The sequence below is a fragment of the Halostagnicola sp. A-GB9-2 genome, assembly GCF_030068615.1.
GTDB lineage: Archaea > Halobacteriota > Halobacteria > Halobacteriales > Natrialbaceae > Halostagnicola.
The window spans coordinates 445596-502257 of record NZ_JASJOC010000003.1 but is presented as its reverse complement, the minus strand read 5'-3'; the positions used below and the strand labels follow the sequence as shown (position 1 = coordinate 502257).

Genomic DNA, 56662 nt, shown 5'->3' with positions numbered 1-56662 from the left:
GAGACAGGACGAGGAACAGAACGTCACCGCTGCATCGTCCGACCGGTGTGGATCCTGTGGAATCGGATAGCCGCAGTGATCGCACTGCCGTCCGATACCGTCGTGCTCGCGTCGAGGATGGGATGGCATAGGAGTCTGCTCTACGAGCGGCGAAAAAGAACCCCCGTACGGTTCGGTGGAGCGCCGAGAAAGTGGGCCTGGACGGGAAGTCTCGCAACCTTACGGGTCGTCGGTGCCGGGATCATCGACCGGGGAAAGACCGGTCGCCATCAGGCGTCGCGCGATCGCAACGAGGCCGTTATCGAAACCGCGGCCGAAGACGGCTTGCTCGTGTTCGCGAGCGTTCTCGGACGTTCCGTGGAACGTACTCACCAGAATCGAACTCTGGTCCACCAGGAGTAACCGACTGATTTCCGTGTCATCGCTGACCCAATAAGAGTCGCTGAGCCACCCGAGACCAGAGACGAAGACCTCGGACTCGGGGAGGTCGTCCTGTACTCGTTCGCGGACCGTCTCGTCGGTCGTCCCGATAATGACAGCCACACCGCGTTGTTGTGCCGCCTGGAGCTGAGAAACGAGCTGGTCGGTGAAAATGGCTTCGTCGCCGAGGACGAATATCAGTTCTTCGTCGGCCTCGTCGATCAACTGTTGGGTCCGGCTCGAGATCCCGGTCGATCCCGAGAGTGCCCACACCTCGTGGGTGACGTCCGCTTCCGTGTCGGGAGACACCGAGTCGATCGCCTCCAGAGAGTCCCGAAGCGAGTCCGTCCGTGACTCGTATTTCTGTTGGAGCGTGTCGGCCGCCTCGCCGACTGAAACGGCGCGAAATCGTTGCGGGTTCGAGTGTTGGATCTCGACTAATCCGGCCGATTCCAGCACTCGAACCGCATCGTAGACGCGCGTTCGAGGAACGTCCGAGACCTCGCTGATTTCCTTTGCGGTCCCCTGTCGGAGACGGGTCAGTGCGACGAACGCTTTCGCCTCGTACTCCTGAAGCCCGAGCTGTTGAAGCAGTTCGACTGCCTCTTCCTGATTCGATAACTTATCCATGGGTCCCAACCCTGCTACCAGTAGCCCAGTAGCTGACTACCGCTTGACCCTCCACGTGAAAACACCTTCCGTTTGGTACCCCCTCACAGGGAATTCCCGCTTTCGGTACTGGTTTCTCGCGAACTCGCTCGAGGAGCACCCGTTCGAACGATTCACGGAGGAGATAGGTATTAACTCAGATAATCACAACAAGAATATACGGGATGACTGTGAAAGGGTAACCGGTACACAGCCCCAGACTGGGTCCCAACCATGCTGTCGCTGTGTACCGAACTCCCCATTAGGGAGGTTTCTGAACCGGAATACCCACCTACAGATCATGTCCCACGACACGTCGGACGAGCCACGGACTCTCGCTACGAAGCAACTCAACGCGTTCGGGCTGAGTACCTACGCTGCCCGGACGTTCGTCGCCCTCGTCGGTTTCGGCGGCGGAACGGCCCAGAACGTAAGCGACGCCTCCGAAGTTCCTCGAACGCGAGTATACGATGCGGCCGACGAGTTACACGATCGTGGGCTCATCGATGTGCAACACTCGAGTCCCAAGCGTTTCGTCGCGATTTCTGCAGAAACCACCGGCCGGTGATTGCACCAGAACTACGCTCACCGGGTGAACGTGTTGACGGACGCCCTCAACAGCCTCGAACCGAAAACCCGGTCGACGGAACAACACGGCGTCTGGACCGTTACGAACCGTGAACCGATCACCGATAGGGTGGTAACCTTCATCGAGGGATCGACAGAGGAAATCGTCTACATGACCGTCGCGAATCTCCTCACCGAAGCAATTATCGACGCCCTGCAAGCCGCTACCGAGCGCGGTGTCACGATTTGGCTCGCAGGAATGTCACCAGCCGCAACGGAGAAGATTCGACAGGGGGTCCCCGACGCCAAACTGTTCGATTCGTTGTGGGACTGGGCGGACGTACCCGCCGGATGCCTGTTAATGGCCGATCAAGAGAAGACGCTGGCGAGTGTCCTCGTGGCCGATGAGGGTGAAGATGGACCGGAGCCTTGCGACGAAACGGCGATATGAGGGGCGGGAGAAACGAACAGCCTGGTGATGGTACTCAAGGCGATGTTTACGTGGCAACTAGACGGAAACCGGAGCTGATACCGCCGACACACGTTGTCACTCACATAATCACAAAACTACTTTCCGCATCCATACCATATCTCTCTAGACGGTGACCCACCCCACGATCGAAGCGTCATCGGTACTGCCACGGTATATTTCAACGATGACCTCCGATGACGCTCCCACTGAACCGGGAACTGACGACTTGATCCGATACGAGTGGACTGAGACGGGCCGACCCAGTACAGCGGTGATCGAAGCGATCGCTGCGGTAACGGACTCCGAACCGGTAGCGATGCCGTCCATATACGATTTTATCGATCTCGAGGCGCTGGACGCAATCATTGCGAACCAGTCAACCGGAAGGACCGACACGATCACCGTCGCATTTCAGTACGACGACGTTCACGTGACGATCGGTAGCGACGGCAGCATCGAAATCCGGCCACCGAGGGCCGATCAGGAGTGAGCCGTCGGCTCCGGAATGAAACTATCACTATTCTAAATGTGTCGAAATGTACTCAAGGAGATCCTCGACGCGGTCGTGAGACCGATATCGAACGGTCCCATCGTATCGGTCGTATTCGATGACCCCCGCGTCAGCTAGCTTCGGGAGATGGTTGTGGTGAAGTTTGGCTTTATCGCTCGCGTTATCTTCCGAGTTCCGTGACAGCGAGCTGTTCGTTGTGGACTTCGGCGACGGGCCGGTCCGTTGGATCGCGACAGCGGCGGTGAGTTCGTCGATTGGGACGACCATGTCACCAGTTTCACGGAGCTGATGAAGGATCGCTCGCCGCCGCGGGTGGGCGACTAATTGAAGTATTGTTTCGGTCGAAATCGTCTGTGTATTGGCATCCATAGATAGTCCCGCCATGTTCAGACGGAACGTCCGATCGCAAGAACATGGATGAGCAGCTTGACCTCCGTCGCGGAAATCAATGGCGTTAACTCGAATCCTCACACCCCGTTTGCGAAGTCGGTTCACTACCGTTTTCCCGATGACCGTCCTTGAGGCGGTATGGAACGCGCATTCGTAATCGGCGGCACCCGATTTATCGGCCGCCACCTCGTCGAGGAACTGCTCGCACACGAGTACGACGTGACGATTTTCACCCGTGGGAACCACGAGAACCCGTTCGCAGAGGACGATCGGGTGTCCCACCTCGAGGGCAATCGGACGAACGATTCGGCGCTCGAGGTGGCCGCCGAGAACGCTGATCCCGACGCCGTCTTCGACTGCATCGCCTACCACCCGAAGGACGTCCGAGCGGCGACGAGGCTCTTCGACGACGTCGAGGCCTACGTCTACGTCTCGAGCGGGGCGGCCTACGAAAGCGAAGAGATTCCGAAACGAGAGGGTGTGACGGCCCTCGAGTCCTGTCTGACCGAACAGGAGACCGACGACTCGAGCGAGAGCTACGGAAATCGAAAAGCGGAGGGTGACCGGGCAGTGTTTGCGGCGGCCGACCGCGGCGTCAACGCGATGGCGGTCCGACCGAGCATCGTCTACGGCCCCCACGATTACACCGAGCGACTGGACGTCTGGATCGACCGGGTGAACGAGCACGACCGAGTCCTCGTTCCCGGTGACGGAACGAACGTCTGGCACCGGGCCTACGTCGAAGACGTCGCCAGCGCGCTCCGAATCGTCGCCGAACGCGGCGACCCGGGCGAAGCGTACAACGTCGGGGATCGACGACTCGTCACGCTCGAGGAATCGATCGAACTGATTGCGGATGCACTCGAGACATCAGTCGAGGTCGTCACCGCGGGACCGCGCGAACTCGCGGCGGGCGAACTCGAGCCCGAGGAGTACCTCTTCTATCGAGAGTACCCACACATCCTTTCGACGGCGAAACTCGCCGAACTGGGCTGGGAGTCGACCCCGCTCGAGGAGGCGATCGAACGGTCGGTCGCCGACCACCTCGAGAGCGACCGGGACGGCGCGGAGCACGATCCGGGACGAGCGTCCGAGGAGCGAGTGCTGGGCGTCCTGGAGACGATGTGACGAACGAGGGAGAGACGAACGACTCGAGACGCCCGGTTTGTGGCTTTAACAGATACATAAGCGCCATACAGTCCGACCCAGATCGTCGTGACAGCACCGCAAACGGGGCGAACACGCTCGAAATCACAGACAAATCATTGGTAATAGCGCTAAGTAAGTTTATGTAATAATTCTTCTAAGTAAAGACTTCAGCCGCATCCCACAGGAACGAGAAAGTGTGTGAAAACAATTAAAAATCGAGAGAGAACTACCTTCATCGCCATCAGAGGCAATTAACGGCAGTTTCACCGTTACATAGGTACTCTCAATTGGCAGATACAACAAAGCTTATTATCTCATTTCGAAGTGTCCTCTACATGGCAACTCCCATTCACCGGGCCGTTGATATTTATCGCGACGACGGCATAACGACGCTTTCGGCGAAAACGGTCCGGAGCCTACGAAGACGCGCGACGCTTGCATACTGGCGACTTCGAGGATCGCGAACGTTCGAATTCGGCGATACGGCGGCGACGTTCGACACTCGAGGCCGCGCCGCACGCTCGCTCCAGATATTCGATAGCGGAGAACGTAAAATGGTGCGAGACCTGCTCTCGGAGGTCGAGTCAGAGGACGTCCTCTGGGATATCGGCGCGCACATCGGCTTTCACTCGAGTCTCGCCGGACAGCGCGCGGACCGCGTCGAGGCGTTCGAACCCACGCCGGACACTGCGGGGCAGGCTCGAACGCACCTCGAGCGAAACGGCGTCGACTCGACCGTCCACGAGTACGCGCTGTGGGACGCCGACGAACAACTCACGTTGGACCACGAAAGCGCCGCGACCAGCGGGAACGGCTCGGTGACGGTTCCCGCCTATCGGGGCGATAGCCTCGTCGATGACGGGTTCCCGCAGCCGAACGTCGTAAAGATAGATGTCGAGGGAGCCGAACCGCGCGTCGTCGACGGAATGTCCGATACGCTCCGCGACGAGCGCTGTCGAACGGTTTACTGCGAAGTACACCGACCGGCCGTCGGCGACACCGAGGCCGATACCCGCCCGTCGATCGAGGACCACGGATCGTCGGTTTCGGCGTTTCTGGAGTCGATTCGAGACCTCGGCTTTTCGGTCCAGACGATCGAGGATCGAGGACTCGACATTCACATCAAGGCGACCCAATCGGAACGGCGGGAGTGAGGACGACGCTACCCCCAACCGCGAGAGTCCGGAGACGGCTCACGACGAGAACGCCTTTATATCGCGGCCGCCCTCCACAGAGATATGTTCGATAAGTCGACGTGGATCCGCTTGCCACGAAACGTCGTCGTGGGCAAGGGCGTTCGCTCGCAGTTCCTCGAGGTCGTCGAGGACCTTCACCTCCAGGGACGGCCGCTGTTCGTCACGAGTCCGACGCCCCGAGAGGTCGCGGCTGATCCGATCGCGGCCGACTTCGAGGCGGCCGGAATCGACCCGGCGACCGTAACCATCGAGCGGGCGACGTTCGAAGCCGTCGAGGAAGTCATCGAGACCGCCGAGACCGAGGACGTCTCCTACCTCGTCGGCATCGGCGGCGGGAAAGCGATCGATATCGCGAAGATGGCCAGCCACCACCTGAACATGGGCTTTTGTTCGGTTCCGACGGCGGCGAGCCACGATGGCATCGTCAGCAACCGTGGCTCGGTTCCGGACGGCGACACGCGCCACAGCGTCGCCGCGGAGCCGCCGCTTGCGGTCGTCGCGGACACCGAAATACTCGCGAACGCGCCGTGGGAACTCACGACTGCCGGCTGCGCGGACATTATCTCGAACTACACCGCCGTGATGGACTGGCGACTCGCCCACCGGCTCAAGGACGTTGAATACTCCGGCTTCGCCGCCGCACTCGCGGAGATGACCGCCGAAATTCTGGTCGACAACGCCGATCACGTCCGTCCCGGACTCGAGGAGTCGTCCTGGATCGTCACCAAGGCGCTGGTCTCCTCGGGCGTCGCGATGTCCATCGCGGGCTCCTCGAGGCCCGCCAGCGGTGCCGAGCACCTCTTTTCCCACCAGCTCGACCGGCTCGCGCCCGAGGCGGCGCTGCATGGCCATCAGGTCGGCGTCGGCTCGATCATGACCGCCTACCTCCACGATGGCGAACGCGGCATCTGGCAGGACATTAGGAACGCCCTCGACAGCATCGACGCGCCGACGACCGCCGACGAACTCGGTATCGACGACGAGACGGTCATCGAATCGCTGACGACGTGTCACGCGATCCGCGATCGGTACACGATTCTGGGCGACGGGATGAACGAACGGGCCGCTCGAGAGGTTGCGAGAAAGACCGGCGTCATCTCCTGATTGTTCGCCCGCTCGAGCGGGTAAAGGATGTGAGAAGTGATTGGCGACTACGAAGAACGCACGAATTGCATTTTTCGAGAAGGAGTGTCAACAGCGTCCTGCTAGAGATATACTGGAGTTAAACGCGAACCCGGTGCGTACCGCTAACGGAGAGATATACCGCCCCGAACCCGCCGACCACGAGGTGCGTCCAGTAGGTCGTCAGCCGGTAGAGGATAGCCGCGGCGGTCGCCACATCTCCCGAAACGCCCGCCGTCGCAATGAGGAGACTCGCGAGCACGACTTCGATGCCGCCCGTTCCGCCGGGAACGGGGAGAATTCCGCCGAAGGAGGCCAACGGCGCACAGACGAACACCAGCGCCAGGGAGACGTCGACGCCGAGGGCGAGCAAGGCGAAGTAAAGCGGTAAGGCGTTGACGATCCAGCCGACAATCGCGATCGAAAACGCGGCGACGAGCGTTCGGCGAGAGGCCTGAATCCGCTCGAGTGCCGTAAAAAATCCCTCGACGCGATCGGTGAGGATCCCCTGGTCAGCCGGCACTCGAGGGAGCTTTTTGATGAGGGTTTCACACCGCGAAGCGCCTTCGTACACCAGCGTTTTCGCCCAGCCGCGGTTGACGGCGACGATGAGTGCACCGGCAACGATCGCACCGCCGCTCCCGAGGATGAGGACGTTCGTAAACACCTCTTCCGTCGATCCGCCCGTTGTTGCGAACACCGCAAAGCCCAGAACTACGACGAGGAGGCTGGCGACGAAGTTGAACACCTCGGCGGTGGCCACCACCGCGAGGTTATCCTCGAACTTCGAGTCGGAGTTCGCCGCCAGTAGATAGGCCGTGATCGGCGTCCCGGTCGAACGGCCCCAGGGTAGCGCGCTCCGGGCGAAATACCCCGACAGAAACGCGGTGACGAACGAGACGCCTCGAGCGCCGTCTCCAATCGGGACGAGCAGTCGTTTGACGACCAATCCACGGAGCGCGAGCATTCCGATTCCGGCGGCGAGCGCCGCGATGAGTGTGGCCGGATGAGCTTGCTGAACGTTCTCGAGGACGTTCTCCCAGCCGACGCCGTAAACGAGAAGCCCAACGAGCGCTATCGCGACACCGAGGCCGCCGGCCGCGCGTCGCCAGCGCATACGACTCTTTCGGGAACACGGACGGTTAACTATCGTGCATCGGCGACGTTCTCCTATTGTTGCCGATTAAACATGTTCGTCGAGGAAGTCGGCGATTTCGGCGTAGGCTTCGATGCGGTTGTCGAGTTTTGAGAACCCGTGACCCTCGTCGGCGAATATCAGCTTCCGAACCGGAACACCCTGCTCTCGGGCCATTTTGACGATTTGTTCGGCTTCGCCGACCGGAACGCGAGGGTCGTTCTCGCCGTGGAGGACGAACAGGGGAGCCTCGAGCGACGAAACGTTATTGATCGGTGATATTTCCTCGAGGAACTCGCGATCCTCGGCGAGCGAGCCGTACTCGGCCTCCCGGAGTTCGCGACGCCAGTCGCCGGTGTTCTCGAGGAAGGTGACGAAGTTGGCGATGCCGACCACGTCGATACCCGCAGCCCAGAGATCCGGGTACTCGGTGAGCGAGGCTAACACCATGAAGCCGCCGTAGGAGCCACCCTTGCACGCGATTCTGTCGGGGTCGATCGCGGGATGATCCCGAAGCCACTCGACGCAGGCGCGGATATCCGCAACCGAGTCCATGCGCTTTTCGACGTCGTCGAGGCTCGCGTACTCGCTTCCGTAGCCCGAGGAGCCCCGCACGTTCGGTTCGAAGTAGGCGTAGCCCCGATTCAGGAAGTACTGCTTGACGCTCGAGAACGAGGGTCGACGCTGACTCTCGGGACCGCCGTGGATATCGACGATGACGGGCGTTTCTCCGTTCTCGGTCGTCTCGGGAAGGGTGAGGAAGCCGGGTACCTCGAGACCGTCGGGCGGCGTTTCCCCGTCGACGCCGAAGCTCTCGACGTGTTCGACGCTCGACTCGCGGAAGCTTTCGCGGGGGATACCCGCTGTCGGTGCCGCGGTCCACTGCTCGGTCTCGCCGGTTTCGACCTCGACGACGAAGACATTCGTGTTGATCGTATCGCCTGAGGTCGAGAGGGCGAATCGGTCGGCGTCGGGCCCGAAGCTCACGCCGCCAGCGATTCCGCCCGGAAGGTCCGGTTCCGGGAACGTCTCGAAGGCGGTCGGCTCCGCGGCGTCGAACTCGCCGACGGTGAGATCGGTATAGCCCTCGACGTTCCGCGAGTAGACGAACCGTCCTGTCTCGTCGTCCACGGCGATTCCGTCGACGTTCCACTCGCCGCCCTCGGCAACCGTCTCGAGCGTGTTCGTCTCGAGATCCAGATACGCCAGCTCGAGCGTGTCGGAATCCCTGTCAGTAACCAGGTAGAGTCCCGGACTCTCGTCGGCTCCGTCGGGAATCGAGGCCCAACTCGCGCTCTGGTACCGAACGTCGCCCTCGTGGGGCGTGAGGTTCTCGAGTTCGACCGATTTCGGATCGATGGACTCGAGGTCGCCGGTATCGTCTGTGGCCGCCTCGAGGTCAAGCACGTAGAGGTCCTGATCGAAATTCGAGTAGGCCTTCGAGACCAGGAGCTTCGAATCGTCCGGACTCCACCCCGAGAGGGTGAGCCAGCCGTCGCCCTCGGCGACGAGCGTTGCTCCGTCGCCAGTCTCGTCTCGGTTCTGAACGTAGATGTCGAAGACGGATTCGTCCCGGCGATTCGACGTGAACGCGAACCGCTCGCCGTCGTGACTCCAGCCGCCCCAGCGGTGCTTGGACTCGGGTTTCCGTGTCAGGTTCTCGATGACGCCGGTCTCGGCATCGAGTCGGAACAACTGCGCGCGCTCGTCGCCGCCCTCGTCCATCCCGAAGATCAGTTCGGGGCGTTCGGGCGACCATGACGCGAAACTCACCTGTTCGTCGGTAAACGTTCGCTGTTCGGGCCAGGATACCGGCTCCTCGAGCGTCCAGACCTGCGAGACGCCGGTCGTATTCATCAGAATGGAGAGGCGCTCGCCTTCGGGACCGAACGACGCGCCGTAGGCGCTGCGGATGTTGAGATAGCGTTCGATATCGTACATCGGGTGCGTAGAACATGTCGGGACAACCCGGTAACCGTTTCCCCTCGATTTCGATCGTGAGTGAAAACCGTTCCGCCTGTAGGTCCGGCCTAGTCTCCGTTCCAGCGGGTGCAACTGTTCTTCCTGGCGGTTAGTCGTCGTCCGTCTGCCGGTCATCGCGGTCTGTCGGTTCTCGTCGAGCGGTTGTCCGCGGAGAACTCGTGGCGCCACTGCCCTCCTTGCGTTCTCTCATAGGGTCGGTTGTCCCTGTGTACCTGTTTGTCGCCAGAGCGGGGTGGCGACTGGCCGAAAATGATGTACAACCGACCCTATCACACACACCGTTCGAATCGAAACGGGACAACGCCGCGGCGCTGTTCGGTGTGCATAACAAAACGACCGAATCCGGAACGAAACAGGACGATGGCAGACGAGGACGAGTCCACCGACGAAGAACAGGCCGCGCCAGTCACGACAGTCCTCGTCACGGTGCTGGTCGTCCTCGTCGCGTTCGGGTTGACAATCGCAGTGGTCGGCCCCGAGTTTCTAGACGGCGAAGCGTCCAGCGGCGACGGGGTTCCAGAGTCGATCGGCGTCCTCGACGGTATCTCCGACGGCACGTCGGATACCGACTCCGAAGATATTCTCGGCGGAGAGACCGAAATCGACGAGAATTCGTCGGCTGAAGGCGATAACGGATCGACCGACGATGCGGACAACGAATCAGTGGATGGAGCGATAAATGAATCGGTAGACGCTATAGAAAATGAATCCGATAGCGACGTGAACGTGTCGGTGGACGGCGAGGACGGGTCCGACGGCGAGAGTAACGACCAGAACGAGTCAGACGACGACACAAACGAAAGCAACGACGACACTGACGAGACGGACGACTCCGAGGAAAGTAGCGAGGCCGATGACGAGACGGACGAATCTGCGGACGACGCTGACGACGAAACGGACGAGGAGGAATCCGATAACGAGGATGAAAGCGAAGCAGACGAATCGGATAGCAACGATGAATCGGACAGTGACGACTCGGACGACGACGATAGCGGGCCGTTGGATGGACTCGGCGATTACATCAGCGACACGGTAGAAGATGCGATGCCCGGCGGTGACGAAGACTGAGTCTCTGATTCGACTCGATCGGGCGCTTCGATAACTTAGGTGATTTTTTAATCCGGGGCTACGTCCCGACGGCATATGCACATCGCGTTCGTCTCGTTCGAAACGGTCGATCACCGCGATACCGAGACGAACCAGCGGTTTCAGGCGGTCCTCGAGTTGCTCCGAGACGGCGGCCACGACGTCCACGTCTTCTGTGCCCAGTTCTGGCCCAGCGAGGAATCGGTCTTCGAACGCGACGGAATTACCTACCACGGCGTGTCGACCGGCCTTGACGCCCAAACGTCGTTTCTGCTTCGGCTCCCGTTCGTCCTCGCCAGGTTCGGGCCCGACATCATCCATGCGAACGCACAGCCGCCGAAACAGGGTATCGCGGCCAACTGGGGCTCGAGACTCGCTCGCGTCCCGCTCGTCGTCGAGTGGTACGGCGACGGCGGCGTCGGCGACGACAGAGTCACCCGGTGGGCAACGAGCCAGCCCGACCGGATCGTGGCTCCCTCGGAGCTCGTAGGAACCTGGGTCCGAGAAATCGGAGCCGACAGCGAACAGGTGACGCCGATCCCGAATCAGATCGATACCGAACGGATACGAGGAGTTGCCCCCGGAGAGCGCGTGGAAGTAGTTTACGCCCGCCGCCTCGACGAGGGAGCGAACCTCGAGAGCCTGTTGCTCGCGCTGGCCGAAATGCGACGCCGAAGCTGGAACGCAGTCATCATCGGCGACGGCCCCGAGCGCGAGTACTACGAGGGGCTGGCCAGCGATCTTCGGATCGAGGATCGAATCACGTTCGCTGGCGAGCTCCCCCGCGAGGACCGAATCGCCGTCTACCGCGGGGCACACGTCTTCGCCCAGACGGCCGAACACTGCGTCTTTCCGACGGAGATGCTCTGGGCGCTCGCCGCGGGCTGTGTCGGCATCGTCGAGTACCACGCAGACTCGAGCGCTCACGAACTCGTCGAGGGCTGGGATCGAGGCTTTCGAACCACCAGTGAGGAAGAACTGACGAACGCTATCGTCAGCGCCGGCGACCTCGAGTACCGCGACTACGACGACCGGTTCGCCGCCTACGACGAGCGTTCGATTCGGGAGCGATATCTCGATACATATCGAACGCTTCGAGAAGACGCTGGCATACTGTGAGCAGGGCGTACAAGAGAGCAGTGATCAGGGAAGGTGAATCGGGCAATCGAGGGAAGATTCAGATCGACTGTGCGAGCGACCAACCGATTGCCCCGGCGACGGCGAGAAACAACAGGACGACGGCGTAGACGAGAAGTTGGGAGAAAACAGGCCACAGCAGGACGGCCAGGACGGCGACGATCAAGACGATGATGACGTTGAGGCGATGAACGATCACGTCTTCGGGCATCACTCTGAAAATGATTCTCTTCTAATAAATAGGTTTGGTAACAACCGTTATCTCCGAAGGGGCGTCCGAACGACTACAGGTCGAATTTCTCGGCGGCAGTCTCCATATCCTTGTCACCTCGCCCCGAGAGATTGACCAGGATCCGCTCGTGATCCGTCTCTTCGGCCAGTTGAATCGCTCGAGCGAGTCCGTGGCTGGACTCGAGGGCCGGGATAATCCCCTCCGTTTCGCTGAGTTCTCTGAACGCGGCCAGCGCCGCGTCGTCGGTGACGCCGCTGTACTCGCACCGACCGACGGCGCGAAACATGGCGTGTTCGGGGCCGACACCGGGGTAGTCCAGTCCCGCCGAAACGGAGTGGACGTCGACGTCCTCGTCGATGACGCGGGTTTTCATCCCGTGGATAACGTCGTCTTTACCGCTCGAGAGCGGCGCCGCGTGGCGACTCGAGTCCGAACCCTCACCGCCGCCTTCGGCACCGTAGAACGCGACGTCATCATCGTCTCGGAAGGCGTGAAACAATCCGATCGCGTTCGAACCGCCGCCGACGCAGGCGACCGCGGCGTCAGGCAGTTCGCCCGTCCGATCGAGGAACTGCTCTCGAGCCTCCGTCCCGATGACGCTCTGGAAGTCCCGGACCATCCGCGGGAACGGGTCAGGCCCGACGACGCTCCCGACGAGGTAGTGGGTGTCCTCGACGTTTTCGGCAAAATCCTCGAGCGCGGCGTCGACGGCGTCGGCCAGCCCCTCGCCGCCGCGGGTCACTTCGTTGACCTCGGCACCCATCAATCGCATCCGGAAAACGTTCATCTCCTGTCGTTGGACATCCTTTTTTCCCATGTAGATCTCCGTCTCGAGGCCGAGCAAGGCACCGACCATCGCCGTTGCGGTGCCGTGCTGGCCCGCACCCGTCTCGGCGATCAGCCGATCCCGACCCGCTCGTTTCGCGAGCAGGGCCTGACCGAGCGCGTTGTTGATCTTGTGAGCGCCGCCGTGGAGCAGATCCTCGCGCTTGAGGTAGATTTCGGCTCCGTAGCGCTCGCTCAGGTTTCCGGCGTAATACAGCGGCGTCGGTCGGCCGGCGAACTCCTCGAGCAGATCCCGAAGATCGGCCTGAAACTCGTCGCTGGTCCCGATTTCGTCGTACGCGGTCGCCAGTTGCTCGAGCGGCTCTTGGAGCGGGTCCGGCACGTGTCGACCGCCGTACCCCTCGAAGTTTCCATGAGACATAGTCTGGGTGCAGTTACGCCTTCATCATAATGTATGTTTGTGAAAGTCATCGGCGAAGTCTCTGATCGTAGTATCGAACCGTCGAAACAGCGTTTCGATCAAAGTTGCCACCACTGGTTTTCCTTGCAGACAGAGACTCGACAAACACCTCACTCTTCGCTTTCCTCGCCCCTCTCGTTTTCCTCGTCACCCCCGCGCTCGTCCGGGGTGTCGGCCCGCATGTGGGACGCATCCTCTTCGATGGTTCCCTCGGGCTCTGTTCCCTCCGTCTGGGACGGCTGGGCCTGTTCCGGATCCGGACCGGTCGCCTCGGCCGGTTCGTCCGCGAGCGCCGAATCCGAAACGTCGATTTCGACCCGCTCGTCGCCCGTGTTCCGTCTCGGATCGTCATCCTCGGCATCGATCCCTGGTCTGTCTCGAGGCTCGGCGTCGGTTTCCTCGGTAAACTCGATCTCCGACTCGGAGTCGTCGTCTCGAGATGTTCCGAACTCGGCGTCGGAGCTGACGTCGCCGTCCTCGTCGGTCTGGGAAACGCGGCCGAGGTCGTGGCGCTCGGTCGCCGCGTGTGCCTCGTCGGAGGGTGCCTTCCCATCCGTTTGGTCTGTTGCTGTTTCGTCTTCTCCTCCGCCGTCGAGGGCACCTCGACCGGCGAGCGCCCGTTCTACCGCCGTTCCGTCGCGGTTCCGTCGCTGATACTGGCCGAGTTTGAGGAGTCCGCCACCAAGCGCGAGTTGTCCGATCGCTCGAAACCTGCCTCGGGCGACCGAGCGAACGCCCGCCAGGACGAACGCGCCGCCCCCCGCGAGCGCCAGCGAGCCGTCGCTCGCGCCCGTCCAGAGAAGCGACTTCGTCGTCTCGAGTCCCGGTTCGTCCGCGGCGTCGGAAAGAGCGTCCTCAGTCATTGTAGTAGTCGCGGGCGAGGCCCGCATTCGGAGAGGATACGTACTCGAGACGGTTGAAACGTGGGCCGGCAGGTGACTACACGAGCGATCAAATTTCCTGAGCGACGTGTTCGACGGCAACCAATATCCTGTAGAGAAGATAGATTACGACCAGATTCAGCCCGACGACGACGAACAAAAGCGCGTCCAACGTCCAGGCCTGAATCAAAACGAACAGAATCGCCGTAAAGCCGATAATCAACGCGATCGATTCGAAAAGAGAGTCGAGCGGTGTATCGTCGGTGGACGAAGCCATGGTTCGACGCAGAGAGTGGAGAGACGTGAGCGTTTCCTAACCAATCCGCGCCGCGATCAAACGAAGCCTACCACTCGAGTTCATCGTCGGCCACCAGATCCGGATTTCCGATGGCGAGGGCTGTCTTCACGGCGGCGACGTTCTCGGGCACGTCGTGAACGCGGACGATATCGGCTCCGCGATCGGCAGCGAGGGCGCTGGCCGCGACGGTCGGGACGAGTCGGTCGTCCGACTCGTCGGTAACGGGATCGAACATCGATTTGTGGGAGTGACCGATGAGGATCGGCGAGTCGAGTGCCCGGAGTTCCTCCGTCCGGCCCAGGAGTTCGAACCCTTCGCGGGGCGACTTTCCGAATCCGAGCCCCGGATCGACGATGATCTGCTCGCGGTCGAGCCCCGCTTTCTCGGCGAGCAACACCCGTTCGGTCAACTCGTCGATTACGTCCTCGACGACGTCGTCGTACTCGACGTCCCGATCCGGAACGACGGGCGCGTCGATGCTGTGCATCACGATCAGCGGCGCGTCGTACTCCGCGGCGACAAAGCGCATCTCCGGATCCTCAAGACCCGACACGTCGTTCAGGATGTCCGCGCCAGCCTCGAGTGCCGCCTTGGCGACGGCCGCCTTGCGCGTGTCGATGGAGATGAGCACGTCGTCCGCCAACGAACCCTCCCTGAGCCGCTCGACGACAGGAACGACGCGGTCGATCTCTTCCTCGAGCGAGACGGGATCGGCACCCGGGCGGGTAGACTCCCCGCCGATGTCGATCACGTCCACGCCGGCGTCGATCATCGCCTCGGCGCGGGAGACGGCGTCCTCGAGGTCGCCGTACTCGCCGCCGTCGTGGAAGCTGTCGGGCGTGACGTTCAGGATGCCCATCACCGCCGTTCGATCCCGCCACGGGTACTGATGGTCGGGTCCCGAGACGCCGATCTCGAGCGTCTCGCGCAGTTCGCGAGCGACGTCGGCCAGTCCGTAGGGCTGGGCCTCGAGCTTGTCGGTCAATCGCTTGAACTGCGAGAGCGTCCCCATCAGGACGGCGTCGGTCCGTTCGTCCTCGCGCTGGAGTCCCGAAAGGGCGCACTCGCCGCCGAGGCTCAACAGTTCCTGTTTCAGATACGAGGCCTGCCTGTACTGTAAGTTCGTCTTGACGACGCGGTGGACGGCCTTCCCGCGCATTCGGTAGACGCCCTTCTCCGTGACCTGTGCGCCCTCGAGCGTTTCGCGGGCGTCCTCGAGCGAGCGGATCCGCTTTAGCACGTCCGCCGCGGTCCACCGAGACCGAGCCTCGGCGACGGCAAAGAGCGAGCCCGTTACGAGCACCGCGTCGTTCTCTCCCGCGGCCTCGAGCGCACTCGAGAGGGCGTCCTGAACGGCCGATTCGGTGTGTACGTTGTCGGTCTCGAGGCCGGCGTCGTCGAACACCTCGGCGAGGACGGCCCGGTCCTCGGCCCGGTCGAGCGTCGGCTCGCAAGCGATGAGCGAGTCGGGCGTCGGCAGCGCCGCCGCCATCCCCCGATGGTCCTTGTCGTGCATCGCGCCGAAGACGAGGTGGAGGTCGTCGTACTCGTAGGTCGAGAGCGTTTCGGCGACTCGCTCGCAGGCGGCGGGATTGTGCGCTCCGTCGAGAACGACCAGCGGCTCGGTGTCGAGCACCTCGAACCGGCCCGGCCAGTGGGCGTTTCGCAGTCCGCGGGCGAGTTCGGCGTCGGTAACGTCGGTCACCTGTCGAGCGAGCGTCGCCGCGATTCCCGCGTTTTCGGCCTGATGCTCGCCCGGTAGCGGAATTTGCGTCTCGAGCCCCCAATCACCGCCGTCGATCTCGATTTCGGCCTCGATGTGGTTCACCCGGCCGCCGTACGCGACGCGAACGTCCGGTCGGCGATCGCTCGATTCCAGATCAGTCGACTCGTTCCCGAGCGCTTTGCCGTCCCTTCCGACCGTCACGACATCGCCCGCAACGTCGCGGATCGGCTCGAGCGTCTCGTCGGTAACGCCGGTGACGAGCGGTGTGTTCGCGGGGGCGACGTGTGCTTTATCTCGCGCGATTTCCGCCTTTGTTTCGCCGATAATTCCGGTGTGTTCGAGGCTGACGCTCGTCACAGCGCTCGCTATCGGGTCGACCACGCTCGTCGCGTCGAACTTGCCGCCGATACCGACCTCGAGAATCGCGACATCGACGTCCTCACGACCGAAATACCACAGTGCGAGGCCGGTCATCGTCTCAAAAAAGGTCGGCGACTCGCCGTCCGCACCGCGTTCGGTGATATAGTCTCGACTCGACTCGACGAACGAACAGACCGCCGATCGAGGAATCTTGCGCCCGTCGACACGAACGCGCTCGCGCAGATCCTCGAGGTGTGGTGAGGTGTAGATCCCGACAGAGAGGCCGGTTTCGCGAAGCGTTCGCTCGAGCATCCGTGCCGTCGACCCCTTTCCGTTCGAGCCCGCTACCTGAACGAAATCGATGTCTTCGTGCGGGTTCTCGAGGTGGGCGAGGAGCGCAGCCGTCGATTCCGTCCCCGGTTTCGGGCGGAATCGTCGCAGACCAAAGAGGAAATCCGCCGCCTCGTGATACTCCATATCTGCTGCACAGAGTCCGTCCGCTTTAGGGTTGCGCAACGGCCCGGAGTGTCGGTTATACTGTGAGCAAACGGCCCGTATACGCGCCGCTGATTGTCAGGGATTCTCGACGTTCGGACTTTCTTACTGTTCTATGAGAGAGAAAACTTATGAGGTGGTGTTCGAATTTGATGCAGTGTATGACACAGCTACTGACGATAGGAGGATGCGAAACGCCGTCGAACTTCGAAATTACCGTCGATGGAACCATCAAACCGATTTCCGAGGACCCATTCGAAGACGCAATCATCGCCTCGGGGACCACCGTCGAAGGAGCCGTCGACTCGGATCACCTTGAGTTCCAGTTTTCGGGCGAGGTTACGGACATCACCGTCACCGGCGGCAAAACGGACGTCGAAATCGACGGGGAAGCGGTCGACCCGGCCGAGTACGTCGCGTAATCGCGTAGAAGGGACGAACAGGGACTGTCGGTTTTCTGCGGACGACTCGACAGCCGAATCTACAGTCGAATCTCAATCAGAGCGAGTTCGTCGGACGGGACTGCGGTCGCCAACGCCCGTTCGACCTCGCTCCAGGTCTCGGGGCGGAACGACTCGATGCCGAAGGACTCAGCAAACGTGACGAAATCCGGGTTCGTCAACTCGGTTCCGAACTGCTCCCCGCGGTGCTCGCGCTGTTGTTCGGAGATCAGTCCGTAGTCCTCGTCGTTGAACACGACGACCGTAAACCCACAGTCGAGTCGGGTCGCGGTCTCGAGCTCCGCGGCGTTCATCAAGAACCCGCCGTCGCCGGTCCCCGCGACGACGTTCGCGTCGGTCGCGAGATCGGCAGCGAGCGCGCCCGGCACGGCGATCCCCATGCTCGCCAGCCCGTTCGAGATGATGCAGGTGTTGGGCTCGTACGTCGGAAACGACTGCGCGATTTTCATCTTGTGCGTGCCGACGTCCGAGACGAGCACGTCCTCGTCGGCCATCGACTCGCGCAACAACGGAAGGGTGTTTTCGACGGTGATCGGATCGTCCTCGTTCGGCTTCGTCGTCGCTCCCTCGAGAATCCGATCGTGGAGATTTTTACACCACAGCGAACACGCGTCGGCCGAGATCCGATCGTCGATCGCGGCGAGCGACGCGCCGATATCGGCCACGATTTCGACATCGGGGGGATAGTGGCGATACACCTCCGCTGGCTCGAGGTCGACGTGGACGATCGATTTCTCGAGATCAGGATTCCAGCCCTCCGGATCGTGCTCGGCGATGTCGTAGCCGACCGCGACGACGCAATCAGCCCGGTCGATCGCTTCGGCGGCTTCGCCAGCCGGTCCCGAATCGAGCGTCATCAACGAGGCGGCGTTTCGATCCGAGATCGCTCCCTTGCCCATGTACGTCGCGACGACCGGTATCTCGAGCCGGTCGACGAGCGCACGAATACTGTCGGCGGCGCGCGTCCGAACGGCACCGTTACCGGCCAAAATAATCGGACGCTCAGCCGACTCGATGAGCGTCGCAGCGCGGTCGACCGACTCGTCGTCGGGATCCGGACGCCGAACCTGCTCGCGGATCGGAATCGGCGCGGCGTCGATTTCCTCCCGCGCCACGTCCTCGGGAAACTCGAGGTGGGTCGCACCGGGCTTTTCGTACTCCGCGAGCTTGAACGCTTTGCGCACCGACTCGGGGACGATTTCGGGGTCCGCGATCTGCGCGTTCCACGTGACGATCGGGTCGAACACGTCGAGCACGTCGAGCGTCTGGTGGCTCTCTTTGTGCAACCGCTCTCGGTCGCTCTGTCCGGTGATCGCGACGACCGGACTCTTATCGAACTGGGCGTCCGCGACACCGGTGACGAGGTTCGTCGCGCCGGGGCCAAGCGTCGACAGACAGACGCCCGCCTCGCCGGTCAACCGGCCGAACACGTCGGCCATGAACGCCGCCCCCTGTTCGTGGCGCGTCGGAACGAACGTGATTTCGGAATCTCGAAGCGAGAACAGTAGATCCTCGATTTCCTCGCCCGGGACCCCGAAAACGCGGTCGACCTCCTCAGCCTCGAGACAGTCGACGAGCAGATCGGATGCTGTCGGCATGAGCGTCGCTCCGCGCTCTCGATAAAATAGTGTATTCCCTGCAGAAGATCCGACGCGGCGGTTCGTGAAATTAGCGGCGGGTCGGGGAAATTACTCGCCGGTGCCCCAGCGAGCCGTTCGCTTCGGACGGTCGGAGATCGTCTCGACCTCAAGGTTGCCGTCTGCCGCCTCGAGTCCCTCGACGTACGCCTTCGCGCTGGCTTCCGTCGAGAGATACGGGATCTCCTCCTCGACGGCCATCTCGAGGGAGTCGCGGTCGCGGCTGACGACGAAGTCGACTTTTCCCTCGCGGATCGCCTGCGGAACGTCGTCGAACGTAGCGACCTCGAAGTGGTCCTCGAAGCCGTCGATGTCGAAGTCGACGACGGCCGTTCCGTCGCTAACGGCGTTCGAAGACGCCTGCTGGGCCTTCCAGTAGGCCGTTCCGAACTCACTCGCCGTTCCCATCACTTCGCCGGTCGATTTCATCTCCGGTCCGAGGCGCGGGTCCGAGCCCGGCAGTCGGTCGAACGGGAGGACGACTTCCTTGATCGAGGTGTGTTCGGGGATCTGCTCGTCGACGCCGAGGCTCTCTAAGGTTTCCCCGGCCATCACCTTCGCGGCCAGCTTCGCGATCGGAACGCCCGTCGCCTTCGAGACGAACGGGACGGTACGTGAGGAACGCGGGTTGGCCTCGAGCACGTACACCTCTCCGTCTTTGACGGCCAGCTGAACGTTCATCAGCCCCCTCGTCTTGAGCGCCGACGCGATGTCTTCGGTCACTTCGCGAACGCGCTCGAGCGTCTCCTCGTCGAGCGAGCGCGGTGGGATCATACAGGCGGAGTCGCCCGAGTGAACCCCCGCGCTCTCGACGTGTTCCATGATGCCGCCGATGAGCACCGAGCGGCCGTCGGCGACGGCGTCGACGTCGAGTTCGACGGCGTCCGCGAGGAACTCGTCGACGAGGATCGGTTTGTCCGGCGCGACGCGAACCGCTTCCTCGATGTAGCGCTCGAGTTCCTCGTCGTCGTGGACGACCTCCATCGCGCGGCCGCCAAGCACGTAGCTCGGGCGGACGAGCACGGGGTAGCCGATGTCGTGGGCCAGCTCGAGAGCCTCCTCTTTCGAGGTCGCCGTGCCGCCGTCTGGCTGGGCGATATCGAGTTCGTCCATCAGCGCGTTGAACCGGTCGCGGTCCTCGGCCAGGTCCATCGCTTCGACGCTGGTTCCCATTACGTCACAGTCCAGCCCGCGGCGCTCGATCTCGTCGTGGAGCGGTTCGCCGATGTTGACCGAGGTCTGGCCGCCGAACTGGATCATCACGCCGTCGGCGTCCGCGGCCTCGGCGACGTCTGCAACCTCTTCTGCCGTGATCGGCTCGAAGAACAGCCCGTCGGAGGTGTCGTAGTCCGTCGAGACCGTTTCGGGATTATTGTTCACCACGTGAGCGTCGATTCCCAGCTCTCTGAGGGCGCGAACCGCGTGGACCGAACAGTAGTCGAACTCGACACCCTGCCCGATGCGGATCGGGCCGCCGCCGACGACGATGATGCTCTCGACGTCGCGGTCGACCTCGAGTTCGCCCGCGGCGGCGTCGCCGACGAGCGGCCCCTTGTCGAACTCCGACTTACGCGCGGAGTAGTAGTACGGCGTCTCCGCTTCGAACTCGCCGGCGCAGGTGTCGACCTGCTTGTACGTGCGCCCGGGGACGTCCGTCTCGACCGTATCGACCGTCGAGCCCGTCGTCGCGGCAATTGAGGTGTTGGTGTGTCCCGCTATTGCGGCCTCGGTAAAGTCACCGTCCTGTGCGGCGCGCATCGACTTGGCGACGCGGTGGTATCGCTCTGCGTACCACTCGAAGATACCCGTGAGTTCGACGACCTCCTCGGTGGTGTAACCGCGCTCGTAGGCCTCGAACATCGCGTACGGACGGTCCGGCGACGGGCGCTCAAGGTAGTGGTCCTCGAGTTCCTCGTCGGTCACGTCGTCCCAGTCGACATCAGGGTCGTACTCGGTCGAGCGCAGGGATTTCAACAGACTCTCCTCGAAGGTTCGTCCGATGGCCATCGCCTCGCCGGTCGATTTCATCGCAGTCGTCAGCTCGAAATCGACGTCGTCGAACTTGTCCTTGGGCCACCGGGGCACCTTCGTGACGACGTAGTCGATCGCGGGCTCGAACGCGGCGGTCGTCTCTCCTGTGATTTCGTTGTCAATCTCGTGGAGGCGCTTGCCCAGTGCGACCTTCGCAGTGACGCGGGCGATCGGGTATCCGGTCGCCTTCGAGGCCAGCGCGGAGGAACGGGAGACGCGGGGATTGACCTCGACGACACGATACTCGCCGCCGGGCGTGCCGTCGTCGTGCCAGGCGAACTGGATGTTACAACCGCCCTGAATGCCCAGTTCGCGGATCACGTCGAGCGCGGCGGTACGCATCTCCTGGTGACCCTCGTCGGGGACGATCTGAGAGGGCGTGACGACCGTCGACTCTCCCGTATGGATGCCCATCGGGTCGATGTTCTCCATATTACAGATGATGATACAGGAGTCGTCGGCGTCGCGCATGACTTCGTACTCGTACTCGACCCAGCCCGCGATGGACTCGGTGATCAGGACCTCGCTGTTTCTCGAGAGACGCAGTCCCTTACGCACGCGACGGAGAAGTTCGTCGAACTCGTGGACGACGCCCGATCCCGAGCCCCCGAGCGTGTAAGTGGTGCGTGCGATAACGGGAAGGCCACCGACCTCGTCGACGGCCGCCTGTACGCGGTCCTCGAGGTCCGCCTCGGTCATCTCCGAGACGGCCTCGTCCTCGTCGAGCGAAATCGTTGTCGAGGCCGGAACCGGCTGACCGATCTTCTCCATGCGCTGGCGGAACAGATCCCGATCCTCGGTCGCGTAGATCGTCTCCAGCGGCGTGCCCATGATTTCGACATCGTACTCCTCGAGGACGCCCTCCTCTGCGAGTTCAGCAGTTACGTTGAGGCCCGTCTGGCCGCCCAGACCGGCGATAACGCCGTCAGGATTCTCCTCGGCAATAATTTCGGAAATTGCCTCGGTCGTGATCGGCTCGATGTAGACCCGGTCGGCCATCTCCGGATCGGTCATGATCGTCGCCGGGTTCGAGTTCACGAGGACGACTCGAGCGCCTTCTTCCTGCAGGGCTCGGCAGGCCTGCGCGCCGGAGTAGTCGAACTCCGCCGCCTGCCCGATCTGGATCGGGCCGCTACCGATCAGCAAGATTGTGCGCTCCTCGCCCGTGACATCCCCCTCGCTCTGGTGGTCCGTACTCATTGGTCTTGTTCGTCCGGAGTTCGTACATCGTAATAAGCCCCACGAAATAGTACGATTCTCGAAATCCAATTTCGAATTTCGAATTGCGTTGAACTGTTATCGTGTCGAAACGACCGGACCACCATTCAGCGGTGGCGCGCGCTGTGGCACGGTGAGCTACGCGAGGCGTAAACGGAGTGAAGGCCTCGAGAAGCGAACGGTGACTGTCAGGAACCGTAAGCTACTGCGAGGTGCGACACCCGCGCGCGAGGTCTTCGGTCACGAAGTGACCAAATGGCTTGGAAGTCGCGAAGCGTCTTCCAGTGGATGAGCGAACGAACTCGAGAGTGAACGAATCGGTTGGGGAGCGCGAGATCCGAACGAAGTGAGGATCTCGGAACATGAACGGGGAGCGCGAGACGCGGCGAAGCCGGGTCTCGATAGCGAATGGTGAGTGAAACGAACCGTGAGCGGAACGGAGTGACCCGTGAATGACGTGGAAATTCTAGTTGCCAATCTGAGGTGCAGACTCGTGTTCGTATCTATCCGTTGAAAAACGGGGAGATATTTGCGGTAGTAAATATCAAACCACGATCTGAATCATAGCGCCTGATCGTGCTCCGTTTCGAACTCCCGCTCCCGGCGATACTCCTCGACGAACGCCTCGACGTCGAACTCGAGCATCTGCCGTTCGAACTGCGAGATCGCCTGGTCGTCGCCCGCGTGGCTCATCGCGTGGTCCATGAGTTCGATCACGAGTTCGACGACGATCTCGTGGAGCCGCCTCGAGTCGAAATCAGTCACCCAGACCAGCGTGTAGCCGACGCTGCCATCGTCGGCCGCGTCGTAGGACGCGACCTCTTCGGGGAACTCCTCCAGAGTGACCCCCAGCAAGTGCGGCGTACCGAAGCTCTCGAACTCGTCTTCGACCTCGATGGTCTCCTCGAGGACCGCGACGAACGACTCGGGGAAGAATCTCGAGGGCGGGTGCACGTCGGTGACTACGGCGTGAGTCTCGCCGCACGAGCAGTCGTACTCACGCATCCCCAGGTCGATGTCTCGAGGGTCGATCTCGGTCCCGCAGGGAAGCTCGAAGGTGCCGATATCGTCACCCGGAACGCGAGGTGTTGCCATTGTGCCACGTTCGGCCGGTGAGGGGATAAGCGCGACGCCTCGCGACGGAGCTGGATGATATCTCGAGGCGAAACAAAGAGTCGAATCCCGATACGGGAGTGCTCTCGAGAATCCACGTTCTCGGGTCTCCATATCGGAGGGGTTTTGTAGTGCGAGAAAAGAGTTGCAGGTAGACGGCACGGTCTGGCAGTTACCTTTCGACCCGCGTGGTTTCCACGTGTGGTCACGCTGACTGACCTACCCCGTCTTTCTACAAACCACGAGCGACTGCGCCCGCACTCGTGTAGACACTGAATCGAGAGCGACAGCGTCGCGCACGTACGCTCGAAAATACAAGATAGCGAATAAAGCAAAAACAAGGAATCGAATGAACCGAGCGGGACGCCTGTTCAGTCGTCGTTTGTAGACTCGTTGTTCTCGTCGTCCGCCTCTTCGTCGTCCGCTTCATCTTCATCCGCTTCTTCCTCGTCTTCTTCGTCTATGTCACCCGGATGCTCTTCTTCGTCTTCGACATCCTCGTCGTCGTCCGGCTCTTCTTCGACATCCTCGGGTGCCTCGAGTTCGATGCCCTCGCCCTCGGGAACGATCTCGAGGACGACGCCGGTGTCGCCCTCGGGGACGCCGATCTGGTTCGCGAGGATGTACACCTCGCCGTCGGCTCCGCGGCCGAACTGGCGGACGAAGTGGTGGAGTTCGCCGTCCTCGCCGCCGTCGAAGAGAACCTCCTCCATCTCCCAGAGGTCGTCTCGCGGCCGACCGCCGTACTCGTCGCGCTCGACGGAGTCGGGATTCGTGTCGATATCCTCCGGCGTGGCCGCGAAGACACGGCCTTGTGGCATTTGACGACCCTGATCAACCGTCCAGTCGCCGAAGATGTACTGCCCCTCGAGTTCCTCGACCGTATCATCCTCGTAGGTGTGGCCGCCAATGATGACGATGCCGACGCCCTGGCCCTCGTACACTTGCGGATACTCGACGACAGGATCGACGAGCGGTTCGCCGCCGCGGACATCATCGGGCGTCTCCATTGGACACTCTTCCGGCGGCGTCGCCGGCGTATCCGTGCTGAAACAGTGCGATCCTTCCCTGACGTTCCAGCCGTAGTTGTTCCCCGCCTCGATCTCGTAGGCCGCCTCGTAGAGCACCTGTCCGGCGTCGGCGACGATGCACCGATCGTCCTCGCTGAACGTGATGCCGAAGGGGTTGCGCAGTCCCCACGCGTAGTATTCTTCTAAGCCCTCGCCCTCGAGGTCCCCTCCTTCCGCGAAGGGGTTGTCGTCGGGGATGCCGTACTCGCCGAACTCCTGGTCTTCCTCCTCGTCGACATCGATTCGAAGGACGCCCCCGAGGAGGTTCTCCTCGGTGTCCTGGCCGTTGCCGCCCTCGTTCTCGTCGTACCAGTCCTCGACGTGACCGTAGTCCGAGTCGTTTCCGCCGCCACCGTCGCCCATCGGGACGTAGAGGTAGCCGTCGGGTCCGAACGCCATCGGACCGCTGTCGTGGTTGAACTGCGGGTGCTGTATCTCGAGGATCGACCGTTCGGAGTCCGGATCAGCGGTTTCGCCGTCCTCGTCGGCCTCGAACTCCGCGAGGACCTGGACGTGTGACCAGCCGTCGGGCGTCTCGTCGTCCGGCGGTGCGCTGTAGCTGACGAACACACGGGAATCGTCCTCCGGGTGGAACTCGAGGCCGAGCAGTCCACGCTCGTCGTAGTCGCCTTCGGGATCCGCGTAGCCGCCTTCGAACTCCTCGCCGACAGCGACCATTCGATCGCTGATGTCGAGGAACGGGTCGTCCTCGATTCCGTCGTCGCCGATGCGGTAAACTTCCCCCATCTGATCGCTAACGTACTGATAGTCGGTTCCCTCGGGATCGTGGAAGTCGGTCGGCGCGACGAGTCCCTCCGCGACGGGCTCGACGCCGACGGTCGGTCCCTCGGGGAAATACGGCTCGGCTTCCTCGTCGGGGTCCGCTTCTTCCTCCTCGTCCGTGGTGATGTCCCCGCGCATCGTCTGGGGGTGGGGCTCGCAGTAGTACTCCGACATCGCGTCTTCGGCTTCGAACTCCACCGTCTGGGTCTCGCCTTCCCCTTCGATAATCTCCGTCTCGACCAACTGCTCGCCGTCGTCGTCGATGATGACGAAGTTGTGGCCGATGCCGTCGATGTTCTCCCACGTGAGCTCGTAGGTTTCGCCCTCCTCCAGAACCAGCGTCGGGTTCGTCTCGTCTGCAATCTCCTCGGGTGAGACGCCGACCCAACCGTCGCTTACGCCCTCGAGTTCGATTTCGGATTCCTCGAGTTGGGCAGCGCCGACGCTGCCAAGTCCGGCAACAGCCGTGGTTGCTGCCGCTGTCTGCAAGAATCGCCGTCGAGACGGTCGAACGGGAGACCGTCCTTCCCCAGCGGATCGTCCGTCGCCCTCGTTCGGTCGCCCTCCGTCCGCGCCATCCCGTCGCCCGCCGCCAGCTTCGTCCCGTCGCCCGTCGGGGCGTTCCCCTGCTCGCCCGTCGCCCGCTTCCGATGCGTCTCTCGTCCGATCGTTGTTGTGCGCCATCGTCTAAATCTTCCCGAGACACTCAAAGGGTACCCCCGACCGTTACACCGACAGTCCGATGCTGTTGGCTGGAACCGTCGATTATCACAAGATTACCCGCTGGAACGACCACGGACTTATAGAAACGCGTAGCTATCTGGATGGGGTATAGTGTCAATTCACTGTGGGATCGAGCGACGAAAGAAAAATCGAGTAATGTGCTCAGGGCCAGTCGTCTCGAGACGAGTCCGTTTCGATCTCCTCGGGTTCCGTTTCGGCCGCCATCGTCCAGTCGGCGGCCTCGGCGGCGTCTTCGATGTCGAGGTACTCCCAGTCGAGTTTCTCGGCTCGCACCTCGTCGTCGTCGCTCGCTCCGATGAAGACGTAACGATCCGTGTCGAACTGCCCTTTGACGCCGCTGAGACTCTCGTCGACGCCGCGCGGTCCCGAGAAAAAGTCCTGACGAACGCGGTTCTTTCGCGTGAAGTTCGTCACGACGTAGGTCGGTTTCTCGGAGACGACACCGATGTAGGTGGTCCAGCTTCTGGCGTCCTCGAAGACTTCTTCGGGGGAGGCGACCTCCTTGAGCGCCTCGAGTTCGAACGCCAGGGTCATGTCGCTATCGCCGTTCATGCACGGACAAAGGCGTGGCCGAGGCAAAACGGCTTCGATACCGAAACCGACGTGGCCGGGGTTCAAACCAACGTGATTGATACCGAAACCGCCCGGCGGTCCCAGCGGGTCGACTGGCAACGTTTTTCAACTTGAAAGTCGTGCGCAATTGTCATGAGCGAAGCCGGTCCGCTCGAGCGCCTTCGACGGAACGTTACCGGGGTGTTCGCGATTCTGATGGCCGGGGTCGCCGCCGTCGGGTTCGCGACCGGAACGATCTGGCTCATCGTCGCGGGAGCGTTCGGCGTCTTCTTCGGATCGGCACTCGTCGCGCTCCTGTTCGGTGACCGCGAGGCCGTCGAGGAGTGGTGGGGCGAGGAAAAAGCGGAACGGATCGACGCCAGCGAGAAAGAGACGGATCCGCTCGAGGAACTCAAGGGTCGGTACGCCCGCGGGGAACTTTCCGAAGCGGAATTGGAGCACAAGACCCAGCAACTTCTCGAGGTCGACGAACTGGCTCGAGCGAGCGATAGCGATCGCGCGACCGGTTCGAAAGAGTGGTCTGCCCGCAACGAGAACGCCGCCGATTCCGACTTCGATCGGCGCGACGCCGAACCGGACGAACGGGAGTTGGCGTGAGCACCGGGCTGACTCACTCCAGGCGAGTATCGGGGGAAACTGCGCAAGCAGGTATCGGTGGTGAACCGCTCGAGGCGGGAATCGCCGCGCAGTGCTACTTGTAGGCCTCGAACTCCTCGCCGAAGACCAGGAAGTAGACGACGCCGACCATCCCGATGATCGAGGCGATCACGAACGAGAGTTCCGGGGTGGCGTACTGCCACAGGAACCCGCCGAGCGCGCCGCTCGGAATCACGATCGCACCGCGAACGAGGTAGTACGAGCCCGTAACCCGCCCGCCCGCGCCCCGCTCGGCCGGGCCGACGATCAGGGCCTTATGGGCCGGCAGTCCGGCGAATCGAAGGCCCGAAAAAGCAAAGAGGGCGATCAGAATCCAGACGTTCTCCGGCGCGAATATCAGCATGATCGGGAAGATCGCGTAGACGAAAAATCCGAGCCCGACGACCGCCTTGAGACCGGTGTACTCCGCTATTTTGGCGGCCGGGGCCATCGTCAGCAACGCGACGAACATCTCGACGCTCAGGAGCACGCCGAAGAACGCGGCTGGCGAGAGCTCGACCGTGCCGACCGCGGGGAGAGACAGCGCCAGCCCGATTCCCATCTCGAGGGTGATGACCAGGATGAAAAACGCGTACACCATCCCGTTCGCGAATCGAACCAGCGCGTCGCCGACTAACAGCGGACCTAACGGGTCGGGAAGCGAACGCAAGTCGTCGACCACCTGTCCGACGCCCTGAAACTCCTTGCCGACGGTGTCCGCGTCGGCGTCGTACAGGAGGTGCTGTGCAATCGTGCCCAACAGCGCGAAGACGATCCCGATGACGAGCACCCACAGGAACCCGGGCATCAGATCGTCGACCACCAGAACGGCTACGATCAGCGGGGCGATCAGGAACGCCGTCCGCCGGAACGTTTCCGTGCTGGCAAAGCCGCGGGCCAACCGACTGGGCTCGGTCGCCTGCTTGACGATCGCGTAGTGGCCGCCGATCCCGAAGGACTTCCAACACTGGGCCAACAGCAGGCCGACGAAGACCCAGACCCACGGCTCGAGGACGATCGCACCGAGATCGATAGTCGGAATGTAGGCCGAAGCCAGCCAGATCACGAATCCGAACGTCGAGAGAAAGCCGAAAACGGTCAGGGCGTACCGAGAACCAACGCGATCCGAGACGATCCCGCCGTAGTAGGGGTAGACCGCGCCGATGACATTTCCGAGCGTGGCGAACAGGCCGACGACGAAGCCGCCCGCGCCGAGGTAGACGAGATAGTCCGGAATAAACCGGTTTGTCATCTGAAAGCCCAGGCTGAACGCGAACATCGCGACCGAGAGAACCAACACGTCCCGTCGGAGGGAGAAAAATTGCCGAAACGCGTCGTAGGGCCCGGAGACTTCGGCCTGTTGTCGTGCCATGAACGGCTATGGTCGGATAACTCACTAAATCGTTGTTGTTCCGGCACTCGAGCCGGAACCGAATCGGCTAGTTACCGGGGACGAGTTCGCCGACTCGAGCCGACTCTTGGCGGATCCCACGACTCTTGGCGAACACCCTCGTTCTTCGGCATTCGCGAATCAGTACGTTACTCGCTCCACGTAACGTCTCACGCTCACCTGAAAGCAAACGCGAGATGCGGGAACCTGCTCAAGGCGGAATTTTCGTACACCTGATCCGTGAGGAACGATTCGACGGCGTTCACTCGAACAACCAAACGCTTACTTGGAATGTCTGTCAATTTTCACGAAATGCCTTCCCTCACGCGTCGCCAGGCCCTCGCAGCGCTTGGCGCTATCAGCGCTGGTCTCGCCGGGTGTGCCTCTCAAGCCAATCCGTCCGGCGACCTCGGAGTCGTCGACGGCGAGTGGCCGATGGTCGGCCGAGAGCCGGGCCAAACCCGATGGAGCCCCGAGGGACCCATCGAGCCGGAGACCGTCTGGACGACCGAACTCGAGGACGCTCGAGCGGCCGGCACGCCGTCAGTGGCCGACAGCCGGATATACGTGCCGGTCGACGCCGTGTCCGATCGAGACCCACACCGACACCACTTGTACGCCCTCGAAGCCGGATCCGGCGAGGAGCGATGGCGAATTCCGCTTCGGTCGGGGGCAAACTCGCCTCCCGTGGTACACGGCTCTCGCATCGTCCTCAGCGTCCAGACAGCCACCGAGCAGGGCCGTCTCGTCGGGTTCGACGAACGCGACGGCGCCGAGGAGTGGCTCTACGATATCGACGCACGAGTAACCGCGCCGCCGACGGTCGACGGCGCTGCGATCTACGTCCCCGATTGGGGCGGGAGCGTCCACGCGCTTTCAGCGTTCAGCGGCTCACTCCAGTGGGCTCACGAGATCGACCCAGACGACTCGAGTTATACCTTCGCCGGTTCGATCGCCGTCCACGACGGGACGCTGTATCTCGGTTCGATGGCGGGAGAGACCGGCCTGGTCGCCGTCGACGCCGAGACCGGCGACCTGCGGTGGTTCCGATCGACTGCTGGCGTCTCCGCGGGGCCGGTCGTCGATGACGGACTGGTGGTCGTGCAGGGTGACAGTCTCGTTCACGCCTTCGACACCGACGGGACCGAACGCTGGACGTTCAACGTGCCCGGCGACAGGTTCGAATCCCCGCTCGCACTCGACGAGAATTACGTGTACGTTCCGATGCGTGAGGCGCTCTACGCGATCACTCGAGACGGGGAAGCGGCCTGGACCACCGAACTGGCAACCAATGACGCCGGACCCCCCACGATTAGCGGCGAAGCGGTGCTCGTCACCGAGGACGGCCAACTGCGGGCGCTGGATCGGTCGGACGGGACGACGAGGTGGAGCGTCGAGACCGATGGACGCGGTGACGTCGTAACGTTGCCGGAAGTAATCATGATGAGTGGATCGGGCGGTCTGATTACCGCGCTCGGGGAGGAGTAGCCGGTTAATCTCGGCCATTCCAGTAGTCGCTTTGCTCCCAGTTACTCACAGACTGTACTCCCAGACGAGAGAACGCGCGTGAGCGCGAACGTCCTCAGGACAGTTCGAACCGATAGCACGCAGTGAAAACGATGATCTCCCCGTCTTCGAGTCCCGGAGCGTCGACGGTCGGGGTCGCACCGGACTCGAGGGTCTCGAGAAACCACGCCAATGTCGGCTCCTCGAGTTGATCGATGTGGCGTACGGTCGCGTCCGGAGGAACTGACTCGACGCGCCGAAGCGTCGGTGATCGATCGATGGTTTCACTGGTTGCCATGTCTATTGATATCAAATAACATGGTCGACCATAAACGTTTGCCTCGAGGAGCCATCAACCGGTCCGAGGTGGGCCATGACCCGGTTCGATCCGTGAGAACCAGCCGATTCCGGCACTCGCCGAACGAGCTGTCAGTCAGTCTGTTCGAGGGGAAAGACGGGAACGAACCGCGAACGAATTACTGCTCTTGTGCCGGTGCGAGCTTATCCATGTCGACGGACTGCTCGAGGAGAAGCTCCGCCTGATCCGCGACGTCGCGCTGTTGGCGCATGAGCTTCTTGAACGTACTCTGCGGGGAGAGATCCCCGATCAGGACGCCGCCGACGATCTTGCCGTCTTTGAACGCGACCCGTCGCCACTCGGTGTCGCTGTAGCGACGTTCCGCGTGCTCGTCGCCGAGGGTCGGGTGACCGAACGAGAGGAACGGGAAGTCAAAGTGCGTGATCGAATAGGAGGAAACCCACTGAAACTCCTCTGACTGGGCGTCAGCCGCCATATTGGTCGCGGCGACACGGCCCTGTTCCTTGGCCGAGCCCCACGATCCGTTCTGGGCCTGCTCGCCCAGCAACACGTCGTAAAACCGCGTGATGTCGCCGGCGGCGTAGACGTCCTCGAGGTTCGTCTCCATGTACTCGTCGACGACGATCCCGTTCTCCATCTCGAGGTCGGTTCCGTAGAGGAATTCGGTGTTGAACGTGAGCCCGATGGCGACGCCGGCGAAGTCACACTCATAGCGCTCGCCGTTCGGATCGACCGCCGCGGCGACCTGTCCGTCGTCGTCCGTCTCGAAATGATCGACACCGCTGTCGAACACCGGTTCGACGCCGACGTCGCGCATACCATTGTGCATGATCTCGGCACCGTCGGCCGACAGTGCGTAGCGCCACCAGCGGTCACCGCGCATCAGGTATTTGCCCTCGACGCCCTGTGCGCCACAGACGGCCGCGAAGTCGATTCCGAGCAGACCGGCACCGACGACGACTGCATCGTCTGCGGCTTCAGCGCTCTCGCGGATCGCGCGTGCATCCTGGAACGTCCAGAAGTGGTGGATCCCCTCGGCGTCGCTGTTGGGAACCGGAAGCTGTGTCGGTGTCCCGCCTGTCGCGATCAGGAGTTTGTCGTAGGGGATGTCCTCGCCCTCGTGAATCCGGACGATCTTTTCCTCAGAGTCGATCGTCGTCACGTGGGTGTTCAACGAGAGTTCGATCTCTCGTTCGGCGTACCAGTCCTCGTCGTGGATCGAAATCGGAGCCTCCGGAAGTTTGCCTTTCGCGTGTTCTTTGATGAGAATGCGATTGTACAGTGGCTCCCCCTCATCGGTGATGATCGTGATATTCGCGTCCGGGTCTTCCTCCCGGAGGGTCTCAGCGGCCGAGCTACCCGAGATCCCGTCACCGATGATTACGTACTCGGTCATATTCGGATCGTTCGTAACGAGGGTTAAAGTGGATTGCTATCTCGGCGACGTTTCCGTGTTCGATTATGCAGTTTTTCGCTATCCAAACGCCTCTTTATCCTCGGGTTCACACGTATCGGTATGAAGATCCGCCAGAACGCCCGTCACTTCGCCTCGAGAAAAGCCCTCGAGACGCCCGTCGTCCGATCGGTCGCCAAATCGGGCCTCGTCCGAATGCACACGAAAATATTCACGAAGAAAGCCGATCCCGCACACGCTGAGGAGCGCAAGCCGCGACTCGACGCCTTCTTCGACGCGACGATGGATACCTACCTTGCGGCGCTTCAGGAGGGGTTCTCGGAAGCCGAGGCGCGCGAAATAACACACATTCAGTCGAATTTTGACTTCTACAACCACGGCTGGACGGAGATGATGGAATTTCCCGGCGACGAACTCGAGGACCACTACGATCGATACGCCGACTTCTTCGAGACGTGGGGGATTACCATCGACGACCCGCTCGGCGAGTTTGCACCCTCCGGCGGCCTCCCTGAAGCGGCCTCGACGCCGGAGCGACTCGAGGATCCCGATCACCCGCATGCAGAAGGTGGGTTCGCCGACGACGTCTACGTCGAAACCGAGGACGGCGAACTGATCATCGGCGGGCAAGACGAACCCGACGACGAAATCGACGTCTCGAGCGCGGTCGGCGTTGACGCCGCATCCACACCAGATGAGACCGCCGAAGACGAATCAGTCGATCGGTCCTGAACGGACCGTTTCGTTCTCGAAACCGCTTCCGTCCCGCGGTTGTCGCCGCCTACTTCAGAGACGATGACGCTAACCGAGCCATAACAATAGCGTCCGTTGATAGTTTCGACGGCATGGACAGGCGCGCATATCTGGCAATGACGGCGACTGCGGCGACGACGATGTGTCTCGCGGGCTGTTCGGGCTCCACACCCAGCGAATCGAACGGCTCGAGTAGTCCTTCTGAAGACGAATCATATGAAGACGACGGCGAAGTGGTCCCCGCTTCGGGCGTCGTCGAACCCGGGTCCGAAGACGACTTCGAGGACCTCTCGAACTGGAACGAAGGCGCGGGGTCACTTTCTGCGGACGGCGATCGGTCGCTCATCGGCACCCAGAGCGCTCGACTCGAGGTTGGGTCGTCGACCTCGACCGGACGAGTTTCGAAGGCGTTCGACGAACCGATCGACGTCTCGAACGTCGTTCCGGGTGTCGCGGTCACCGCCGAGTCGATCGTTTCGCCCTGGATCAGGCTGCTGGACGAAGACGGGAATCGGATCGACTACCGACGGGCGGTAAGCGGCGATATTCCGTTCATGCGGTACAATTTCGGTATCAACGAACTCGACGACGAGTTCGACGAAACCGCGGTGACGGAGATCCAACTACAGCTCTGGACGCCGGACGAGACCGCCCGGACGGTCTGGTTCGACGACCTCCACTTCGTTCCGCGACCCGAAACCGGGAAGGTGATGATCCAGTTCGACGACACCCACGTCACCGACCACACCGAGGCCCTGCCGCTGCTCGAGGACTACGGCTACGAGGCGGTCACGTTCATCAATCCCGACTATGTCGGCCGGAACGGGACCGACTATCCCCGCCTCAGCGAATCGCAACTCGCGGACCTCCACGACGCCGGGTGGTGTCTGAGCAATCACACGGTGACCCACGCGAACCTGCCGGATCTGGACCGCGACGAACAGGAAGTCGAGATCCGCGAGGGAAAGGAGTGGCTCGAGGAACGAGGCTACGACGAGGGTGCCAGATACTTCGCGTACCCCTTCGGCGACTTCGACGCGACCACGGTCAAACTCGTCGACGAGTATCACAAAATCGGGTTCGGCGGGGGACACCCCGTGCAGGGATACACCTCGAACACCGCGCTGGCCTCCCGCATCAGCGAGCCGGGCAGGGAACGCGCGGAACTCGAGTTCGAACGAACCGCACGAATGCCGGGGATTACGAGCGTCTTCTATCACGAACTCGAAGACGAGTTGCTCACCGACTTCGAGGACATGCTCGAGGTCCTCCACGAGTACGAATCTGCCGGCGAGATCGACGTGATCCTCCCGCAGGATCTCGAGCAGGAACTGCTGTTCTGATACGGTCTGCTGTAACGATTTACCGGAGCAACCGCAGGCCAGCTTGCGGTTGCGCCGGCAATGACTTACAGCAGTTCGTCTGAGACGGTACCGTTCGGGGATCGGCTTGCTCCGAAGGGGTCGAGCGAGGTGAGTCGGCAAACAACCGGCGAGATGTGCCGGCTGGTCGGCGGGCTTTCCAAGGGGATAAGTACACCCGACGATGCGTTTTCGGTACTCACTACTGTCGCTATGGCTCTCAATGCGAACGATAAATCGATCGCGAACTTCACGATGGCCGGCCACGCGCTGGTCCACTGGTTCGAGACGTCGATCCCGATCTTTCTCGTGGTCTGGCTCGCCGAGTTCGACGTGAGCGTTGCACTGATCGGCATCATCGTCGCGCTCGGCTACGCGCCGTTCGGTATCGGCGCGCTCCCGGGCGGTATTTTGGCGGACAAGTACGGAACGAAGCGACTCATTTTGCTCTGTCTGCTCGGGATGAGTCTCTCCTTCGTCGTGCTTGCCGGCGCGACGTTCGTCGACTCGATCTACGCAATCGCAGTCGGATTAGTCCTCTGGGGGATCGCCGCGAGCATCTACCACCCCGCCGGCCTGGCGCTCATCAGCACCGGCGTCGAGGATCGCGGAACCGTCTTCGCCTGGCACGGCATCGCCGGCAACGTCGGCATCGCGCTCGGTCCGTTCGTCGCCGCCACGCTCCTGATCTTCCTCGACTGGCACGTCGTCGCCGCGATACTCGCCGTCCCCGGCTTCTTCGCGACCGCATACGGGCTGCAAGCGAACTTCGATCCCGTCGCCGCCGTCGACGAGGACGTCGATGCCGGGCCGAACGAAGCGCTCTCGCTTCCGGAACTGGTCTCGAGTTCTCGAGCCCTCTTCGCGAGCGCGTTCGCGATCATCTTCGTCATCGTCACCTTCGAAGGGCTGTACTACCGCGGAATGCTTACCTACCTGCCAGAAATCCTCCACGGATTGCCAGCGATCGAAGGGATCGAAATCGTGCCGGCGTTGGAGCAGTACGATATCGATCCGGAGTTCTATATCTACGTCGGCCTGCTGGTCGTCGGGATGGCCGGCCAGTACGTCGCTGGAAAGCTCATCAGTCGCGTCTCGCCGGCGCGGGGATTGGCTGGCATCTTCGCGATCCTCACCGCGCTAGCGCTCGCGTTCGTTCCGGTGACGGAAATGGGGCTGGGTGCCATCGTCGTCCTCTGTGGCGTCTTCGGGTTTTTCCTCTTCGCGATTCAGCCGTTCTACCAGAACGCCGTCGCCGTCTACACGGACGCCGATAGCCGCGGATTGTCCTACGGCTACACGTACCTCGGCGAGTTCGGCCTCGGCTCGGCGAGCATCGCGCTCGGCGGGTTCTTCCTCGGCGTTTCGAACGCGACCTTCTTCGCCATGATCGCAACGTTCTCGCTCGTCGGCGCAGGACTCGCCACCGGACTGCTGTTCGGGCTCGATCGACTCTATACCGGCGAATCAGCGGTCTCCGGACAGGGAACGGACGACTGAGCGCGAGACCAATCTCGAGGCTCGAACCCGCCCTCGGGTCCGGCTTTGAACGCGAGTTTCGCTTCGGCTTCGTTCGCTACCTTTTTGGCCGCACTCTGGGAATGAATCGACATGCTCACCGTGCGGGCACCTGCGACGAGCGCGAATCTCGGGAGTGGCTTCGATGTCTTCGGCGTCGCTCTCGAGACGCCCGCCGACATCGTCCGCGTCGAACGGGCCCAGGAAACGACGATCACAGTGACGGGTGCGGGAAGCGATTTCATTCCCGAAGATCCCGAAGGGAACACCGTCGGTGCGGTCGCAAAGGCACTCGACGCACCGGCACACATCAAAATCGACAAGGGGGTTCGCCCGGCCTCGGGTCTGGGCTCTTCGGCCTCGAGCGCCGCGGCGGCCGCCGTCGCGTTGAACGCCCTCTACGACAGAGGATACTCGCGCGAGGAACTCGTCCCGATCGCCGCAGAAGGCGAAGCGCTGGTCTCAGGCGAAGCGCATTCGGACAACGTCGCCCCATCGCTTTTGGGCGGCTTTACCATCGTCACCGACAGCGGCGTCACGCAGGTCGACACCTCGGTCCCACTGGTCGCCTGCCTCCCCGAAACTGCCGTCTCGACGCGAGACGCGCGCGGGGTCGTTCCCGACGACGCCGCCCTCGAGAACGTCGTCTCGACTGTCGGCAACGCCGCGACGCTGGCCGTCGGAATGACGCGTAACGACCCCGAACTCGTCGGTCGCGGCATGGACGATGGAATCGTCACCCCCGAACGCGCCGCGCTCATCGACGGCTACGACGACGTTCGCGAAGCCGCCCTCGAGACGGGTGCGACCGGCGTCACCGTCAGCGGAGCCGGGCCGGGAATCCTCGCCGTCTGCGGTCGAAATAATCGACGCAACGTCGCCGGCGCGATGATCGACGCGTTCGACGACAACGACATCGAAAGCCGAGCCTACCAGACGCAGGTCGGCTCGGGCGCGACGCTGTATCGCGATTGACCAGTCCGGGAAATGAGTTTTCGGACGCAGACCCAAATCGACGCCCTTCTCGCCGGCGTTTCGCTCGCGGCGTTCGGGCTCGCGTTCGTCTTCGTGGAGGCGTCGTTTTCGATCCTGTTTTTCGCCCTCGGAAGCGCCGCCACCGTCGCGTTCGAACTGGTGGCGACTCGAGATCCCGAAGCGGTCCGACGCTACTGGGAACGCCCGTGGGTCCGTTCCGTGTCGCTCGCGGGAGCAATCGGGGTTGCCGGGGTTGGAGCGGTAGTCGCTCCCTCGAGGGTCCTCTCCGCCGGGATCGGAGCCCTGGTGATGTATCTACTGTTGCTTGGCACCGTCGTTATCGTCCGCAACGTCCGCTAAACCCATCGTCAACGCAGAGAGCGGTGACGTCGAGAAGCGGTGACGTCGAGATTTCGAGCACCATTTCGCTCGGGTGATAATAATAGCAACAGCGATAGCGTATCACGTCTTACCGAACGCCAATGTACTCACACGTGTCACTCGCCGTAAGAGACGTTGAACGGGCGCGGTCGTTCTACGACGCCGTTCTCGATCCGCTGGACTATCCGCGATTCGAGGAGTGGGACTGGGAGGGCGGGAGCGGCTACCGGTCGCAGAACGCGGAGAGTTTCTGGATTCGAGCGGACGACGACGCGCGACCACCGTCGTCTCGACAACACGTGGCCTTCGCCGCCCCGACGCGGGACGCCGTCGACGAATTCCACGAACAAGCGCTCGAGCAAGGCGGCGAGAGCGACGGAGCGCCGGGGCTTCGACCCGAGTACGGAGAACACTACTACGCCGCGTACGTCGTCGACCCGGACGGAAACCGGATCGAAGCCGTCCGCGACTCAGCTGACTGACACGAACGCTTCACGGCTGAAAGTTTGTACGACCGGTTCTCGAGACGACGACATCGCGGAGGGCGACCTCGGTCGGCTGTTCACTCGGCAATCAGAATCAGTTAGTCGAGGGCAGGTCGTGACGTACCGTCGCTTCGAACCCCTCGGGTCGATCGATCCGCTTAGACGCCCCGACCCTGCATCTGCTCGTCCTCGGGGAGGTCGACGTTCGCGTCGCCTTTCATGCTCTTGCCCAGGTTCTTCGAGATTTCCGTGAGCGTTTCCGGGTCATCCCAGTTGTTCGTCGCTTCGACGATCGCTTCGGCCATCTCGGGCGGGTTCTCCGCGCCGAAAATGCCGCTGCCGACGAAGATGCCGTCGCACTCGTGGTGCATCATAAGCGCGGCGTCGGCGGGCGTCGCGATGCCGCCTGCGGCGAAGTTGACGACCGGCAGGCGACCCATCTCAGCGGTTTCGTGGACGAGTTCGGCGGGCGCTTCGATCTCTCGAGCGAAGGCTTCGCGTTCCTCGTGGGTCATCCCCTCGATCTTGCGAATCTCGCCTTTGATCGTCCGCTGGTGGTAGACCGCCTGGTTGACGTCGCCGGTTCCGGCTTCGCCTTTGGTCCGAATCATCGCCGCTCCCTCGCCGATCCGTCGGAGGGCTTCGCCGAGGTTGCGCGCGCCACAGACGAACGGAGCCGTAAAGTCGCGCTTGTCGATGTGGTAGTCATTGTCGGCAGGGGTGAGCACCTCGCTCTCGTCAATCATGTCGACGCCGACGGTCTCGAGAATCTGCGCTTCTTTCGTGTGCCCGATGCGGGATTTGCCCATGACGGGGATCGAAACTTCGTTCACGATCTCCTCGACGTCGGCTGGGTCCGCCATCCGGGCGACGCCGCCGCGCTTTCGGATATCCGCGGGGACGGCCTCGAGCGACATCACGGCCACCGCACCGGCTTCCTCGGCGATCCGGGCCTGTTCGGGATTGACGACGTCCATGATGACGCCGCCCTTTTGCATCCGGGCGAACCCTCGCTTGATCAGGTCCGTGCCACGTCGCAGTTCCTCGAGGTCGGTCTTCTCGGTCATAGTATGGCGTTTGAACGCACCGCACTTACGCGTGTCCTTTGACCAACGAAGATCAACTGTCCGACACCATGTTATTATTACTAACCCATATATTACCTTGGTGTTTCCCCTAATAATAACTTACATAGTGTACCTCAATAGAAACATTTAATGGTAATTACCATAGTATCCTACATGAATGTCGCAGAAAAACAGTAATTCAAGTCGAATAAATCGAAGAAATCTCCTTCAAGCAGTAGGTACAGCAGGGGTTATGGGTGTCACAGGCCTTGGCGCAACGAATACTGTCTCGGCTTCGGAGCAGTCCGAAGTGTTCGATATTACATCCAGGGAAGCAACTACGAAAGATTACGAGAATTTGGAACAACACCCAGATACGAGCAACCTGTTGGAATCGATTACTGACCGAGGCTTCACTGTTGGCTTCGAACATGCACAAGCAGCGGATGTGGAGGCAATTGACAGCCTTCCATCAGAATTCGAAGAGAATGAGGTGACTGCAAGTGAATTTAATGATATTAATCCACGTGTTCTGTTCATTCCTTGTGCGAAGTCGGAAACAGAATTTGGACTGATAGTTACAACTGTGGCAAATACTGAAGATGGAGACGAAGCAGCTCCCATTAATGCATTTGCAACAGTTAGCGAAGAAGTTCAGTCGTCATCCGATTCAGAACAACCTTCAGAGATGAAAGTGGATACTGTAGCCTTTGAAGCGAAAGATACTGCAGAGACTTCATCGCTCCGTCCAGCAAGTACATCTCAATCAGAAGGCCGCGCTGTCCAAACAATTAGTTCAACAAATAAAACGGTTGCACCGCAGAATGCATCAGACAACGAGGTTAGCACGAACCAAAGTATCGGCCCGATTGGACCGCCAACATGTTTAGTTATTGTCACAGAGGCTTGTGACGAATATGGAGATTCATTGACTAGAAGACAATGTGTTAGTACCTGTGTGAGACAAGGAAGATTGAATCCGCAACTCACGGCTGCTTGTGGTGGATTTTGTCTCGTCGCTGCAGAGGTAGTTAGTAGATATGGTTGTAATGCTTCTGGTCAAGCGCTCTGCAACTCTCTCTTCGCACTTGCTGACACAATGCTCTGACAGTTCGGTTGTAATTGACATGGTCTAGTTCAAGAAAGTTGAAATGCGGGCAGGTCATATCAAGTGCTGTCCGTAAAGTCCGCCAACCTGCTCAAAAATACCTTGGATATAGACTTTGATGAGATTAAACGAGTGAAAAATTCGGTGCTCGTCTCTATTAATAAAGTTTTTATTATTTTAGATTGAATAGCATAATACAGATGGATGGTTTTGTCATTATCCCATCGATGGAAACAGTTGTGTTAGGAATAATTGGAATTCTATGGGTTGGCATATTATATATCTTCATAAATTCTATCCGAAATAAGATTCGCAGTGGTATTTTAACAATTGACTTTGTTAGACTATTACTCGCTATAGTTGTTCATCTACTTGCTGGAGGAATGATATTTGGTGTTCTTTCCACAACAGGTATGCCAGTGATGATTTTACTAGTATCTGTGCTTGCCTGGCTTATTCTTCAAGGGCAGAAACGACGAGCGCCATGAGGGAATTCTTCTCTCGTACCAACGTCCGGTTCGCCTCCTCGATGTTGCTGCCAGGATGTTCTATAAAGCCACTGTCCGATCTCATAGCGAACGACACGGTGCAGACGGTTATATTCCATCATAGTACGTGTTTCGTCTGCGGTTCAACGACAGACACAGCGTGATCTGATGCACAGGTAGTGCGTATTCCGGACGACCCCCGACCATACTTCCACCGGAGAACTGTTGCGTCAGGCCTACCGCTCGACCCTACCCTGAAAAACGACCTTTGCGCACGAAATTCACGCCACGAGAGACAGTCGTCAACCGCTATCGTTTTGCCCCGTCCGTTCGTCGCGCCGTACGAGACGATGTCCACACCGACCCGGTTGCCCGATCGAGCGCCGTTGCCAAGGTACTTCGCTCCTGTTCCGCGGGTACTCGAGGATCTCGGATTGCGGTTCGCATGGGTCGTCGTCGCGATCAATCTCCTGGGAACCGTTTTCGGGTTCTGGTACTACAGCGGCCAGTTCGCCGACACCGCGGCGGTCATGTGGCCGTGGATCCCCGACAGCCCGCTCGCGACGCTGTTTATCGCGCTGGCGATCGCCTGCTGGAAACTCGGTCACGAAATCCCGTGGCTCACCGCGCTGGCCTTTTTCGGAAACATCATCCTCGGGCTCTGGACGCCCTTCACACTGATCGTCTTCGCCGACGCGTACGCGGGCCTGCACTGGGCGATGTACCAGTTCCTCTTCTGGAGCCACCTGGCGATGGTCGTCCAGGCGTTCGTCCTGCACCGCATCACCGATTTCCCGGTCTACGCGGTCGCTATTGCACTCCTCTGGTACGGCAGTAACCTCATCGTCGACTACTTCGTTCCGATCACCGGCGAGCCCCACCACACGACGATTCCCGTCGCTCGAGACACCGAGATGTTCCTCGAGGCCGACGCACTCGGTGTCATCGCCGCCGGGGAGGTGACGTTCACGCTCATCGCGCTCTTTTTCGCGCTCGCTATTCGGATCAAACTGTGTGAGTCGGGGCATCTCAAACGAGATCCATCGACCTGACCGCACCCGGTTCGACCGTCAACTGCAACGGGCTCTCTGGGAGAGATCGTCGATCGCGGCGAGCTCGAGATACGGGTCGAGTTTGCTCGCCGCCGGTAGTCGCTCGACTCGTTCGGTGGTCGGGTCATATTTGACGACGTTCGCATCGACCAGTTTCGGCAAATGATTGTGGTGAAGGCCCGTACTGATACGCTCGAGGCTGTCCGAGCGCTGGGTTCCCTCGCGAAGCTCGATCGCTTCTGTGAGTTCTTCGATCGACACCGCCCCGAGCCGTCGAGAGAGATAATAAAGCACATACCGTCTCCGCTGGTCGAGTAATAGGTCGAAAATCGTGTTCGTCGGAAGAGGTACATCGCCACTTCGGTGCTCGACGTCCGTGGTATCTGTCTTCATGGTGTCCTATACTCGGCCTACACGGCGGCTGGCGAGTGATCGTCTCGAACCGACTTCAGCTGAGCACGATATGAGGTTGGCGGACAATTTTATAACCTTTCCCCCACTGCCCAATTCGGTTGAAAGTATGTCGAACTCACCCATCAAAGTTGAATTTATTACTCCATCTCGAAGTTTCACAAAACAGTGAGTGTGCGTTCGAGTTTCGGCTCAGTGGTGTCCAATTACTTCGTCATTGTCTCGAGCGCTGCTCGATCAGAACGGTCCAATCGGGAACGGTGGGCGGCTCGGAAACGAACACCCAGTCTCCTTCGATAGGGACACCGTTGGCGAAGGCCTCGAGAATAAGCGCCTCGATATCCCGCTCGAACTGGGTGATCGCCGCCACGGTGTCTTCGTCGTGGTAATTTGCTTCCATAGCGCCGACGGTGTACAACGTGGCGTACACTTCAGTGGGCTAGTCATCTGAAGGCTGTAAACTCCCCGTCACGATCAACTGACAGACAGGTTGGTTGACGAATAGCCGGCCGAACGGCGACGACCGCTTCGTACTCATTCCTCGAGTTCCTCGGTACGAACCCGATAATACGTCCCCTGATACTCGTAGACACCATCGCTGTCGCGGCCGAAAATCGGCATCGTCCCGTGGTACTCCTCGAGACGAACGATCGAACTCTCGTATTCGTGTGCGAGCGCGATGGTGTCCCGGAGCTGGGGCTGTCGAAGCAGCTGTTCGGTGATCACCGGTTCGGGTTCGACACCCTCGAGCACGTCGTTGTTGATTACCTCGAGTTCGTACGCGCCGAGGGTGGTATACTCGTCGTCCGGGTCGCCCCGATCCGAGTGAGCGACGAGCGTCTCTCCCTCCCATTCGGTGTCGACAACGGCGTCCATGGCGGTCAATCCGAGGGTTTGACCCTCGAGTTCGAACGTCGCCGCAAACGCGATTGCCTCGTCGTGGCCTTCGTCTTCGAACCAGCCGCGACCCCGAAACGCGTACGCGCCGGCACCGAGCCCCGCGAGGTCGATATCGGACGTTCCGCCGACCAATCCGACCGCCTCGCCGTCCTCGATCCCGTCGTTGTCGATCGTCACCGTCCAGGTGTGCGTCTCTCGGGGTTCGAGTCGCATCAACGGTTGGTTGACCGCCCGCGGGGCGACGCGGTGCCACTCGTCGTCGACGTACTTGTCGATTCGCCAATTGTAAAAGTTCGTTTCCAGTCCGACGGCGCTATCGTTGACCAGCGTGAACTCGATCTCCTCCCCTTCATCGACAGTCCGAACCGAGGGCTCGAGATACGCGTCGTCCGCTTCGGAATCGAGATCGTCGTAACAAACGACCCGATCAACGCTGTCGCCGTAATCCGGACAGGACGATGGCAGGTCGTTCGGTGGATCGGACGACTCGAGCGGGTCATCGCCGTTTCCGGGGGATTCACCGGGGCCGTTCGACGAGCCCGTCAATCCACCAGTATCTAGACATCCGGCGAGTGTCCCGGCTCCAATAACGCCGAGTACGTGTCGGCGGTTGAATCGTTCCATAGCGACAGTTCAGTCCGACAATAAAAAACGATATCCCAAGGTGAAACGAGCGTCGCACCTTCGTTGCTACCACCGCATCTTCGTTGTCTCTGCGTTATTCGTCGTGATCGACGATGATGACCGCCGACTCCGTCTCGAGCATCTCGCCGTCACCCGAATAGGTCCGCTCGAGGGAGACCTCGAACAGGTCGTCCTCAAGTTCCTCGCCAGCAACACGTAGCACGCCCGCATCGTCGTCAATCTCGTACTCTCCGCTCTCGATACCCGAGTCGATGTCACCGACCGTCGAACCGTATTTGGGTCCGAGCGTCGAGTAATCCAGATCGATCGAGGCGACCTCGGTCGTGATCTCGGGCTGATCGTCGAGCACCTCGAGATCGGCGACGTGCATCACGTTCTGAACTGCGTTTTCGAACCCGGAAATCGAGCCGTAGACGGCGACCGAATCGAGTTCTTCGTTGAGCGGCAACTGGCGCTCGCTCTTGTACCGCCGGAGTGCAGAGATGGCCTCCATGGCCGTCTCTCCGGCCTCGAGGTCGGCGTCGTAGCCGCGCGGTTCGGGCCAGTTGCGGGTGTGTATGCTCTCGAAGTCGCCAGCGTCTGCACCGCTCGTTTCGCCGGCGTAGATCGCTTGCCAGATCTCCTCGGTTACGTGAGGAAGGATCGGTGCCCAGAGTTCGAGGAACGTTCGGTGAGCCGTTCGTAGTGCGTACTGAGTCGACGGACTGTCTTCCCGAGTCTTCGCAATCTCGAGGTAGTCGTCACAGAACGTGTTCCAGAAGAACGTCCGCAGGCGGTCGCGAGCCTTCGCAAACTCGTACTCCTCAAGGTAACCAGTCAACTCTACGACGGCGTCGTCGAGTTCCGCGAGCATCCAGCGGTCGATCGCCTCGAGTTCGGCGGGTTCCTCGGGCTCGGCGGGTGCGAGGGTGTCGACGAGCTTGGAGGCGTTCCAGAGCTTCCGGAGGAGCTTCTCGCCCGCCCGGAGGTCTTTTTCCTGATACGGGAAGTCGTCGCCAACCGCGGCGTTAGCCGCCCAAAAGCGGATCGCGTCGACGGGATACTCCGCGAGCACGTCGTCGGGATCGACAACGTTGCCGCGGGATTTGGACATCTTCTCGCGGTTCTCGTCCAGGACGTGGCCGTTGATCATCGTCGCGTCGAAGGGCACCTCGCCCGTGTGCTCGTAGCACTTGACGATGGTGTGGAACAGCCAGAACGAGATGATGTCGTGGCCCTGCGGACGCAGATCGAACGGATACAGTTCGGGGTTGTCCATCTCGAAGGACTCGCTTCCCTCGTCCCAGTCCCAGCCGGCGTTGATCAGCGGGGTCAGCGAGGAGGTCGCCCACGTGTCGAAGACGTCCTCTTCGGGCTCGAACTCGTCGTTGCCACATTCAGGACAGCTGTCGACGGGTGGCTCGTCCGAGAGTGGATCCACCGGAAGGTCGTCTTTCTCCGCGACGACCTCGTGGTCACACTCCGTACAGTACCAGACCGGGAACGGGATCCCCGAGTCGCGCTGGCGGGAGATCAGCCAGTCCCACTCGAGGCCCTCGATCCAGTGGCGGTACCGGGTAAACATCTTCTCTGGGTACCAGTCCATCTCCTGACCGGCTTCGAGGTACTCCTCTTTGTGATCGAGAATCTCGACGTACCACTGTTTGGAGACGCGGTACTCGACCGGCGTGTCACAGCGTTCGTGGACGCCGATGTCGTGGACGATATCGCGGCGGTCACGGAGGTGCCCGGCGGCTTCGATGTCCTCGACGATGGCTTCTCGAGCCTCTTCCGTGGACAGCCCCTCGTAGTCGCCCGCCAGATCGGTCATCGTCGCGGTTTCGTCGATCGCGACCCGCAGGGGTAGGTCGTGGGCCTGGTACCACTCGATGTCGTTCTGGTCGCCGAACGTACAGCACATGACGACGCCGCTTCCTTTCTCCATGTCGACGCGCTCGTCGGCGATGATCGGCACTTCGTGGCCGAAGAGCGGAACGCGAGCCGTCTCGCCGACGAGGTCCTCGTTCTCCTCGTCGTCGGGGTGGACGAACACCGAGACGCAGGCCGGGAGGAGTTCGGGCCGCGTCGTCGAGATGACGAACTCCTCGCGCGGCGCATCCGAGCCCACGAGTTCGAAGGCAATGTCGTTGAAGTGTGCGTGGCGCTCGTCGTCTTCGGTTTCGACCTGCGAGATCGCCGTCTCGCACTCGGGACACCAGATCGCGGGCGCTTTCTTGCGGTACTCCCGATCCTTCTCGTAGAGGTCGATAAAGGAAAGCTGAGAGATCCGCTGGACGCGCGGTTCGATCGTCTTGTAGGTGTGATTCCAGTCGATCGAACAGCCCAGCGACTGCATCTGCTCCGTGAACTCGGCCTCGTACTTCTGACAGACTTCCCGGCAGAGTTCCTGAAACTCCCGACGCTCGTAGTCCTGGTGTCGGATGTCCAGATCCGACTCGGTCAGGCGTTCGCTCGCGATCCCGTTGTCGTCGTATCCGAACGGGAACAGTACCTCGCCGTCGTACATTCGACGGAATCGAGCGGCGAAGTCCTGCAGCGTCGAGCCGTAGAGGTGTCCCATGTGCAGGCTTCCCGAGACCGTCGGCGGTGGGGTATCGATGGCGTAAACGGTGTTGGGATCGCGCTTCGGGTCGCCGTCATAGGCATAGACATCCTTGTCGATCCACTGATCCTGCCAGCGCGATTCGACCGTTTCGGGGTCGTACCCGCCCTCGAGGTCGGGATCTTCGAGCGACTGCCCGGAATCGCTCCCGGGGTCGTCATCCGGCGTCTCCGTACTCATGCTCTCACCGCCCGCAATGGGCGTCGTCGATACTGTCGGTGGCGCTGTCGTCGAAATCGCAGTTGGTGTTCGAACATCGGTAATACCGGTCGTTACTCGCCTGAATCCAGTCGCGAACAATACATCCGTCGAAACGGGGTAGAGAATGGGGCCTAGGACGGCCCTACGAAAACCGATTCGGGTGGGTCTTCGAAGCTGGTGAAGCCCCTCGTTCCGACGTCGGACATGCAGTACAATCCTCGAGCAAGCGTGTTATGTGTTTCGTCCCTCGTTCGAACCCCGACGCTCAGGTTCAATTATTTATACTATTAGGGGGAAGTATTGTATAGGAGATAGCCATAAGTAATTTGTATGCCTTCCACTAACCTTCAGCCGATCAGTCGAGAAACAGCGTTCCAACTCCTCTCGAAATCACGACGACGGTGCTTACTTACGGTCCTTTTCGAAGAGAAACACGAATCCGTTGAGACGCTCGGACGCAAAGTCGCTGCAATGGAATGTGGGAAGCACCAACGCGACATTGAGGAGGAAACGCACACTCGAGTCGTCACGTCGTTAGTCCACTGTCACATCCCGCGGCTCGTCGATCACAGTCTCGTCGAGTACGATCGAGAGACGAATACGGTTACCCTCGAGAACACCGCTCGAGAACGATTTCCGTTTCGAGCGGATCAAGATCTGTTCTTCGCGACCGCGAGCGGGTGAAACTGGTGTGGGTTGATCGGTCGGTTCAGTCGGACGTGGACACGGGGTCGTTGCCGTCCGAAAGCACCTCGTCGGAGTGTGACCGCACCCACAGCTCCCCGATTCGGGAGAGCCTCGTCCGGTACGATTTGCCGTGCTCCTCGCGCTCGATGTACCCCTTTCCGCCGGGACCGAGCCTGTCAACGTTGTAGATCACTTTCGAGCGGAAACTGTCGGTGTACTCCTCGTTGAGCTCTCGAGCCAGTGATTCGGCCAGTTCCGAGACGGAGTCGAACTCGCCTTCCTCGCCGAGTTTGTACAGGATGAACTCCTCGAAGGGCTTGACATTCGAGAACGACGCGACCGGCAGTTCAACGATGTGCGAGCCGTCGATCTCCTTCGCACCGATCGTCGTTCCGCGCTCGTCGAACTCCGAAAGCAGATCTCGAGCGCTCTCGAGGCGATCCGCGATTCGGTCGGCCTCGACGCCCGTCCCGCTGCCGGCCTGCTGGTCGACGGGTGCTTCGTTATCGGCATCGCCCCCCTCCAGTAGTTTCTCGAGGAGCGACGACTGCCGCCGAAGCTCCTCGGCGAGTTCGGTCTCGAGGTACTTCTCGGGGGCCGTGTAGTAGGTGTGGATCTGTTCGCGTTCCTCCTGGCGCTCGACCATCAGCGAGTGGGCGGCGTTGGCGAAGGCGAAACTCACGGTTCGGGGCATCGCCGCGATGTTCACCCAGACCTCGTTGTCCCGATCCAGTTCGTTCGTGATCAGGTCGTAGGCCTGCTCGAACGCCTCGTCGTAGTCGTAGACGTTTTCGAGCACGAACCGGTTCGTGCTCGCGCCGAGCAAGTTCTCGAAATCGGCCTCGAGCTTTCCCGAGAGGTGTCTCGAGTACTCGACGTTGGCCTCGCTCCCGACCGCCCCCTCGAGTAAGATAACGCGATCGACGTCGATCTGATCGCGAACCAAGGGCGCGATCAGCCGGTCGTAGTCGAAGCCGACCGGAACGATGTGGGTTTGCATACGATACAGTTCGTCGGGGTCTTTATGAATCCCAGCAACTGGAGCGATTCCATCGAGAAACGACACCGGTGGTTCCCGCCCAGTATCGTCCCAGTTTCTCGAGTATTCTCGAAGGGTCACTCTTGGGTTGGACGAGGAGAACAGTACTCGAGAAATCGCTCTCGACATATCCTTCATAGGGTCGGTTATTAGTCATTTCCGGCCATTCACCACCCCGCTCTGGCGACAAACCGGTAAACAGGCACAACCAACCCTATCAGTCCCCTGACAGTCCCTCGAAATACCGCGATCGTCGCTCCTCGACGACCGAGGTGGTCGCCCACGAAACGGTGACGGTTAGCGCGAGGCCGAGGAGCATGCCGACCACGCCAGCCGTCCAACCGGCGTAGGCACCGGGAATGACCGGAACGAACAGACTCGAGAGGTAAAACACCTGACTCCCGACGATTCCGGCGATAAGTCCTGTCCGAGTCGTCCCGCGCCAGTAGAGTGCCACGATAACTGGAAGGGCGAGCTGGGCGAACCCGCCGAAGGCCGCGTCGCCGAGTTCGAACAGCGTCGCGGGGTTGTAAAGACTCGCGAAGAAGGTTGCGACGGCGAAACAGACGACGCCCACGCGGGCGATCAGATCTTCGCGCCGCTCGGAGAGGTCGGCCTCGACGAACGGTCGATAGAGGTCTCGAGTGAAGTACGATGAGCCGGAGAGCAACATCGAATCGGAGGAGGACATCATCGCAGCCATCGCGCCCGCGATGACCAAGGCGGCGAACCAGACCGCGGTGTACTCGCTCAAAATGACGGGAAGAATGTTCCCGCTCTCGCCCATCTCGAGGCCCAGCCCCTGCGCCCAGACGCCGAGCAAGAACGAGGGAACGAACAGCAGAACACAGAGGATCGGCCAGAGCGCGAACGAGCGTTTGATGACCCGCTTGGATCCCGCGACGAAAAAGCGCTGGTTCACCTGCGGGAACATCGCGACGCCGAAACCGATCGTGATCGCCGTCGAGAGCATCCACTGTGGCGTGTAATTAGCGCTTCCAAGCGCGAGGAATTCACTCGTCGCCGGCGAGTTCTGGAGCGTTCCCGTCGCGGTCTCGAGGCCGCCGACGGCGACGAGCACCCAGATGAACGCGATCCAGGTCGTGACAAGCATGAACGCGCCCTGGAGCGTGTCGGTCCAGGCGATGCCGCGAAAGCCCGCGACGACGACGTAGAGGATCATAAACAGGGTGATGAGCCCGGCCCCCGCCGCGTAGGAGACCGCGCCCTCGGTCAGGGCCTCGAGGGCCGTTCCCGCGCCAACCTGCTGGAGCATGACGTACGGAAAGAGCCAGATTAGACTGACGCCGGCGACGAGTCCCCGAAGCTCTCTCGAAGCGAACCGATCGCCGAGCATCTCTCCGAGGGTAACGTAGTCATAGCGCTGGCCGAGCAACCACTGTTTGTAGCCGATGACGTACCAGAGAATCGCGAAGATGATCCCGTCCATCAGCCCCATGACGAGGATCCATTCGGGCCCCCACGCGTAGGCCATGTTGGGACCGGCGAAGAAGGTAAATGCCGAGAGCAACGTCGCGAATGTCGTAAACAGGAGGACGACCGTTCCGACCGTCCGACTCGCCAGATAGAAATCCTCCGCCGTCCGCTCGGTCATCCGGTAGGCGACGAGCCCGATCACGAGCGCGAAAAGCAGATAGCCGACGATGATCCCCAGTTGAATCGAAAGCGTCACGGCGAATCACCGCGCTCCTCGAGGCCCGATTCGGTCCCGTTGGCGGTCTGTATCCCCCCAGCGTCGGTTTCGATCCCGATTCCCCACGCGCGCTTCGTGAAAACCCAGAAGACGAGCGAGGCGAGTAGCATCCACCCAACATGCCACCAGATCCACAGCGGAAGCCCGGCGACGAGTGTCTCCGTCCCCCAGAGAAACCACGGAATCGCGAACATGCAGAGAACGAGCCCCACGATTCCCCACCCGACAAACTCAGCGCGACTCATTTGTGCTCCCTCGAGCAGCGGCGTTGGTAATAGTTTCTATTCGATTTCGGGGATCGAAGAGATATTTTCGTTCAATATCCCGACGCGATTCCGTCGGGTGATTTTCCAAGGTGAAATCGCGTTTTCACGTAGGAAAAGGAGTATAACTGTCGGCGAGAGAACCTAATCTGAACCCACTATGGCCCGGCTGTTCCCCCTTCGATCCGACACGCCTTCGAGCGAGGGGGAACCGCGAGTCGTCGACCTCGAGGACGAGGACGCCGACGCCGTCTTCGGGGCGCTCTCTTCCTCGACGGCCCGGGAGATTTACTCGACGCTGGCCAACGAACCGGGAACGCCGAGCGACATCGCCGAGGCGGTCGACTCCTCGATTCAGAACGTTCGCTACCACCTCGAGAAGCTCGAAGACGCGGGCCTCGTCGAAGTCGTCGACACCTGGTACTCCTCTCGCGGCAACGAAATGAGCGTCTACGCGACGGCCGACGGACCACTAATCGTCACGAGCGACGAGTCGACGGCGTCGAAGTTACGAACCGCCCTCTCGAGGTTTCTCGGCGGCGTCGGCGCGCTCGCCGCCGGCAGTTTGCTCGTCCAGTACGGCCTCCAGCAGTACGTCGGATCGGGACTCCAACAGGACGAGGCGGCACCCGCTACCGGAGATACCGGCGACGGCGTTGGGGCCGGAGACGATGGAGAAACCGACGACGGAAGTGACGGTGGAGCCGGCGACGGGGACGACGGGTCGACTGACGATGCTGTCGGAGACGACGAGGAACAGGACGAGGGCGGAACCGACGACGCGGAATCCGAGGATATCGCCATTCAACAGGACGAATCCGACGACCCGGACGAAACCGACGACCGAACTGATGACGACAACGCGACAACAGCGGATGAGGGAGACGACGCGGCTCCCTCGGAAGACAGCGATGCCGACAAGTACGGCGGCGAGGACATCAACGGTTCCGACGACGGCGGTATACTGGCGGACGTGTTCGGAGAAAACCCCGCCGAGACGACGGAAGCGATACTCTCGAGCGTTCCGCCGGGACTGCTCTTTTTCCTCGGCGGCGTCTCCGTGCTGACGGTCGTGACGGCGTACTGGTACTGGTCGGCTTACTGAAGTACACAACGTGTACCAAATTCTAACGGAACGGAAAGTTTGTGGGAGAATAACACGGATAGGCGACCAGACGTAGGCTGTGACTCGAGGTCAACAACTATTTGCCATTGTCGGACATAATTTCAGGTAACGAGTCTCCGAGTCTCCGAACAGGTCTCTCGCGGGGCGGATCTCCAATGGAAGACACGTCGAAATATCTCATCCACGCGGACGTCACGGCCGAAGGAGTCGTCGAGCGCAGCGATGTCGTCGGTGCGATCTTCGGACAAACCGAAGGACTTCTCGGCGACGAACTCGACCTCCGCGACCTCAGGCAATCGCAGAAGGTCGGTCGCATAGACGTCGAAATCGCGAGCACGAACGGCCAATCACACGGGACGCTGACGATCGCGACCAGCCTCGATAAGGTCGAAACCGCGACGCTCGCCGCGTCGCTCGAGACGATCACCCGAATCGGCCCGTGTCGAGCCTCACTCGAGATCACCGGGATCGAAGACGTTCGGGCGGCCAAGCGAAACGAGGTCGTCGACCGGGCGAAAGAACTGCTGAGAACGGGCTTCGACGACTCCGTGATGACCTCCGACGAAATCCTCACGGAGGTCCGCCAGCACGTCCGCGTCGAGGACGTCACCGAATACGAGGGATTGCCAGCCGGCCCGAGAGTAACGGACAGCGACGCGATTATCGTCGTCGAGGGCCGTTCTGACGTCCTCACACTCCTCAAATACGGCATCAAAAACGCGATCGCAGTCGAAGGAACGAACATCCCGGACCCGATTGCGGAACTCACGCACCACCGGACCGTCACAGCCTTTCTTGACGGCGACCGCGGCGGCGACCTCATCCTCGAGGAACTCGCACAGGTCGGGGAAGTCGACTTCGTCACCTTCGCACCGGCCGAGAAATCGGTTGAGGATCTCGACCACCACCAGCTGTTCGCGGCGCTGCGGAACAAGGTCCCCTACGAAACCATCTCGGAACTGAACGAACCGCAGGAGGCCGTCGCCGCGACCGACGGCAGCGCGAAGCCGTCACCGCCGGTGACGAGCACGACCGAGACGGCACCGCTCGAGGACACCGTCGAGCGAGCGAAGAACTCGAGTCGACAAGCCGGCTCTTCCAGCGGTGTCGAATCCAAGAGCGGAATCGAGACGGCTTCGCCAGCACCCAGACACACCGACCCAACAGCAAACGACGGATCGGTCACAGGAGACGCCACAGCGGAGGATCCCGAGACGGTAACGGGAGACGCGTCCGTTGGTCCGGATCACTCGAGTGAGACGAAACCGGCTGGCGACCCGAGAACCGTCTACGAGCACGCAAACGAGGTTATTCGCGAAGGGACTGACGGCGTTCGGTTCCTCGGCGAAGACGGAACGATTCTCGAGGACGAGGCCGCGAGCGAGGCCGACGAAGCGCTGGAACGCCTCGAGGACGACCCTGCGACGATCGTTCTCGACGGGATTCTCGGACAACGGCTCCTCGATATCGCAACCGACGCAGGAGTCGATCGAATCGTCGCTCGCTCACTCGGACAGTTCACGAAGCGACCGACCGCAGTCCGTATCCACGCGATCGACGAAATCGCCGACGAACCGCCGGAGCAAGCGTAGACAAGCAGTCCGTTCGAACGGAATCGAGTCTCGTTTTCAGCCGAGGATCGCCAACGACAATACGAGCAGCGCACAGAGGATCGCTCCGGAGAGCGTCGCCAGGAAATTCACGCCTTGATTGCCCAGCGACGACCCCTCGAGCGTCGCACCCAGAATACTGTCGACGATCATGCCGACGAATCCCGCAGTCGCGATGATCGCCGCACCGGCGAGGCCCACTTCGGCGAAAAAGGCATAAGACAGTATTGCGACGATGGTCGCACCACCGAACCCGGCCACAGTTCCCTGCCAAGTGAGACCGCCATCGGTTCCGGGGTCGACCGGCTCGAGCGTCGTGATTAACAACGGTTTATCGAACACGCTCCCGACCTCGCTCGAGAGCGTATCGCTCATCGCGGCCGCGACCGATCCCGCGAAGGCGAAGAGAAACAATTCGGGTTCGCGGGGTATCATGCCGGCCGAGCTCGCCGCGTAGGCGAGAACTGCGACCAGTCCCACGGCGGCGTTACCGAGCACGTTCCCGCTCCCTCGCGCACCGTCGTTCTCTTCGGCGACGCCGCGAGTTTCTTTCTCGTCGTAGCGGAACTTCGTCGAAAGCCCGCCGATCGCAAAGAAGGAAATGAGGACGACGAACCAGCCGTACCCACCGAGAACGATCGTCAGCAGGCCGAGCAAGACGCCGGTCAGCATTCCTGCGATCGAGGCCGTCTCGAGCGCATACGAAACGTACCCGAGTGCGATCGTCACCGCGAGCGCGGCGAGGATCTCGACCGGTCCGATCGTCGTCTCGAGTTCGGCGAGCAACCAGAGGAGCAACCCTACCGAGAGCATGATAACCGGGTCGTCGTACAACAGGAGGACGTCTCGCAAGAGGGCGGCGAGCAGGGCGCCGCTGGCGGCCAGAAAGAGGACAGCCGGCAGTGCGGACTCCAGCGAGTTATCGATGATCGAAAGCGTGGCGATCTGGCCGACCACGCCTGCGACGGCGCCGCCGACGCAGAACGCGGCGACGGAGCGGACCCCGTGATCGAGCCTGCGGCGAGCGAGTCGCTCCGCGAGGTTCCCGTAGCCGACGAGGAAGATCGTTCCCACAAGCACGGAAACGGGCATCGAGAACGCCGTGGTAAAGAAGCCGAGAATGCCGGCGCCGAAGACGAACGCGATGACGCCGTAGAGGCGGCCATCTTCGTAGTCGTCAGGGTACGCGAGGAGATCGAAGAGCCGGCCGTCGGTGACGATGAGCGCGCCCAGAATCAGTACTGACGCGAGAAGGAGCGCGGATTCCGGCCCGAAGAGTGGAAGGACGAGCGAAAGCGTCGAGAGCACTGCGAATGCGCCAGCTCGCCAGACGGGTGCTGTCACGGTACCCGATCCTTTCTGTGGGGTTTACTTTAAGCTTCCCGAACCGATACAGACGGTGAAATAAACTAGTAGAGGAGCTGTGCTTCGACTTTCCGAGGAATATCACGAAACGGTTTTCGGGTGTGGTACCGCAGAGAATCCGTATCTGCGCTCCGGCAAACGGGCGAGTACGGACTATTCGGCCGACACATGTCGCCGAAGGGATGTCGGGAACTCCCCCTCGGCGACAAGATAGAGCCCGAAACCGAGTACGGTCAACAGGGCAAGCGAGCCGGTGAAAACAAGTGAGCCGGCGAGGAGACTCTCGGTGAACGCGGAGACGATACTCGAACCGAGAAAGACCCCGAGTGGCAGTGAAACGAGCAAAACGGCGACTACGACGACGGCTCGGAACACCGTCCCGATCAGGGTCTCACTTTCACGGTTGTAATACGAAAGGAAGGCGATGTACCCGCCGATTGCAACTGTCACGAGGAGGATGTACGAAAGGACCATACCGGGACAGGATGCTCGAATGACATAATGGTTTCGAGCGGACGGAATTCTATCCGAACGGACGCGTTCTCTCCGAGTGAACGCAGTTCTACCCGAATTGACGCGGTCTTGTCGGAAAATACAAGTACAGGTCCGAACGCAGTGTCTCGTCCGTCAACGGGGGCCAAGCGCGAGTCGAGACGTGAAGGATCCCGAAACGGGTATGGGTCTCGCAGAAAAACCAACGGCCGTGGGACTGTACGAACGGTACCTGACGCACAGGATCGGTCGCTACGAGGCCGACGGCCCCGACCACGTCGCGCTCGTCATCACGGAGCGCGACCTCCTCGAGGAGGGTGCCTACGAGACGCTCACCGACTTCTTCGGGTGGGCGTTCGAGTACGCCGAGCGCGTGACGGTCTACGTCAGCGTCCTCGACGCGGCGGCAGTGCCAACGCTTCGCAGCGATCTCGAGACGGTCGAGACACCCCGCGAAAGCGCAGTTCGCGGGCCGGACGACGAGACGCCGGCGGACGCGCCGATTCAGATCGGGATCGGGCTCGGCGGCAAACACGAGTTTACCAGCGCCATTCGGACCCTCGCGACCAGCGTCGACGAAGGAGACCTCGAGCCCGAAGAGATCGACGACGAGGCGGTTGAAGAACACCTAATCTTCCCTTCCGAACCCGACCTCGTCATCAAGACCGGAGCCGAACGGCTCTCGGATTTCATGATCTGGCAGTCGGTCTACTCGGAACTGTACTTTACTGATGTCAACTGGCGAGATTTCCGAAAACGGGACTTCCTTCGTGCTGTCCGAGAGTTTTGCAATCGGTCGCGCCGGTTCGGGGAGTAGGCGCTCGAATCGTCCGTCGTCGATCCTCGTGAAACACGTCGATTCGAGAGTTACTATCGAGCCCGTGGGTTCGAAACGCAGTAGCAGGCGTTCAGTTCCTCGACCTCGAGTCAGGGTCGAGATCAACGTACGAGCGAAACGTCAACACGACGCCGATAGTTACCGACGTGAACGATCCCGCGATCAAGACGAAGTCGGCGGTTTCGTACTGATCGGCGGCGTCACTCGGGTGCTGTAAGACGCCGGTTGCGAGGAGGTATCCCAGCCCGGCGACGCCGAGAAAAATTGCCGCGAGTCCGATCGCGAATAGTCGGCGATCCATCCTACCAGACCATTTCGGGTGTTGGTGATTCAACGTTTCGAATCGTCGCACCAAAAACCGATCTTCCGGACGAACCGAAAACAGTATTCTTCGAAACCAAACACGCGACGATGCAAATCGGTGCGCTTCGATTCACGTTCTGCTAGTCCGCTGCCTGTCGTCCCGTCTCGAGGCCCTCGAGATCCTCATCGTCTCCCTCCTCGGGCTGTTCGCCGGTCGGAAGCGAATCTCGGAAGCGGTCGACGACCGATTTCGCTTCCGAGAGTTCGGGTTCGCTGACCGCGCCCAGCAGTGCCAGCGCACGACGGGCACGGGTGCGACGCCAGGAAGCCTCGCGGTGTTCGTAGGTGCGGATCCCTCGAAGGAAATCGGGTTTCGAGAACTCCGGCCAGTAGGGCGTACAGAAGAAAACCGCGGCTTCGTTGCCGTTGGCGTGCCACGGCAGGAAGTTCGAGGTCCGCTCGTCGCCGCCGGTTCTGATAATCAGGTCGACGTCCCTGACGGAGCTATCGTAGAGTCGCGATTCGATCGTCTCGACGTCGATCGATTCGGGCTCGAGGTCTCCTTCGTCGACGTCTCGAGCGACGCTCCGGGCGGCACAGAGCAGTTCCGAACGGCCGCCATACGCCAGCGCGATGTTGAGAACAAACGAGTCGTAACCGCGGGTCCGATCCTCGGCATAGTCGATGGCCTCCCGAACCCGACCCGGGAGCCGGTCGACGTCGCCGATAACACGGATGCAAACCTCGTTTTCGTGAACGCGGTCGGCGTCGGCGAACTCGTGGAGTTTCTCACAAAGGAGATTGAACAGCTCCTCGTTTTCCTCGTCGGGACGGTTGAAGTTCTCCGTCGAAAACGTATAGAGGGTGAGCTCCTCGACGCCGATATCCTGACACCACTCAAGGACCTGTTCGGTCGTTTCCGCGCCAGCACGGTGCCCGTCGGGTGCGTCGCCGCCATGGCGTCGCGCGTAGCGTCTATTGCCGTCTTGAATAACGGCGACGTGAGTCGGCGCACCGGAGATTTCTCGAGAAAGAAGCTGCTCGTAGGCCCAGTCGACGCGTCGGCGAAGCCACCGCTTCATCACCTATCGTAACGGGTCCGATCACTATGTGTCTTGTGTGGTAGTTGGAACCAATGATATGTGTGGAAACAATTATATAAGGCGGGCGGTTGCGACGTCTCCGATCGTTGAACCGTGACGGCTATGAGTCCCCGGAGGCTCGTCTCCGTCAATGCCAGATGCGATCGACGACGACCTCTACCAGCGGACGAAGGCACTGATCGAGCCCGGCGACATCGAACTCAACGCGACTGTCGTCCATACCGAG

Annotated in this window: 55 protein-coding genes (2 of these 55 only partly in view); 25 read left to right on the top strand and 30 right to left on the bottom strand. The window is 61.1% G+C overall.

The genetic code is table 11. The features are described 5' to 3' along the window. Nucleotides 1-129: the 5' portion of an ATPase domain-containing protein gene (locus QNM96_RS11010; RefSeq protein WP_283836337.1), read on the bottom strand. The gene continues 882 nt to the left of window position 1, outside the view; the window shows 129 of its 1011 coding nt (coding positions 1-129); it begins with the start codon at nt 127-129; its stop codon lies off the left edge, out of view. Nucleotides 130-219: 90 nt separating this feature from the next. After that, complete coding sequence (locus QNM96_RS11005; RefSeq protein ID WP_283836336.1) at nt 220-1050, bottom strand: helix-turn-helix domain-containing protein; 831 nt, start codon at nt 1048-1050, stop codon at nt 220-222. 319 nt (nt 1051-1369) lie between these two features. On the opposite strand from QNM96_RS11005, the gene QNM96_RS11000 reads away from it, so the two are divergent. The 3 genes from QNM96_RS11000 to QNM96_RS10990 all read left to right on the top strand — a co-directional run bounded on the left by QNM96_RS11000 (nt 1370) and on the right by QNM96_RS10990 (nt 2597). Continuing rightward, the gene (locus QNM96_RS11000; RefSeq protein ID WP_283836333.1) at nt 1370-1636 is read left to right on the top strand and encodes a helix-turn-helix domain-containing protein; all 267 of its coding nucleotides are present in this window, start codon (nt 1370-1372) and stop codon (nt 1634-1636) included. A 33-nt stretch (nt 1637-1669) separates the two neighbouring features. After that, the gene (locus tag QNM96_RS10995) at nt 1670-2086 is read left to right on the top strand and encodes a hypothetical protein (protein WP_283836331.1); all 417 of its coding nucleotides are present in this window, start codon (nt 1670-1672) and stop codon (nt 2084-2086) included. Nucleotides 2087-2291: 205 nt separating this feature from the next. After that, nucleotides 2292-2597, top strand: a complete 306-nt coding sequence (locus QNM96_RS10990) for a HalOD1 output domain-containing protein (RefSeq protein WP_283836329.1) — start codon at nt 2292-2294, stop codon at nt 2595-2597. A gap of 27 nt (nt 2598-2624) precedes the next feature. On the opposite strand, the gene QNM96_RS10985 is transcribed toward QNM96_RS10990, so the two are convergent. After that, nucleotides 2625-3002: a hypothetical protein gene (locus QNM96_RS10985; protein WP_283836327.1), complete on the bottom strand. Its 378-nt coding sequence runs from the start codon at nt 3000-3002 to the stop codon at nt 2625-2627. 144 nt (nt 3003-3146) lie between these two features. Between QNM96_RS10985 and QNM96_RS10980 the strand changes: the two genes are divergently transcribed. The 3 genes from QNM96_RS10980 to QNM96_RS10970 all read left to right on the top strand — a co-directional run bounded on the left by QNM96_RS10980 (nt 3147) and on the right by QNM96_RS10970 (nt 6457). Further along, a complete protein-coding gene (locus QNM96_RS10980) occupies nt 3147-4136 on the top strand; it encodes an NAD-dependent epimerase/dehydratase family protein (protein WP_283836326.1) in 990 nt (329 codons plus the stop codon). 356 nt (nt 4137-4492) lie between these two features. Beyond that, nucleotides 4493-5311: an FkbM family methyltransferase gene (locus QNM96_RS10975; RefSeq protein WP_283836325.1), complete on the top strand. Its 819-nt coding sequence runs from the start codon at nt 4493-4495 to the stop codon at nt 5309-5311. 84 nt (nt 5312-5395) lie between these two features. Beyond that, nucleotides 5396-6457: an NAD(P)-dependent glycerol-1-phosphate dehydrogenase gene (locus tag QNM96_RS10970; RefSeq protein ID WP_283836323.1), complete on the top strand. Its 1062-nt coding sequence runs from the start codon at nt 5396-5398 to the stop codon at nt 6455-6457. Between the two features lie 118 nt (nt 6458-6575). On the opposite strand, the gene QNM96_RS10965 is transcribed toward QNM96_RS10970, so the two are convergent. Continuing rightward, on the bottom strand, nt 6576-7592 hold the full coding sequence (locus QNM96_RS10965; protein ID WP_283836322.1) for a lysylphosphatidylglycerol synthase transmembrane domain-containing protein: 1017 nt from the start codon (nt 7590-7592) through the stop codon (nt 6576-6578). A gap of 66 nt (nt 7593-7658) precedes the next feature. Continuing rightward, nucleotides 7659-9551, bottom strand: coding sequence for a S9 family peptidase (locus QNM96_RS10960; protein ID WP_283836320.1), 1893 nt, complete (start codon nt 9549-9551; stop codon nt 7659-7661). Nucleotides 9552-9953: 402 nt separating this feature from the next. Here QNM96_RS10960 and QNM96_RS10955 point away from each other — a divergent pair, with 402 nt between their 5' ends. Together QNM96_RS10955 and QNM96_RS10950 are read left to right on the top strand one after the other, a co-directional pair. Further along, nucleotides 9954-10661, top strand: coding sequence for a hypothetical protein (locus QNM96_RS10955; RefSeq protein WP_283836319.1), 708 nt, complete (start codon nt 9954-9956; stop codon nt 10659-10661). 75 nt (nt 10662-10736) lie between these two features. Beyond that, complete coding sequence (locus QNM96_RS10950; RefSeq protein WP_283836318.1) at nt 10737-11798, top strand: glycosyltransferase; 1062 nt, start codon at nt 10737-10739, stop codon at nt 11796-11798. A gap of 58 nt (nt 11799-11856) precedes the next feature. On the opposite strand, the gene QNM96_RS10945 is transcribed toward QNM96_RS10950, so the two are convergent. From QNM96_RS10945 to folP, 5 genes are all read right to left on the bottom strand, one after another. After that, nucleotides 11857-12027, bottom strand: coding sequence for a hypothetical protein (locus QNM96_RS10945; RefSeq protein ID WP_283836317.1), 171 nt, complete (start codon nt 12025-12027; stop codon nt 11857-11859). Nucleotides 12028-12100: 73 nt separating this feature from the next. Then, nucleotides 12101-13255 (bottom strand): tryptophan synthase subunit beta, encoded by a 1155-nt coding sequence (gene trpB, locus QNM96_RS10940; protein WP_283836315.1) that lies wholly within the window; start codon nt 13253-13255, stop codon nt 12101-12103. Between the two features lie 149 nt (nt 13256-13404). Then, nucleotides 13405-14157 carry a hypothetical protein gene (locus QNM96_RS10935; RefSeq protein WP_283836313.1) on the bottom strand — a complete coding sequence of 251 codons (753 nt, stop codon included), beginning with the start codon at nt 14155-14157 and terminating at the stop codon, nt 13405-13407. 88 nt (nt 14158-14245) lie between these two features. Continuing rightward, the gene (locus QNM96_RS10930) at nt 14246-14452 is read right to left on the bottom strand and encodes a hypothetical protein (protein WP_283836311.1); all 207 of its coding nucleotides are present in this window, start codon (nt 14450-14452) and stop codon (nt 14246-14248) included. A gap of 67 nt (nt 14453-14519) precedes the next feature. Then, a complete protein-coding gene (gene folP / locus QNM96_RS10925) occupies nt 14520-17036 on the bottom strand; it encodes a dihydropteroate synthase (protein WP_283836310.1) in 2517 nt (838 codons plus the stop codon). Nucleotides 17037-17215: 179 nt separating this feature from the next. Here folP and QNM96_RS10920 point away from each other — a divergent pair, with 179 nt between their 5' ends. After that, complete coding sequence (locus QNM96_RS10920) at nt 17216-17476, top strand: hypothetical protein (RefSeq protein WP_283836309.1); 261 nt, start codon at nt 17216-17218, stop codon at nt 17474-17476. Between the two features lie 59 nt (nt 17477-17535). Here QNM96_RS10920 and QNM96_RS10915 read toward each other — a convergent pair whose 3' ends face one another. The 5 genes from QNM96_RS10915 to QNM96_RS10895 all read right to left on the bottom strand — a co-directional run bounded on the left by QNM96_RS10915 (nt 17536) and on the right by QNM96_RS10895 (nt 26663). Continuing rightward, a complete protein-coding gene (locus QNM96_RS10915; protein WP_283836308.1) occupies nt 17536-19113 on the bottom strand; it encodes an acetolactate synthase large subunit in 1578 nt (525 codons plus the stop codon). Nucleotides 19114-19203: 90 nt separating this feature from the next. Beyond that, a complete protein-coding gene (carB, locus tag QNM96_RS10910) occupies nt 19204-22383 on the bottom strand; it encodes a carbamoyl-phosphate synthase large subunit (protein WP_283836307.1) in 3180 nt (1059 codons plus the stop codon). A gap of 579 nt (nt 22384-22962) precedes the next feature. Further along, nucleotides 22963-23496: a DUF5815 family protein gene (locus tag QNM96_RS10905; protein ID WP_283836305.1), complete on the bottom strand. Its 534-nt coding sequence runs from the start codon at nt 23494-23496 to the stop codon at nt 22963-22965. A 389-nt stretch (nt 23497-23885) separates the two neighbouring features. Next, entirely contained in the window at nt 23886-26051 is a 2166-nt protein-coding gene (locus tag QNM96_RS10900; RefSeq protein WP_283836303.1) for a PQQ-dependent sugar dehydrogenase, read from the bottom strand. 201 nt (nt 26052-26252) lie between these two features. Next, entirely contained in the window at nt 26253-26663 is a 411-nt protein-coding gene (locus tag QNM96_RS10895) for a hypothetical protein (protein ID WP_283836302.1), read from the bottom strand. A 153-nt stretch (nt 26664-26816) separates the two neighbouring features. On the opposite strand from QNM96_RS10895, the gene QNM96_RS10890 reads away from it, so the two are divergent. Continuing rightward, nucleotides 26817-27281, top strand: a complete 465-nt coding sequence (locus tag QNM96_RS10890) for an SHOCT domain-containing protein (RefSeq protein WP_283836301.1) — start codon at nt 26817-26819, stop codon at nt 27279-27281. A 94-nt stretch (nt 27282-27375) separates the two neighbouring features. Here the strand turns inward: QNM96_RS10890 and QNM96_RS10885 are convergent, their stop codons facing one another. After that, nucleotides 27376-28692, bottom strand: coding sequence for an MFS transporter (locus tag QNM96_RS10885; protein ID WP_283836300.1), 1317 nt, complete (start codon nt 28690-28692; stop codon nt 27376-27378). A gap of 330 nt (nt 28693-29022) precedes the next feature. Between QNM96_RS10885 and QNM96_RS10880 the strand changes: the two genes are divergently transcribed. Further along, a complete protein-coding gene (locus QNM96_RS10880; protein WP_283836299.1) occupies nt 29023-30198 on the top strand; it encodes a PQQ-binding-like beta-propeller repeat protein in 1176 nt (391 codons plus the stop codon). A gap of 94 nt (nt 30199-30292) precedes the next feature. Here the strand turns inward: QNM96_RS10880 and QNM96_RS10875 are convergent, their stop codons facing one another. Further along, nucleotides 30293-30514 carry a hypothetical protein gene (locus QNM96_RS10875; RefSeq protein WP_283836297.1) on the bottom strand — a complete coding sequence of 74 codons (222 nt, stop codon included), beginning with the start codon at nt 30512-30514 and terminating at the stop codon, nt 30293-30295. A gap of 178 nt (nt 30515-30692) precedes the next feature. Beyond that, nucleotides 30693-31931 (bottom strand): FAD-dependent oxidoreductase, encoded by a 1239-nt coding sequence (locus QNM96_RS10870; RefSeq protein ID WP_283836295.1) that lies wholly within the window; start codon nt 31929-31931, stop codon nt 30693-30695. A gap of 120 nt (nt 31932-32051) precedes the next feature. Here QNM96_RS10870 and QNM96_RS10865 point away from each other — a divergent pair, with 120 nt between their 5' ends. From QNM96_RS10865 to QNM96_RS10840, 6 genes are all read left to right on the top strand, one after another. After that, nucleotides 32052-32681, top strand: coding sequence for a DUF6149 family protein (locus tag QNM96_RS10865; protein WP_283836293.1), 630 nt, complete (start codon nt 32052-32054; stop codon nt 32679-32681). 113 nt (nt 32682-32794) lie between these two features. Then, entirely contained in the window at nt 32795-34045 is a 1251-nt protein-coding gene (locus QNM96_RS10860; protein WP_283836291.1) for a polysaccharide deacetylase family protein, read from the top strand. 231 nt (nt 34046-34276) lie between these two features. After that, nucleotides 34277-35563 carry an MFS transporter gene (locus tag QNM96_RS10855; protein WP_283836385.1) on the top strand — a complete coding sequence of 429 codons (1287 nt, stop codon included), beginning with the start codon at nt 34277-34279 and terminating at the stop codon, nt 35561-35563. A gap of 111 nt (nt 35564-35674) precedes the next feature. Continuing rightward, nucleotides 35675-36556: a homoserine kinase gene (locus QNM96_RS10850; protein ID WP_283836290.1), complete on the top strand. Its 882-nt coding sequence runs from the start codon at nt 35675-35677 to the stop codon at nt 36554-36556. Nucleotides 36557-36568: 12 nt separating this feature from the next. Beyond that, nucleotides 36569-36916 carry a hypothetical protein gene (locus tag QNM96_RS10845; protein ID WP_283836288.1) on the top strand — a complete coding sequence of 116 codons (348 nt, stop codon included), beginning with the start codon at nt 36569-36571 and terminating at the stop codon, nt 36914-36916. A gap of 122 nt (nt 36917-37038) precedes the next feature. Then, nucleotides 37039-37419 (top strand): VOC family protein, encoded by a 381-nt coding sequence (locus tag QNM96_RS10840; protein WP_283836286.1) that lies wholly within the window; start codon nt 37039-37041, stop codon nt 37417-37419. A 161-nt stretch (nt 37420-37580) separates the two neighbouring features. On the opposite strand, the gene pdxS is transcribed toward QNM96_RS10840, so the two are convergent. Next, nucleotides 37581-38489, bottom strand: coding sequence for a pyridoxal 5'-phosphate synthase lyase subunit PdxS (pdxS, locus tag QNM96_RS10835; RefSeq protein ID WP_283836284.1), 909 nt, complete (start codon nt 38487-38489; stop codon nt 37581-37583). A gap of 178 nt (nt 38490-38667) precedes the next feature. Here pdxS and QNM96_RS10830 point away from each other — a divergent pair, with 178 nt between their 5' ends. From QNM96_RS10830 to QNM96_RS10820, 3 genes are all read left to right on the top strand, one after another. Further along, nucleotides 38668-39597 (top strand): twin-arginine translocation signal domain-containing protein, encoded by a 930-nt coding sequence (locus QNM96_RS10830; RefSeq protein WP_283836282.1) that lies wholly within the window; start codon nt 38668-38670, stop codon nt 39595-39597. A 200-nt stretch (nt 39598-39797) separates the two neighbouring features. Continuing rightward, nucleotides 39798-40085 (top strand): hypothetical protein, encoded by a 288-nt coding sequence (locus tag QNM96_RS10825; RefSeq protein ID WP_283836280.1) that lies wholly within the window; start codon nt 39798-39800, stop codon nt 40083-40085. 350 nt (nt 40086-40435) lie between these two features. Continuing rightward, nucleotides 40436-41137: a DUF1405 domain-containing protein gene (locus tag QNM96_RS10820; RefSeq protein ID WP_283836278.1), complete on the top strand. Its 702-nt coding sequence runs from the start codon at nt 40436-40438 to the stop codon at nt 41135-41137. A gap of 18 nt (nt 41138-41155) precedes the next feature. On the opposite strand, the gene QNM96_RS10815 is transcribed toward QNM96_RS10820, so the two are convergent. The 4 genes from QNM96_RS10815 to QNM96_RS10800 all read right to left on the bottom strand — a co-directional run bounded on the left by QNM96_RS10815 (nt 41156) and on the right by QNM96_RS10800 (nt 45875). Further along, on the bottom strand, nt 41156-41530 hold the full coding sequence (locus QNM96_RS10815) for a hypothetical protein (protein WP_283836276.1): 375 nt from the start codon (nt 41528-41530) through the stop codon (nt 41156-41158). Between the two features lie 232 nt (nt 41531-41762). After that, nucleotides 41763-41948: a hypothetical protein gene (locus tag QNM96_RS10810; RefSeq protein WP_283836274.1), complete on the bottom strand. Its 186-nt coding sequence runs from the start codon at nt 41946-41948 to the stop codon at nt 41763-41765. A 134-nt stretch (nt 41949-42082) separates the two neighbouring features. Beyond that, complete coding sequence (locus QNM96_RS10805) at nt 42083-43072, bottom strand: hypothetical protein (protein WP_283836272.1); 990 nt, start codon at nt 43070-43072, stop codon at nt 42083-42085. Nucleotides 43073-43166: 94 nt separating this feature from the next. Next, nucleotides 43167-45875, bottom strand: a complete 2709-nt coding sequence (locus tag QNM96_RS10800) for a valine--tRNA ligase (RefSeq protein WP_283836270.1) — start codon at nt 45873-45875, stop codon at nt 43167-43169. A gap of 492 nt (nt 45876-46367) precedes the next feature. Between QNM96_RS10800 and QNM96_RS10795 the strand changes: the two genes are divergently transcribed. After that, nucleotides 46368-46580 (top strand): hypothetical protein, encoded by a 213-nt coding sequence (locus tag QNM96_RS10795; RefSeq protein ID WP_283836268.1) that lies wholly within the window; start codon nt 46368-46370, stop codon nt 46578-46580. Nucleotides 46581-46605: 25 nt separating this feature from the next. On the opposite strand, the gene QNM96_RS10790 is transcribed toward QNM96_RS10795, so the two are convergent. The 3 genes from QNM96_RS10790 to QNM96_RS10780 all read right to left on the bottom strand — a co-directional run bounded on the left by QNM96_RS10790 (nt 46606) and on the right by QNM96_RS10780 (nt 49581). Further along, on the bottom strand, nt 46606-47583 hold the full coding sequence (locus QNM96_RS10790; protein WP_283836266.1) for a DUF6293 family protein: 978 nt from the start codon (nt 47581-47583) through the stop codon (nt 46606-46608). A gap of 256 nt (nt 47584-47839) precedes the next feature. Further along, the gene (locus QNM96_RS10785; RefSeq protein WP_283836264.1) at nt 47840-49315 is read right to left on the bottom strand and encodes a sodium:solute symporter family protein; all 1476 of its coding nucleotides are present in this window, start codon (nt 49313-49315) and stop codon (nt 47840-47842) included. Next, complete coding sequence (locus tag QNM96_RS10780; protein ID WP_283836262.1) at nt 49312-49581, bottom strand: DUF3311 domain-containing protein; 270 nt, start codon at nt 49579-49581, stop codon at nt 49312-49314. The genes QNM96_RS10785 and QNM96_RS10780 overlap by 4 nt, the downstream gene beginning before the upstream one ends. Nucleotides 49582-49759: 178 nt before the next feature. Here QNM96_RS10780 and QNM96_RS10775 point away from each other — a divergent pair, with 178 nt between their 5' ends. Continuing rightward, nucleotides 49760-50704 carry a helix-turn-helix domain-containing protein gene (locus tag QNM96_RS10775; RefSeq protein ID WP_283836261.1) on the top strand — a complete coding sequence of 315 codons (945 nt, stop codon included), beginning with the start codon at nt 49760-49762 and terminating at the stop codon, nt 50702-50704. 176 nt (nt 50705-50880) lie between these two features. After that, nucleotides 50881-52317, top strand: coding sequence for a DNA primase DnaG (gene dnaG / locus QNM96_RS10770; protein ID WP_283836260.1), 1437 nt, complete (start codon nt 50881-50883; stop codon nt 52315-52317). Between the two features lie 36 nt (nt 52318-52353). Here dnaG and QNM96_RS10765 read toward each other — a convergent pair whose 3' ends face one another. Together QNM96_RS10765 and QNM96_RS10760 are read right to left on the bottom strand one after the other, a co-directional pair. Further along, on the bottom strand, nt 52354-53679 hold the full coding sequence (locus QNM96_RS10765) for a DUF92 domain-containing protein (protein ID WP_283836259.1): 1326 nt from the start codon (nt 53677-53679) through the stop codon (nt 52354-52356). 174 nt (nt 53680-53853) lie between these two features. Beyond that, nucleotides 53854-54174, bottom strand: a complete 321-nt coding sequence (locus tag QNM96_RS10760; protein WP_283836257.1) for a hypothetical protein — start codon at nt 54172-54174, stop codon at nt 53854-53856. 229 nt (nt 54175-54403) lie between these two features. On the opposite strand from QNM96_RS10760, the gene QNM96_RS10755 reads away from it, so the two are divergent. Further along, the gene (locus tag QNM96_RS10755; RefSeq protein WP_283836384.1) at nt 54404-55009 is read left to right on the top strand and encodes an undecaprenyl diphosphate synthase family protein; all 606 of its coding nucleotides are present in this window, start codon (nt 54404-54406) and stop codon (nt 55007-55009) included. 91 nt (nt 55010-55100) lie between these two features. Here QNM96_RS10755 and QNM96_RS10750 read toward each other — a convergent pair whose 3' ends face one another. Next, nucleotides 55101-55331 (bottom strand): hypothetical protein, encoded by a 231-nt coding sequence (locus QNM96_RS10750; protein ID WP_283836256.1) that lies wholly within the window; start codon nt 55329-55331, stop codon nt 55101-55103. A 142-nt stretch (nt 55332-55473) separates the two neighbouring features. Beyond that, the gene (uppS, locus tag QNM96_RS10745; protein WP_283836254.1) at nt 55474-56415 is read right to left on the bottom strand and encodes a polyprenyl diphosphate synthase; all 942 of its coding nucleotides are present in this window, start codon (nt 56413-56415) and stop codon (nt 55474-55476) included. A gap of 151 nt (nt 56416-56566) precedes the next feature. On the opposite strand from uppS, the gene QNM96_RS10740 reads away from it, so the two are divergent. After that, nucleotides 56567-56662: the 5' end (the start) of a DUF5778 family protein gene (locus tag QNM96_RS10740; protein ID WP_283836252.1), read on the top strand. The gene runs 309 nt beyond the window's last position; only the first 96 of its 405 coding nucleotides appear in the window; the start codon lies at nt 56567-56569; its stop codon lies off the right edge, out of view.

Bases quoted from the DNA above. Each gene is read 5' to 3' on its own strand.
- QNM96_RS11005 (WP_283836336.1), bottom strand. From the start codon at position 1,050: ATGGATAAGTTATCGAATCAGGAAGAGGCAGTCGAACTGCTTCAACAG.
- QNM96_RS11000 (WP_283836333.1), top strand. From the start codon at position 1,370: ATGTCCCACGACACGTCGGACGAGCCACGGACTCTCGCTACGAAGCAA.
- QNM96_RS10990 (WP_283836329.1), top strand. From the start codon at position 2,292: ATGACCTCCGATGACGCTCCCACTGAACCGGGAACTGACGACTTGATC.
- QNM96_RS10985 (WP_283836327.1), bottom strand. From the start codon at position 3,002: ATGGCGGGACTATCTATGGATGCCAATACACAGACGATTTCGACCGAA.
- QNM96_RS10980 (WP_283836326.1), top strand. From the start codon at position 3,147: ATGGAACGCGCATTCGTAATCGGCGGCACCCGATTTATCGGCCGCCAC.
- QNM96_RS10975 (WP_283836325.1), top strand. From the start codon at position 4,493: ATGGCAACTCCCATTCACCGGGCCGTTGATATTTATCGCGACGACGGC.
- QNM96_RS10970 (WP_283836323.1), top strand. From the start codon at position 5,396: ATGTTCGATAAGTCGACGTGGATCCGCTTGCCACGAAACGTCGTCGTG.
- QNM96_RS10965 (WP_283836322.1), bottom strand. From the start codon at position 7,592: ATGCGCTGGCGACGCGCGGCCGGCGGCCTCGGTGTCGCGATAGCGCTC.
- QNM96_RS10960 (WP_283836320.1), bottom strand. From the start codon at position 9,551: ATGTACGATATCGAACGCTATCTCAACATCCGCAGCGCCTACGGCGCG.
- QNM96_RS10955 (WP_283836319.1), top strand. From the start codon at position 9,954: ATGGCAGACGAGGACGAGTCCACCGACGAAGAACAGGCCGCGCCAGTC.
- QNM96_RS10950 (WP_283836318.1), top strand. From the start codon at position 10,737: ATGCACATCGCGTTCGTCTCGTTCGAAACGGTCGATCACCGCGATACC.
- QNM96_RS10945 (WP_283836317.1), bottom strand. From the start codon at position 12,027: ATGCCCGAAGACGTGATCGTTCATCGCCTCAACGTCATCATCGTCTTG.
- trpB (WP_283836315.1), bottom strand. From the start codon at position 13,255: ATGTCTCATGGAAACTTCGAGGGGTACGGCGGTCGACACGTGCCGGAC.
- QNM96_RS10935 (WP_283836313.1), bottom strand. From the start codon at position 14,157: ATGACTGAGGACGCTCTTTCCGACGCCGCGGACGAACCGGGACTCGAG.
- QNM96_RS10930 (WP_283836311.1), bottom strand. From the start codon at position 14,452: ATGGCTTCGTCCACCGACGATACACCGCTCGACTCTCTTTTCGAATCG.
- folP (WP_283836310.1), bottom strand. From the start codon at position 17,036: ATGGAGTATCACGAGGCGGCGGATTTCCTCTTTGGTCTGCGACGATTC.
- QNM96_RS10920 (WP_283836309.1), top strand. From the start codon at position 17,216: ATGACACAGCTACTGACGATAGGAGGATGCGAAACGCCGTCGAACTTC.
- QNM96_RS10915 (WP_283836308.1), bottom strand. From the start codon at position 19,113: ATGCCGACAGCATCCGATCTGCTCGTCGACTGTCTCGAGGCTGAGGAG.
- carB (WP_283836307.1), bottom strand. From the start codon at position 22,383: ATGAGTACGGACCACCAGAGCGAGGGGGATGTCACGGGCGAGGAGCGC.
- QNM96_RS10905 (WP_283836305.1), bottom strand. From the start codon at position 23,496: ATGGCAACACCTCGCGTTCCGGGTGACGATATCGGCACCTTCGAGCTT.
- QNM96_RS10900 (WP_283836303.1), bottom strand. From the start codon at position 26,051: ATGGCGCACAACAACGATCGGACGAGAGACGCATCGGAAGCGGGCGAC.
- QNM96_RS10895 (WP_283836302.1), bottom strand. From the start codon at position 26,663: ATGAACGGCGATAGCGACATGACCCTGGCGTTCGAACTCGAGGCGCTC.
- QNM96_RS10890 (WP_283836301.1), top strand. From the start codon at position 26,817: ATGAGCGAAGCCGGTCCGCTCGAGCGCCTTCGACGGAACGTTACCGGG.
- QNM96_RS10885 (WP_283836300.1), bottom strand. From the start codon at position 28,692: ATGGCACGACAACAGGCCGAAGTCTCCGGGCCCTACGACGCGTTTCGG.
- QNM96_RS10880 (WP_283836299.1), top strand. From the start codon at position 29,023: ATGCCTTCCCTCACGCGTCGCCAGGCCCTCGCAGCGCTTGGCGCTATC.
- QNM96_RS10875 (WP_283836297.1), bottom strand. From the start codon at position 30,514: ATGGCAACCAGTGAAACCATCGATCGATCACCGACGCTTCGGCGCGTC.
- QNM96_RS10870 (WP_283836295.1), bottom strand. From the start codon at position 31,931: ATGACCGAGTACGTAATCATCGGTGACGGGATCTCGGGTAGCTCGGCC.
- QNM96_RS10865 (WP_283836293.1), top strand. From the start codon at position 32,052: ATGAAGATCCGCCAGAACGCCCGTCACTTCGCCTCGAGAAAAGCCCTC.
- QNM96_RS10860 (WP_283836291.1), top strand. From the start codon at position 32,795: ATGGACAGGCGCGCATATCTGGCAATGACGGCGACTGCGGCGACGACG.
- QNM96_RS10855 (WP_283836385.1), top strand. From the start codon at position 34,277: ATGGCTCTCAATGCGAACGATAAATCGATCGCGAACTTCACGATGGCC.
- QNM96_RS10850 (WP_283836290.1), top strand. From the start codon at position 35,675: ATGCTCACCGTGCGGGCACCTGCGACGAGCGCGAATCTCGGGAGTGGC.
- QNM96_RS10845 (WP_283836288.1), top strand. From the start codon at position 36,569: ATGAGTTTTCGGACGCAGACCCAAATCGACGCCCTTCTCGCCGGCGTT.
- QNM96_RS10840 (WP_283836286.1), top strand. From the start codon at position 37,039: ATGTACTCACACGTGTCACTCGCCGTAAGAGACGTTGAACGGGCGCGG.
- pdxS (WP_283836284.1), bottom strand. From the start codon at position 38,489: ATGACCGAGAAGACCGACCTCGAGGAACTGCGACGTGGCACGGACCTG.
- QNM96_RS10830 (WP_283836282.1), top strand. From the start codon at position 38,668: ATGTCGCAGAAAAACAGTAATTCAAGTCGAATAAATCGAAGAAATCTC.
- QNM96_RS10825 (WP_283836280.1), top strand. From the start codon at position 39,798: ATGGATGGTTTTGTCATTATCCCATCGATGGAAACAGTTGTGTTAGGA.
- QNM96_RS10820 (WP_283836278.1), top strand. From the start codon at position 40,436: ATGTCCACACCGACCCGGTTGCCCGATCGAGCGCCGTTGCCAAGGTAC.
- QNM96_RS10815 (WP_283836276.1), bottom strand. From the start codon at position 41,530: ATGAAGACAGATACCACGGACGTCGAGCACCGAAGTGGCGATGTACCT.
- QNM96_RS10810 (WP_283836274.1), bottom strand. From the start codon at position 41,948: ATGGAAGCAAATTACCACGACGAAGACACCGTGGCGGCGATCACCCAG.
- QNM96_RS10805 (WP_283836272.1), bottom strand. From the start codon at position 43,072: ATGGAACGATTCAACCGCCGACACGTACTCGGCGTTATTGGAGCCGGG.
- QNM96_RS10800 (WP_283836270.1), bottom strand. From the start codon at position 45,875: ATGAGTACGGAGACGCCGGATGACGACCCCGGGAGCGATTCCGGGCAG.
- QNM96_RS10795 (WP_283836268.1), top strand. From the start codon at position 46,368: ATGGAATGTGGGAAGCACCAACGCGACATTGAGGAGGAAACGCACACT.
- QNM96_RS10790 (WP_283836266.1), bottom strand. From the start codon at position 47,583: ATGCAAACCCACATCGTTCCGGTCGGCTTCGACTACGACCGGCTGATC.
- QNM96_RS10780 (WP_283836262.1), bottom strand. From the start codon at position 49,581: ATGAGTCGCGCTGAGTTTGTCGGGTGGGGAATCGTGGGGCTCGTTCTC.
- QNM96_RS10775 (WP_283836261.1), top strand. From the start codon at position 49,760: ATGGCCCGGCTGTTCCCCCTTCGATCCGACACGCCTTCGAGCGAGGGG.
- dnaG (WP_283836260.1), top strand. From the start codon at position 50,881: ATGGAAGACACGTCGAAATATCTCATCCACGCGGACGTCACGGCCGAA.
- QNM96_RS10760 (WP_283836257.1), bottom strand. From the start codon at position 54,174: ATGGTCCTTTCGTACATCCTCCTCGTGACAGTTGCAATCGGCGGGTAC.
- QNM96_RS10750 (WP_283836256.1), bottom strand. From the start codon at position 55,331: ATGGATCGCCGACTATTCGCGATCGGACTCGCGGCAATTTTTCTCGGC.
- uppS (WP_283836254.1), bottom strand. From the start codon at position 56,415: ATGAAGCGGTGGCTTCGCCGACGCGTCGACTGGGCCTACGAGCAGCTT.